Below are 57671 nucleotides of genomic sequence, written 5' to 3' on the forward strand. Positions count from 1 at the left end.
GCGATGGTCGCAGCCGCGATCGCGAACGACGGCACGCTCATGACGCCCTACCTTGTCGATTCGGTGCGCGCGCCCGACCTGCAGGTGATCGACGTCACCGAGCCCGAGGTCTTCTCCACCCCCATGACCCAGACGGATGCAAACACCCTGACGGACATGATGGTGACCGTGGTGAATGACGGCACCGGACGCGCCGCGCGCATCGATGGCGTCGACGTCGCCGGTAAGACGGGCACAGCCGAGACCGGCCAGGGCACCCCTCCCCACGCCTGGTTCGTGTCCTTCGCCCCCGCGGATGACCCGGTGGTGGCGGTCGCGGTGGTCGTCGAGAACGGCGGCTCTGTGGGCTCCGAGGCGACCGGCGGCCAGGTCGCCGCCCCGATCGCGAAGGCCGTCATGCGCGAGGCCATCCGCCTGGACCAGGAGGGCGACCTATGACCCTTCACGCCGGCACCACCCTGGGCGGCCGCTACGTGCTGCGTTCCCTGCTTGCCGTGGGCGGCATGGGCGAGGTGTGGCGCGGAGAGGACAGCGAACTGGACCGCCCCGTGGCGATCAAGGTGCTCAAGGAGCACGCCGCCGCCAACGAGACCTTTCTCAAGCGCTTCCACAACGAGGCGCGCAACGCCGCGGGCCTGTTGCACGACAACATCGCGCAGGTCTACGACTACGGCGACCACGACGACACCGCGTATTTGGTGATGGAGCTGGTCGAGGGCGAGTCGCTCGCGACCATCCTTGAGCGCGAGCGCACCCTCGCCGAGCCCCGCCTGGCCCACATCATGGTGGAGACCGCGCGCGGCCTGGCCGTCGCGCACGCCGCGGGCATCATGCACCGCGACATCAAGCCCGGAAACCTGCTGGTGCGCGAGGGCGACCGTGTGAAGATCACCGACTTCGGCGTCTCGCGCTCGATGGACCAGACCACCCTCACCCAGACCGGCATGGTGATGGGCACCGCCCAGTACCTCGCCCCCGAGATGGCGCTGGGCAAGCCGGCCACACCCGCCTCCGACCTCTACGCGCTGGGCATCATCGCCTACGAGGCCGTCAACGGAAAGCGCCCCTTCTCCGCCCCGGCCGCCGTCGACATCGCCATCGCGCACGTCAACGAGGCCGTGCCGCCTCTACCCGCGACGGTCTCGGCCCCCATGAACGCGCTCATCATGGACCTGCTCGACAAGAACCCCAAGCGGCGCCCGCATGACGCCCGGGCGCTCATCGACCGCATCCGCAGCCTGCCGCTGAGCGAGGACGCCCCCCACGCGAGTACCGCGGACAACGCCAACCCGGCCACGGCATCGGCCCCCGAAACGGGCCGCACACGCTCGGGCTCGACGCGGCGCGCCATGCCCCCCTCCATCGCGCCGCGCTCGTACCGGCCGCGCCCCGACACCCCGAGGCGCCGATGAGCGCCACATCACGGAACGCTAACGGTCGCGTGCGACCTGGAACAATGACCCACGACACGACGCACCTCGTGGAAGACTGAAGGACACCATGAACGACGAAGCGAAGATCCTCGGCGGACGCTACGAGATCGGCGACCTCATCGGTCGTGGCGGCATGGCCGAGGTACACATCGGCTACGACACCCGGCTGGGTCGCACCGTCGCCATCAAGATCCTGCGCGCCGACCTCGCGCGCGACCCCTCGTTCCAGACGCGCTTCCGTCGCGAGGCCCAGGCGGCCGCGGGACTCAACCACCCCGCGATCGTCGCCGTCTACGACACCGGCGAGGACCACACCACCGGCAACGACGGCAACCCGCAGGCCGTGCCGTACATCGTCATGGAGTACGTCGAAGGCCATACCGTGCGCGACATCCTCAAGGGTGACGTTGCCGCGCCCATCGACGAGGCCGTCGAGATTTCCTCCGGCGTGCTGACCGCGCTCGACTACGCGCACCACGCCGGGCTGGTCCACCGCGACATCAAGCCCGCGAACGTCATGCTGACCCCCACCGGTGCGGTCAAGGTCATGGACTTCGGCATCGCCAGGGCGCTGGCCGATGCCGGCAACACCATGACGCAGACGCAGGCCGTCGTCGGCACGGCTCAGTACCTCTCCCCCGAGCAGGCGCGCGGCGAGACCGTCGACGCCCGCTCCGACCTGTATTCCGTGGGCTGCCTGCTGTTCGAGCTGCTCACCGGCCGCCCGCCCTTTGTGGGCGACTCCCCCGTGTCTGTCGCCTACCAGCACGTGCGCGAGGAGGCTCCCGCGCCGTCTGCCTTCGCGGCCGACGTCCCCAAGGAGCTCGACCAGGTGGTGCTGCGCGCGCTCGCCAAGAACCGCGACCAGCGCTACGCGACCGCTCAGGAGTTCCTGGGCGACCTGCGCGCCGTCATGGGTGGCGGAGCGATCAGCGCGGCCACGGGAGCGATCCCGCTCGGCTCGGCAGGCTTCGGCGCCGGAGCGGCCGGCGTGGCCGCCGCGGGAGCTGCAGGTGCGGCCGCTGGAGCGGCCGCCGCCCAGGGTCTCACGCCCGAGGAGATCGCGGACCAGCCCACGCAGGCCATGCCCGCCACCGCGGCGGGTCCCGCCACGGGAGCCACCGAGGTCATGCAGCCGCAGGGCCAGGGCTGGGACTCCGTCATGGGCGCAGGCGCCGCTGGTGCCGCCGCGTCCTCCTACGGCTCCATCCCGCCGCCGCAGTCGGGTGGCGTGGCCACCGTGACCGGCGAGACCGACATCGCGGACGAGGACGAGGCGCGCCGCAAGAAGATCCTGTGGTGGTCGCTCGGCGGTGCCGCGGTGCTCGCGCTCATCCTGGTGATCTGGCTGCTGATGTCCGGCGGCGAGGACGAGCCCACCGAGGTCACCGTGACCGTGCCGAACATCGTCGGCATGGAGGAGGCCGAGGCCCGCGCCGAGCTCGAGGACCTGGGCTTTGTGGTCGAGACTCGCCAGGAGGCGAGTGCCGACATGGACGCGGGGCTCGTCACGCGTACCGACCCCGAGGTCGGCACCGACGTCACCTGGACGGCCGATGCTGCGGCTCAGGCATATGCGCTCGGCGCCTCGGGTACCGCGCTGGCGTCCGCGACGGAGGGCACGGACGACGCACGTGCGATCGTCATGTATGTCTCGTCTGGACCGGACGCCGTGGAGGTGCCGTCCGTGCGATCCATGACGCAGGCCGATGCGCGCCTCGCTATCCAAGGCGCCGACCTGGTGGTGGGCGACGTGGTCATCGAGGACGACCCCGACCTTGACGAGGACCGCGTCATCAAGACCGATCCCGAAGAGGGCGAAGAGGTTCCCGCCGGCACCGAAGTGACGCTATACGTGTCCTCGGGCGAGGTGGAGCTTCCCGACCTCACCGGCATGACCGAGGACGAGGCCCGCAATACGCTCCAGGAGCTGGGCTTGTTCGCCTCCGTGACCGAGGTCGAGGACGAGTCCGTCGACGAGGGTACGGTGCTCGATCAGGACCCCAGCCCGGGCAAGGTCGAGCGCTCCTCGACCGTCGAGATCGAGGTCGCCACCGCGCCGTCGACCGTGGCCGTTCCCGATGTGACGGGTCGCTCTCAGGCGGACGCCGAGCGCGAGCTGGGCACCGCGGGGCTGACCTTCACCTACGGCTCGCCGCAGTACTCGGACGACATCCCCAACGGGTCGGTCATCTCGCAGAACCCCAACCCGGGCACCCAGGTGGCACCCGACACGACGGTCACCCTGGTGCTGTCGCAGGGCCCCGAGCCGGAGCCCGAGCCCACGGAAACGGAGACCGAGAACCCTGGACAGGGCCAAGGACCTGACCCGGACCCGACCACCCCGCCGGCCGAGTGATGGGCGACGCGGCGCGGTGTGATCGGTGCCGCGTCGGCACGTCTCCATGTGGCGGGAATAACCCTCCCTTGACCGGGGTTTGACCCGGCACCATGACGACATCGCTCACCGCTGAGGCCCTTGGCTCGTCCGTCGACGAGTTCCTCCCGCGCGTGCACGCGGCACTGCACGCGCACGTGCGCACGGCGCGCGATGGCATGCCTGTCGCGGCCCCAGACTATGCTCGCCTGTGGGATCACCTGGGGGCGCAGTTTCAGGGCGGAAAGAACCTCCGTCCCGCGCTCACCCTCGCCGCGTACCTGGGCCTGGGTGGGGACGAGCCCGATGCGGTGGTGCCGGTGGCTGCCGCCATGGAGATGCTCCACACGGCCATGCTGGTGCACGACGACATCCTCGATCATGACGAGGTGCGCCGCGGCCGGCCCAACATCGCCGGCCTTCGTCGCGATGAGCTCCGCGGCATGGGGGCGCCGTCAGAGAAGATCGACGACCAGGTGATGGCGGCCGCCCTGTTGGGCGGTGACCTCGCGCTGTCGAGCGCCTACGACCTCATCATCACCTCGACCCTGCCGGCCCACCACCGCATCGCCTGCCTGGACCTCGTCACGCGCGCGATTCGCTCGACCATCGCCGGGGAGCTCCTCGACGTCTATGGCGACCTCGATCCTCTCGAGCAGTCCGATCCCCTGCTGGTGTCCGCCCTCAAGACGGCCTGGTACTCGTGCGTGGTGCCGCTCCTGGCCGGCGCGCGCCTGGCCGGCGCCGACCCGACGATGATGGCTCACCTCGAGCGCCTGGGCCTTGCCCTGGGGGTGTCCTTCCAGCTCATCGACGACGACCTGGGTGTGTTCGGCGATCCCCTGGTCACGGGCAAGTCGCGCCTCACGGACCTGCGCGCAGGAAAGCGCACCGAGATGATGCGGCTTGCATGGGAGAAGACCGACGCCGCCGGGCGCGCCACCCTTGCCCGTCACCTGGGTGACCCCCACCTATCGGAGGAGGGAGCGGCCGCCGTTCGCGAGGTGCTCGAGTCCTCCGGTGCCCGCCAAGCGGCCCTACGCCTGGCCCGTATGCGCGCCAAGGAGGCCTCCCGCATCGCGGCCGAGCGCATCCCCGCTCCCCTCAGCGGCCACCTGGTGACGTTCATCGCCTCCTTGCAGGAGAGGGCGTCGTGAGCGCTGCGCGCCGCGCGGTCCACCACGACAACGAGACCTCGCTGGCACTCTTCGACGAGGCGGCTGCGGCGGCGGCCGCGCAGGTGATCTCGCGATACTCGACCAGCTTTGGCCTGGGTGCCCGGCTCCTGCCCCGCGCGATGCGTGGACACATCGCCTCGATCTACGCCATGGTGCGCATCGCCGACGAGATCGTCGACACCTACCGCGGCGAGGACGCCGGCGAGGTGCTCGACGCGTTCGAGGCGCAGGTCCTCCGCGCCATGGACGGCGGCTTCTCCGCCGATGTCGTGGCACATGCCTTCGGGGCGACCGCCAGGGCTGTGGGGATCGGCCGCGACCTCACCGATCCGTTCTTTGCGTCGATGCGGATGGACCTCACCCGCACCGAGCATGATGCCGCGTCCTTCGCGACCTACATCTACGGCTCCGCCGAGGTGGTCGGCGAGATGTGCCTGGCCGTCTTCATGAACGTCTCCACGGGGCCCGCGCCCGTCGACGAGTCCTTGCGCGCCGGCGCGCGGCGCCTGGGCGCCGCTTACCAGAAGGTGAACTTCCTGCGCGATATGGCGTCCGATGCCGACGAACGCGGCCGTACCTACTTCCCCGGCATCTCCCTCGACACCCTCACCGACGCGGACGTCGTGGCGCTGGTCGCCGACTGCCGCGCCGACCTCGAGGCCGCTCGGGTCACCATGCCACGCCTGCCCCACGGCGCCCGCCGCGCCGTCGAGGTCACCGCGGACATCTACGACGAGCTCCTCACGCGCATCGAGGCCACGGACGCCCGCTCTCTCGCCACCACGCGCGTGCGGGTTCCCGGACCGCGCAAGGCCCAGATCGCCCTACGCCGACTGACGGGGCGCGCATGAGCGGCCACGTCGTCGTCATCGGCGGCGGCGTCGCCGGACTCGCGAGCGCGGCCTTGCTGGCCCGCGGCGGAGCCGAGGTCACGCTGCTGGAGCGTCACGACCAGGTGGGCGGGCGCGCCGGCAGGCTCGAGATCGACGGATTCACCTTCGACACCGGTCCCTCTTGGTACTTGATGCAGGAGGCCTTCGAGCACTACTTCGCGCTCCTCGGTCGCGACGTGAACGCCGAGCTCGACCTCATTGACCTCGACCCGCGCTATCGGGTCTATTTCGACAACGGCGCCGGGCCCGCGCGCCGCCTCGACGTCACCGCCGACCCGGAGGCCAACTGGGCGGCGTTCAACGCCATGAGCCCGGGCGATGGGGACGCCATTCGCGACTATGCCGCGACCGCGGGCGACCGCTACCGGCTCGCCCTCGACCGCTTCCTGTACACGACCTATGAGCGCCCCGACCGCGCCGTCGACGCGGCGACCCTGAGGCGCCTGCCGGAGCTCGCGGGGCTGCTTACCCGCTCCCTCGGCTCGGCCATCGGCTCCAAGGTCGCCGACGAGCGGTTGCGTCAGCTCCTGGGCTTCCATGCGGTGTTCCTGGGCTCCGCACCCGACCGTCTCCCGTCGCTGTTCTCGCTGATGAGTCACATGGACCTCGTCGAGGGCGTGCGCTACCCCCGCGGCGGTCTGTATGCCGTCATCCAGGCCCTCGCGGGCGCCGCAGATGCCGAGGGCGTGCGCATCCGTACGGGCGCCGACGTCACTCGCATCATGGTCGAGCGCGGCCGCGCCACGGGCGTGGTGTTGTCCTCGGGCGAGACTATCCTGGCCGATGCGGTGGTCTCCGGCGCGGACATGCACCACACCGAGACCAGGCTGCTGGAGCGCCCCTTCCAGACGCGGCCGGAGTCGTCATGGAAGCGCATGCGTCCCGGCGTCAGCGCCCTCCTGGTGCTCGCGGGTGTCGAGGGTGAGCTTCCGGAACTCGAGCACCACACGCTGCTCTTCACCCGCGACTGGGACGCGAATTTCCGCGCCATCATGGACGACCTCACGGTTCCCCACCCGGCGTCCATCTACGTCTCACGCACCTCCGCGACCGACTCCACCACCGCGCCCGAGGGCCACGAGAACCTCGTGATGCTGGTGCCCTTCCCCGCGGATCCGGCGCTCGGAGGCTCCGCCGCCTCGCGTGCGGCGCTAAACGCGCACATCGGCCGCTACCTGGACCAGGTGGGCACGTGGGCGTCGATCCCCGACCTGCGAAACCGCACCTCTGTGAAGAAGGTCCTCACTCCGCACCACTTCGCGACCGAGCTGCACGCCTGGCGCGGCGGCGCGCTGGGCCTCGAGCACTCGCTAGGCCAGTCCGCGATGTTCCGCCCCTCCAACGTGTCGGGCAAGGTCGGCAATTTGCTGTACGCGGGTGCCTCGACCGCGCCCGGCATCGGCGTGCCCATCTGCCTGATCTCCGCCGAGCTGGTCGCCAAGCGACTGCTCGGTGACACGGGCGTATCCCCGCTGCCGGCGCCGGTGCCACCCGGCTTCCTCGCGCGATCAAAGCGGGCCGATGCGCTGGGTCGCCTCTCCCGTTCGCTCGGCTCGGGTGTCTCTTCGCCGGAGACGACCCGGTGACGTCCTGGCTGTACCTTACGGCGCTGCTGATCAGCATCGGCGGGCTAGGGGTGCTGGACTGGCGCTACCGCGTCGCGCTGTTTGCCGATGCCAGGCGCACCGTGCTGACGATCACGATCGCCGTCGCGTTCTTCCTGGTGTGGGACCTGATCGGCACGGGACTGGGGATCTTCTTCATCGGCGACGGGCCCTACCAGTCCGGCATCGTGATCGCGCCCGAGGTGCCCCTCGAGGAGGTCTTCTTCCTCGTCTTGCTCACCTATCAGACGCTCCTGCTGTGGCGCGCCTTCTCCCGCCGCCGGGAGGCCGCATGACCTACGTGCTGCTCTCCGTCGCCGTGCTGGCCGTCCTCGCGGTCGGGTGCGTGCCCGTGCTGAGGCGACTACCGCATCGGCCGCTGGTAGTCACGGCTCTGGTACTGCTGACGCTCACGGTGATCTTCGACAACGTCATCGTGGGCCTCGACATCGTGGGATACGACGAGTCGCTGATTTGGGGAGTGCGGATGCCGATCGCCCCCATCGAGGACCTCGCGTACGCGGTGGGCGCGGTGCTGCTGGTGCCCACCCTGTGGGAGCTGCTGGGACGACGGGAGACTGAGTCGTGATCGGCGCCATCGTGCGGGCGTCGCGCCCCATCTCGTGGATCAATACGGCCTATCCGTTCGCGGCGGGCTATCTGCTGGCCACGCGAGAAATCGACGCGATCCTCATCGTCGGCACCCTGTTCTTCCTGGTCCCCTACAACCTGCTGATGTACGGGATCAACGACGTCTTCGACTACGAGTCCGACCTCGCCAACCCCCGCAAGGGCGGCGTCGAGGGAGACGTGGTCCGAGACCGTGGCGCAGCCGCCCGCGTACATCGCGCCATCCTGTGGGCGTGCGCGATCACCGTGCTGCCGTTCATGGCGTGGCTGCTGCTCGTGGGAGACGGGTGGGCGGCGGTCACGCTCCTGCTCGTGGTGCTCGGGGTCATCGCCTATTCGGCACCGGGGCTGCGCTTCAAGGAGCGTCCCTTCCTCGACTCGCTGACCTCGGCGCTGCACTTCGCCGGGCCGCTCATCTATGCGCTCGTCCTCGCCGACGTACCACTCACGGGTGCGACCGTCTGGCCCATCTGGGTGGCGTTCGTGCTGTGGGGCATGGCGAGCCACGCGTTTGGCGCGGTCCAGGACGTGCGCGCGGACCGCGAGGGCGGCATCGGTTCGGTGGCGACGGTCATCGGGGCCCGCGCGACGGTGCGGGTGGCCGTCGTCCTTTACGTGGCGGCGTCGGCGCTGCTGCTGTTCCTGCCCTGGCCGTCCGTCCTGGCGGCAGTGCTGCCACTTCCATATGTCGTCTCGACGGCGCGGTTCTGGAACGTCACGGACGCCACGTGCGAGGACGCCAACCGCGGCTGGCGCACCTTCCTGTGGCTCAACCAGCCCGTCGGCTTTGTCGTGACGATGCTGCTGATCCTCGCGTGGTGAACCCCTCGGCACGACGCGCGTGAGGCCGGGCACGCGCACGCGCCCGGCCTCACGGATCCTTACACGGTGACGGCTACCTCGCGCCGCGCCCTCACCGCTGCGGCGTAGGCCGCGGCGCTGGGCTTGGCGGTCCGCTCGCCTGTCTCGCGATCCACGGAATGCAGGCCCAACTGGAAGCGGTATCCGAAGATCCACTCGAAGTTGTCCATGAGCGTCCAGTGGAAGTAGCCCAGCACAGGCACACCATCCGCCCTGGCCTCATCGAGGCCCGCGAGGGACGGCTCAATGAAGGCCTCCCGGAGCGTGTCATCCTCGGTGGCGATGCCGTGCTCCGAGACGATGATGGGCAGGTCCGTGAGGGCGTGGACGTAGCGCACCGACTCCCCCAGGGATGCGGGCTCCACGGCCGTTCCCATCTGATTGGTGATTTCCGACTCTCCGTGCACCAGGCCCTGAGCGTCGTGTCCCAGCCGTTCGTAGTTTTGGACGCCGATGAAGTCGTCGCCCTGAACCGTGTCGGTCCACTTCGCGTAGCAGGCCTCACGCTTGCGGTCTCGCAGCACGGCGCCTTCGGCATCGAGCGCAACGTCGTCGATGACCGCGAGCGACAGGCCCACGGGGACGCCGGGGGCCACCGCACGCACGGCCTCGCGCGCCAAGCGGTGGCCACGGTCGAGCCCCGCCTCGATGGCCTCGAGCTCCTCGGGGACCACCACGTTCGCTGCCCGGAACCGCTCCACGCCGGCGGCCTGAGAGGCGGCAACCAAGGTCTGTCGCTGCATCTCGATGACCGGTTCGGGAAGCCCGCCCCAGATCAGGGTCGCCGGGAGGTTGGGCTCGTTCAGCGTGACCACCAAGGAGGTGCGGTCGCCGATGCGTGCCATCACGCGAGCGGCGTGCTCCGCGAAGCGCTCGGCGGCATCGGGTGCGAGCCACCCGCCACGTGCCCCGAACCACTGGGGGGCGGTGAAGTGACCCAGGGTCACCGCGGGCGCGATCCCGCGTTCCAGGCACCCGTCGACCATGCTGTCGTAATGGTCCAGGCCCTCGGTGAGGATCTCCCCCTGGACGGGCTCGATCCGGCTCCACTCGACGGAGAACCGGTAGGCGTTGAGGCCCATGGCGGCGACCAGGTCGAGGTCGTCCGCCCAGCGCTCCCAGCTGCGGCAGGCCGCGCCGCTGGGCTCGGCGAAGACCGTCGGTGAGACGTTCTCGAGGAACGAGGTGTCACTGGTCGTGTCACCACCGTCGATCTGGTGACCCGCGGTGGAGACGCCCCACAGGAACGACGCGGGAAGGGACAGAGACATGGAGGGCTCCTTGGAGGTCAGCGGACGTTGCGGATGGGGAGGATCGCGAGCGCGCCGAGCACAGCTGCGACGGCTCCGATTCCGAACAGAAGCGTGAAGTTCGCACCGCCTGCGACCACGCCGATGGCGAGGACGGTCGGCGCGATCGCGGGCACCAGGATGGTGGGCAGCGTGTTCGCGAGGTTCATGATGCCGAGGTCCTTGCCGGGGTTCTCGGCGTCGGGAAGCACCTCGGTGACGAGGGCGAAGTCGACCGCGAGGTACACGCCCTGGCCGATGCCCATGACCAGCACCGCCACGAGGAACTCGTTGTAGGTGGCCGCCGAGGCGACGAGCCACAGGCCCAGGGCGAACACGCCAGCCGAGGCGATCACGAAGGGCTTGCGACGGCCGATGCGGTCCGAAACCCTAGTGGCGATCGGGGCGATGAGCATGGAAGCACCGGTGAGGAGCAGCGTGGCGAGGAAGACCTTGCCGGCCACCTCGGCGGGGTCCACGTGGTGCACCATGATGAGGTAAAACGCCTGGTAAGCGTTCACTGCCGCGACGCCAAGGAAGATTAAGATGCGGCTCACCCATGCCCACGCGAAGCTGGGGGCCTTCAGCGGGTTAACCCAGAAGGTCGCGAGCAGGTCACGAATGACGAAGTCGGGACGGTGCTCCTTCGCGAGGGGAGCGTCCTTGACGCCGAAGGCGATCGCGAAGCTGCCGAGGATTCCGAGCAGGCCGGGCCCCAGGATCATCAGCGAGAGGTTCGGCTCGAAAAGCTGAGCGACGAACAGACCGACCAGGGCACCGACGGGTGTGCCGAGGCCCACGATGGCGGAGGCAATGCCGCGCTGGGCCGCGGGGATCTGGTCCGGCACCATCGCGCCGGCCGTCACGACCGTGCACACGAAGGACAGGCACAGCAGCGTGTAGGCCACCGTGAGCATGAGCGTGCTCGAGGCGATGAGCAGGGCGCCCGTACCGAGAATGCCCAGCACACCGCCGGCGATGAGGTAGGGACGGCGACGACCGAGCGGGCCCGTGGTCCTGTCGCTGATGCGACCGATGAGCGGGAAGCCGATCAGTGTGAAGACACCGCCAACCGCCACCGCAGTGGAGAGGATCGTGGTGGCGTTGGCGGCGTCGATCTCGGTGGCTTTCAGCGCACCGGTGACGATGCCCGATGCCATGAGTGCCGCGTTGACGCCGAAGATGGACAGCGCGAGCAGCAGGTGAAGGCGGCGGAAGTTACCCGTGGTGGAACCGTCCGCTGTAGAACCAGCGGGATTGACGGTCGAAGTGGTCGACATAGCGACTCCTTTGTCGAAGCAATGCGATGTGGAAAGGTGCGGACCCGAGATCCGACCTCTCCGAGTTTCCGAGCGCTAGCGGCGGCGTCCAACTAGTGTTTCAATCATTGGAACCGAGTGAAGGAATCCCGTTGGAGGAGCAACCACGCAGAGGAGGGCGCCCCGCCCAGGGCGAGCCCGTCCTTGAGCGCGCCGTGCGCGTCCTCGCCGCGTTCGACGACAACCATCGCCACCTCGGCCTCCAGGCCCTCGCCGAGCGCGCATCGCTTCCCAAGAGCACGGCAAGCCGGCTGGCCTCGACCATGGTGAGTCTCGGCCTGCTCGAACGCGGAGACGATGGTCTCTTCGGTATCGGGCTGCGCCTGTGGGAGCTGGGTTCCCTCGCCGAGAGTACGGTGTCGCTGCGCACCGCCCTCGCCCCGATCCTCGATGACCTCGTCTCCGTGACGCACCACCACGTCCAGGTGCTGGTACGCGACGGGGAAAACGGCGTGGTGCTCGACCGCCGCGACGGCCGCTCACCGTTGCCGGTGTTCTATCACGTCGGCGGCCACGTTCCGCTGGCTGCCACCGCGGCCGGGCGCGTCCTGCTTGCGGCGGCGCCGAACGACCTCGTGCAAGAGATGCTCGCGCGCGGAGACTACGGGTGGCCCACCTTTGAGTGTCCGCGCCCGAGCGCCACCGACATGACGCAGATCCTCACTGATGTGCGCGCCACCGATGTCGCCGTGGTGCGGCGCCCGACGTCGCCCGTCGTGTCCGTGGGCGTCCCCGTCCGCAATCACCGGAGTGCCACGGTCGCGGCCATCGGCCTCCTGATGCCGGCGAAGGATGTGCCCGACGCCTCGGCACTGATGCCCCTCCTGCAGGCGACCGGCCGCGCTGCGACGCGGGCGATCCGCATTCGCCTCGCCCGCGAGGTCCCCGACTGGTCGTACGACTGAGCGACGACCGCCGCGCTCCTACGAGCCTCGCCGATAGTCAGTCCGCTACTTATTCACGAGGGGCGAGAGTCCTGCGGACCGTCCTTCGGCATCGGGCAGGCCACACACCTCGAGCCAGTTCGCCAACAGGCGATGCCCACCCTCGGTGAGCACGGACTCGGGGTGGAACTGCACGCCGTGTAGCGGCAGGTCGCGGTGCTTGAGCCCCATGATGATGCCGTTGTCCGTGCGAGCGGTCACCTCGAGCTCGTCGGGAACCGTGTCGACCTCCACGGCGAGCGAGTGATAGCGCGTCGCGGTAAATGGCGACGGCAGACCCACCAGGACCGACCCGCCTTCGTGCGTCACGGCCGAGGTCTTGCCGTGCATGAGCTCGGGCGCGTGGCTGACCACGCCGCCGTAGACCTCCGCGAGTGCCTGGTGGCCCAGGCAGATGCCGAGCATAGGCGTGCCGGTCCGCGCGCAATCACGAATGACGTCGTTGGAGGCGCCGGCCTCGGCGGGCGTTCCTGGGCCGGGGGAGACCAGCACGCCGTCATATTCCTCGAGAGGTCCGGCATCGGCCACCGCGTCGTTGCGCACCACCACGGTTTCGGCACCCATCTGACGCAGGTACCCCACGATCGTGTAGACGAAGGAGTCGTAGTTGTCGATCACCAAAATGCGCGTCACGATCCCGCCTCCTCGAGCGTGGGGTCGGAGACCGGCACGATGGTGGAGACCCACGGGAAGACGAACTCGAACAACACGAGCACGGCCGCGACAATCACTACCAGCAGCAACAGCACCTTAAGGGCCACGGGCCCGGGGATGCGGCTCCACATCCATGTCGAGATCATGCGGGCACCTCCGTCAGTTCGCTCGGGACCCCGTGACCGGTGGGCGCCCAATACTTGAGTTCGCTGTACACAATCCAGCGCTCGGCGGCCGAGTACAACGGGTGGCACGTGGTCAGCGTCATGAACCGCCCGGTCGCGCCCGCGCCGGGTCGATTGGGAGTGGGAGCGATGACCTCGATCGCGGTGGGATCGACGATCTCCCAGCCGGTGACCTCGTAGACCGCCCAGATTCCCTCGGTCTGGACGATCAGCGCATCGCCCTCGTGAAGCTCATCGACCCGGTTAAACGGCTTGCCGTAGGTGGTGCGGTGGCCGGAGATCGCGAAGTTGCCCAACTCCCCGGGCAGCGCGCTGCCCTCGTAGTGGCCGATGCCCAAGGGGTCCAGCACGTCCGCGCGGGTCGATCCCTCTGAGATAGGCCTGACGTAGTCGTCGCCCCAGCGCGGCACCATCATGGTGGCGAACGTCTCGGTGAACTCGGGATACGCCATCTCGGGCGGATCCTCGTCGGTCACCTTGAGGTCATCGGGAATGGTGTCGACGCTCGACGTGGCCACGTCGCCCTCGATCACCTCGGGCTCAGCCCAGGCAAGCTCCTCGACGATTTCGCGCTGCGCCCTGTCGCCCTGAACGTCCGTGTAGAACAGCTCCCACACCACGTACAGACCCAGTAGCACTCCGGCGAGGACCAGCAACTCACCGATCACGCCGAGGACGGTGATGCGGGGACGCGGCCGCGCGTGAACCGGACCGTGGTCCGCGTGGTTGCCGCCGTCGGGGGCGGAGGGGGAGGCCTCGACTCCGGGGAAAGCGCTCATGATGCGACAAGACTACGTGACGGCGGCCACGCTCCAGAAGGCCCTTCTGTGCCGTTCACGCGTGCGTAGGTACCCTAGTCCTCAGCATTGCCCGGCATCCGGGCCCCTACGACTCACGGAGATCAAGCGTGGCCGTCTCGAAGAAGCGCGACAAGAACGTCTACAAGGCACCCAGGAACCTGGGCAAGGCCGATGGCGAGAACCCCAAGTGGCTCATCCCCACCGCCGTCACGCTGCTGGTGCTCGGTCCGGCGTGGATCGTCGTGTACTACATCACGCGCGCCAACTACCCGCTGCCCATCGGCGACTGGAACCTCGTCGTGGGCTTCGCGTTCATGGCCGCCGCCATGGCGCTCTTCACCCGCTGGAAGTAACACCTGCCAGGAGAACTACACCGGTGTAGTTCTCCCCAGATGGGGACAACGGTGGGGATAACTACACGGTTGTTATTCACATCTCCACAGGGTTATCCACAACTCCGCGTGCGGACTATCCCCAACTGTCCACCGATTCTCTCCACAACTGGTGCTGGTGTGACAGATGTGACGAATGTGAATACAGTTCTCGTCACACTGTCCACAGTGTCCACATCTGTGGGCCAAACCGACCCGTTGGGGACAAGTGGGGGCTCTGCCAGGGCAAGCGGCGGCCAGCGCGCGCTACGAGCGCGAGGCGCGCGCCGCGGCCTCGCGGCGGTCCACGCCGCGGAACATCACCAGCATGGTGATCGCCCCCACGATGGCGCCGCCCAGGTGGCCCTGCCATGACAGGCCCGAGAAGATGCCCAGGCCGGGGACAAACTCCGCCAGCAGCGGTCCGCCGATGAAGATCGCGGCGATCACCAAGACCTGCGTGTAGGGCAGGTTGAGGCGCCTGAGCACAATGCCGTAGGCGGCGAGCAATCCAAAGATCGCCCCCGAGGCACCCACCGCGGGGGTGCCCAGCAGCACGATGGCGAGGGAGCTGCCCAGCAGCGATGCCGCGTACAGGCCCAGGAAGCGCCACCGTCCCAGTGCCGGCTCGAGCGCCTGGCCCATTTGCCACAGCGCGAGCATGTTCATGCCAATATGCCACAGGCCCACGTGGGCGAAACCTGCGGTGACCCAGCGATACGGCTCGGTGCCGAGCTCGAAGATTCCGAACTGGTCGTTGGGGTACAAGCCCCACTGCGTGAGCCACTGCCCCTGGCCGATGACCAGGCCGTAAAGATAGGCGGCGACATTGAGGCCAATCAGCGCGTACGTCACGCGCGGCGGCCCGGCGGTCATCGTGAAGCCCAGCCGGGACCGGAGGGGGCGCGCCTGTGAGCGCGCCTCGTTCAGACAGTCAACACAGAGCACGCCCACGGGCGCCGGGCGCTGGCACTCGGGGCAGGCCGGCCGCTCGCATCGCTGGCATCGCACGTAGGCGACGCGGTCGGGATGACGAGGGCAGGTCGGCGCGCCGGCACCCGCGGGTGTGCTCAAGGAGTTACTCGGAGATCGAGACGGACGTAATCATCACGTCCTCGAGCGGACGGTCGCGGCCGTCCGTGGGGGTCGTCGCGATGGCGTCGACGACGGCCTTGGACTCGTCGTCCGCAACCTTGCCGAAGATCGTGTGGCCCTGGTTAAGGTGCGGGGTTGCACCCACGGTGATGAAGAACTGCGAGCCATTGGTGCCGGCGGGCTGGCCCGTAATGGGGTTGCGGCGCTTGCCGGCGTTCGCCATCGCGAGCATGTAGGGCTCGGAGAACTGGTTGTTGGGGTGGATCTCGTCGTCGAAGGTGTAGCCAGGGCCACCGGTGCCGGTGCCCAGCGGGCAGCCGCCCTGGATCATGAAGCCCTCGATGACGCGGTGGAACACCAGGCCGTTGTAGAAGGGCTCGGTGCTCTTCTCGCCGGTCTGGGGGTTGGTCCACTCCTTCTCGCCGGTGGCGAGGCCCACGAAGTTCTTGACGGTCGCGGGGGCGTCGTTCGGCATGAGCTCGATACGGACAACACCAGCGGTGGTCTCAATAGTTGCGATCATGCGGAACATTCTTCCACGGCTCTCGCGTTGGCACTGAGTAAATGCAAGGATGAAGGATCAGGACCGCCGGCACACGGACGAAAGGCATAACAGTGGGACGCAAGAAGCACACCGCCAAGGACGTCGAGAAGTACCGCGCCCAGGCCGAGAAGGCCGCCGCCAAGGCCAAGGTGGCCGCCGACCAGGCCACGGCTTCGGCCAAGGACGCCGCCAAGCGCGCTCAGGACTGGGCCGCCCCCCAGGTGAAGAAGGCTCAGGAGTGGGCCGGCCCGCAGGTGGGCAAGGCGGTCGCGTGGGGCGCCCCCAAGGCCGAGCGCGCCTACCACCAGGGTGCACGCAAGGCCTCGCCGTACGTGCGCCGCGCCGGCGATAAGGCCACCAAGTGGACCGACATCGCGCACGCCGCCATCGTGGGCGCCGCGATCCCGGCCGTCGTCAGCGCCGTCGAGCAGGCCGGCGCCGAGCCCAAGAAGAAGGGTGGCGGCCTAGGCAAGGTCGTCATCGCGGGCGCGCTGGTCGCCGCCGGCACCGCCGCGCTCGTGGTGTGGGCTCGTCGCGATCCGGGCCGCGACGAGTGGGCCGGTGACGACGAGTGGCAGTTCGACACCGACGGCGACGTCAAGCAGCAGCTGCGCGACAACGTCAACAAGGCCGTCGACCAGGTCACCGCCGCCGCCAAGAAGGGCGCCGACGCCGCGACCGCCGCTGGCAAGGAGGCCTACGACAAGGCGAGCCCCGCGATCGACAAGGTTGCCGGTCAGGCGCAGGAGGCTCTCGACAAGGTGAAGACCACCGCCACGACGGAGGCCGAGAAGGTCAAGTCGGAGATCGACGAGGCCCGCTCGCGCGCCACCCACGCCGCGGTCGACGCGATCGACGACGCGGAGGACGTGTGGGAGGACGAGGGCGCGACGGGGGAGAACCCCACCGCTTCCGAGAAGTAACCGCTTGAGACAGCGAGAGGGCCGCGACCATCTGGTCGCGGCCCTCTCGCTTTGAGGCGTGGATTAGTCCGATGCCGTGGCTGGCGGGGTCGTCTCGGTTCCCCCGTCCGCGGTGACGGGTTGGCCGATGCGGCGCGAGCCACTCCAGGCGGCTACCGCGACGCCGATCACGATGAGGATGTCTCCCACCGAGAAGGTGTTCGCGAGCGGGAGCGGCTCGGGCCACGCAAAGACGTCGCCGAGCCAGGGAAGGATGGCATCGTCCACCACGGCGGAGTTGGCGAAGTCCTCGCCCGCGTCGATGCCCGCGGCCTCGACGGCCGCGGCCCGGGCGGGCAGGGTGCCGCCGTTCAACGCGATGGTCAGGCCGTTCGAGAGCGCCCCCGCTCCGACGATGAGCGCGCCACGCACCTCCCGGTTCAGCCACAAGAACGCCAACGCGGCCACATACGTGAGGATGTGGAGCACCGGCGCCCAGTCGTGCAGCGCGTCGAACTCGATGATGACAATCTGCGCCGCGAGTGAGCCCCAGATCAGCAGCGGCCAGCGGAAGCGGTGCAGCAGGAGCCCGGCGGGCCAGCGTCCGGCGAACAAGGGAGAGGCGACGGCGATCACGCCCAGTGCGAGGATCAGCATGAAACTAGCGGCGGCCCTTCGCCGTCGTGACCGCGAGGTCGATCTCAGAGGCCGGCACCGGCACGCCGAGGTGGAAGCCCTGGCCGATGACCGAGCCCAGACGCGCGAGCGCATCGGCCGTGTGAGCGTCCTCGACGCCCTCGGCCACCACTCGCAGGCCCAGCGCCAGCGCGAGCTCGATGGTCGAGCGCACGATGATGAGGTCGTGATCGTCCGAGCCGATGTTCGACACGAACGTGCGGTCCACCTTGAGCTCGTCGATCTCGAGGCGGCGTAGGTATGACAGGGACGCGTTGCCCGTGCCATAGTCGTCGATCGCGATGGCGACTCCCAGGTCACGCAACGCCTTGATGACGAGGTCGGCGCGCACGGCATCGGCCATGATCCCCGTCTCGGTGACCTCGAGCACCAGCGCATCGGCGGCCACACCGTGACGCTTGAGCACCGCGTCGACCTGGCCGGGCAGGCCAAGGTCAGACAGGTGGCGTGCGGACAGGTTCACGGCCACGCGCACGTCCGGCACGTCCTCACGCCACCGGGCGACCTGGGCGATCGCGCTGTCGAGCACAAAACTCGTCACGGTGTAGATGAGGCCCGAGTTCTCGGCGACGGGGATGAACTCGTCCGGCGGCACATTGCCGCGCTTGGGGTGCTGCCAGCGCACCAGCGCCTCGAGCGCCACCGTCCGACCGCTGTGGAGGTCCACCTGGGGCTGGTAGACCACGTGGAGGTCGCCGGCCGCGAGAGCACCGCGAAGATCCGCGAGGAGCTGCAGGCGCTCCACGGTGTTCACGTCGAACTCGGGGGAGTAGATGCTGATCCTGTCGCGCTCCACCTTCGCGTGATACAGCGCGATATCGGCGTGCTTCATGAGCGACTCGGAGTCCGAGCCGTGGAACGGAGCGACCGCGATGCCGGCGCTCGCACGCACCAGGAGTTCGAGCGAGTCGACCTTGACCGGCTCCTCGAGGGCCTCGAGCAGGTTGGCCGCGACGTCGCGCGAGCGGGCGTGGTCGCCCTCGACAATGAGAGCGAACTCGTCGCCGCCCAGGCGGTGCACCGAGGCGTCCTCGGGTGCGGCCTCGACGAGCCTGGCACCGACCTCGCGCAGGATGATGTCGCCCACCGGGTGGCCCAGGGTGTCGTTGACGTCCTTGAAGTGGTCGAGGTCGATCAAAACCAGGCCTGGGCCATCGGCGTGACGGTTGCGGGCGTCCGTCAGCGCCTGGCTGAGGCGATAGCCGGCGAACGAGCGGTTGCCCAGGCCCGTGAGGACGTCGTGAGTGGCGTCGTGCGCGTGGCGCGCACCACTGGCGGCAAAGAGGTGCGCAGCAACCACGGGTCCCGCGAGCAGCGCGAGGACCCAGACGCCATCCGTCGCGACATCGGCGGCGATCGCGCCCACGCTGAGCAGCACCAGGTGCGTGATGACCAGGAACTGCGCATCGGCGCGCAGTACCCACAGGAACCGCTCGCCCGACGCGAGTGTCACCACGACGGCCACGAGGATCCAGTTCACCACCACCATGGTGATGCCCGCCACCAAGAGTGGCCCGAGCGAAGCGACGTGACCAACAGGCCGCGCGGCGAGCAGGGAATCGCCGGACAGGAAGGAATACACCACTCCGGCAGCGAGCACGCTGAGCGAGTACTGCGCGATGTTAAACATCGACTTCGTGACCTGGCGGCGCTGGAGGATGTCGTCGGTCAAGCTCGCGACAATCTGGACCACGACGGCAGCCGCGACGCCGGCGACAGGGATGAGCGCCAGAATGAACGGCGCGGAGGTCGATAGAGAGCGTGATTCAGCATCGCCGAGAACCAACTGAATCGGCTTGGCCTCACCGATGATCGCGGCGATTGCCAGGAAGACCACAGGTCCTACGAGCAGGCCTTCGGCGACCGCGGGCCAATCTGTGAGAACGACGGCGAGAACGACGGCGACAAATCCAACCGCCGTGACCGAAGCGACGTAAGCAGGGAGAAGTGAGGGCGGCGCCGGCGGCTGAGAGTTGCCAGCGCCACCCTCGTCTTCGGTGTGAATCAGGTCCACTTGAAGCCGGCGCCCACGATCACGGCGACGGCGACGATGGTGCTCGCGCTAGCGGTGGCGCGGACAACCGTGGAGTTGTTCAGAAGGTTCCACTTCTTCATATTGGTCTCCCCTGCTAGGCCGTCAACGATGTGAACGGCTCGCGCCGCCCGTGCGCTGCCGCAGAGACCGGACCATTCCGAGCCCCGAGACGGTGCCATCGTCCACGGAAGTGGCGATCGCCGGATGACGATCGCGATTATCTTCTCGCATTAGGGCGCACAAGGGAACCCATCAGTACCGCCTCACCAGGGAATTCGTGGCACGGGCGAGGGCGTCACGGCGCCCAAGGCTGTGAGGTATGCGGCTGGCCCTTCAGCCTCCCGCACATCGGACACCACCGTGGCCCCGTACGGGTCGGTCGCGGTCACGAACCAACCAACCGTGGCATCGGCCGGGTTCCATGCGGCCGTCACGGCCTGGCCTGCCGGCACGTCCTCGAACTGCGCGATCTCGCGCTGCGTGAGGGCGTCCACGCGCAGCGCAGCGGTCTCGAGACGCGCCGGCTCCGCCTCGATCCCCGCACGCGCATAAGGGATGGTGAACTCCTGATGCTCGTCGGAGATCGCCTTGTGGACCGCGTCGTAGTCACTGAGGTAGTCCGAGTAGGTCCTGACCGTGATGGTCTGGGCCTCGTTGTCGAAGTGCAGCAGCCGCAGGTAGCCGTCGCCGCCGTTGGGAAGGTCCTGATAGTCGAAGAGCATCGATGTGACCGTGCGGTCGTCGACCCCGTCGCCGTCGTCGTCGAAGGAGTCGAGGCGCGTGTAGGCGTCGTGATAGTGGCCGGACAGGACGAACTTCACGTTGGGATTGGTCGCCACCACCTCGTCGTGAATGCGCTGGGGCAGGGGCCCCAGGCCTCCGGTGGTGAGCATGTACTCGTGCAGGTTCACGAAGGCGGTGCGCTCCGGGTAGGCCGCGAGCACGCCGTTCATCCACGCGATCTGCTCGTCGTCTGCGCCCCACCCCATGTAGAGGAACAGGAAGTCGATGCCGTCGACGGACACTAGGTCGTAGTGCCCGCGGTTGTCGAGGTGGTCGCCGCCCCACCACGGGTTGTCCTCGTAGCGCTCGGCGCCGAACCACTGCGAGAACTGGGTGTAGTCGTTGGTGGTCTGGTTCACGTCGTGGTTGCCCGCAAGCACGCCATACGGGATGGCGGCGTCGTCCAGGGCCGCATAGGCAGGATCGGCCCGCAGCCACTGCTCCTGCTGGCCCGACCAGTCCACCACGTCGCCCGTGTGGATCATGTACTGCAGGTTGAGCTCGTCGCGCCGCTCGATCAGGTAGTCGTGAATCGAGGTTTGACGGTCGTAGATGGCCGCCTCGGCGTTGTAATACTGCGTGTCGGACTCCCACGCGAGCGTGAAGTCGTAGTCCGCGCGGTCGGTGTCCTCGGGATGGTGCTTCTCGACGTCACTGTCGCGCTGCGACAGCGCCTCACCTGCCCAGCCGATGCCGTGCTGGACCACCGCCGTCAGCTGTCCGTCCGTGTCGGCAAGGGTCGCGTCCACGACCGCCTCGAGGTGCACGGCTCCCTCGTCACCGGTGACCTGGGTGTCCACCGTCTGCCACTCGCCCGTGGCGGGGTCCAGGACGCGCAGCGACACTCGGGCATCGGCCTCCGCCTTGCCCGACCACGCCACGCGCACCTGATCCGCGTCGGCGGGCACCTCCGCCTCGAGGAGCACATACGGAAGGCCGCCGTCCACGGAACCGGCCGCGTCCGTGCGGTCGATCGCATCGGCATCGGCCACCGAGCCCGTCGAGACGGTGAGGCCGTCGCCCTCGAGGAGCTCGCGGCCCTCGGCGAAGCCAATGTCCAGCGCGTCGCCCGAGGCATCCTCGACCACGGCGCGCAGGACCGAGCCAGCGGCACCGGAGCGCGCAGCGGACGCCTCGGCGAGCACCGGCGTTTCCTCGGGGATGGTGAACGGCACCGTGATGGACGCGGTGTTGCCCACGCGATCCGTGGCCGTCACCGCGGCGACGTGATCGCCGGGCTCGTCTGTCAGGGAGGACAGCGCATGCGGCAGGCGGATGGCGCGGCCGTCGAGGGTGGCCGTGACCTCCTCGACTCCCGCGCCGTCATCCGCTGCCTCCACATCGAGGTCCACGGCGCCGCGCAGCTCCTGCCCTGGAGCGATGCTGGGCGTCAGCACGGGTGCGGAATTGTCGACGCGCAGGTCCAGCGTTGCCGTAGCGGTGCCATCGGTCGCCGTGAAGGTGTGGCTGCCATCGCTCACGCCGGTGGTGTCCCACGTGTACCCCAGCGCGGTGAAGGCGTCGTCGGGGACATCGAACGTCACTTCGAGGAAGTCCGTCGCACCGGGATTGTCGCCAATATCGATCCAGCGCGACGGGTCCGTCACCTCACGCGGGCGCAGCATGCGGCCGTCGGGCAGCGCGAGCCTCACGTCGCGGGCCACGAAGTCGTCGTTGACCTCGTCGGGGTCGATCGCGGGGGCAGCCTTGGTGCCCGAATAGATGCGCGCGACCACGGGCTCGCCGGGATTGACCTCGTCGAGCGGGAGCGCAACCTCGATGGTGCCGGTGTCCCCGAACAGGCCCTCGTCGAACACCGTGAGCACGTCACCGTCCACGATCACGCCGTTGCGGAAGTAGGCGTCGGTGAGGGTGGCCTCGAACGCCAGGATCGGCTCGTGTTCGAGCTCGGGCTCACCCTCGACCTCCACACCATCGAGCGTCAGCGTGTGGACCGCGGGGTACACGTCACCGCCCGCGACTAGGCGCTGCTCGCCTGATACCGACGAGCCGCTGCCGCGCCGCAACGGGAGCCGGTAGGGCGGCACCACCAGGTCCGCGCCCAGCGGCTGACCCAGGTGTCCGCCGCCGATGCGCAGCGGCTCCGCGGCGCGGGCGGCCGTCACCGTCTGCTCGGGGCCCTCGAGCACCTGGTCTCCGGCCGTGACGGTGAAGCGATAGGTGAACCACTCACGGCCCAGGGTGTCGGCGCCACCCAGGTGAAGGGTGAACTCGCCGATGGCATCGCGCGTCAGCGAGTACGTCGCCGGCTCGTCGAGGTCCGACCCCACCTCGACGGATACCGTGTGGAGCAGGCCGTCGTCGTTGGCCCACGCCTCGATCTCCAGGGGCGTGCCGGGGGAGAACTGGGTCCGAGTCTCGTCGCGCAGGCGCGGCTCGCGGCCCGCGGGAGCCGTGACGATGGGCGTCCACTCACCTTGCGCCGTGGTGTCACCGGGAGAGGCGGCGGCCACGCCCAGGCGCGGCTGAATGTCGTTGGCGTCGGTGACCACGCCGTACTGCACGCCGCCCTTGGCCTCCGCGTCGACGTCGTCGGGGCGGTTGTAATACGCCCGCGACAGCTGAATGCCGGCATCCGTGAGGACCTCGACGCCGCGCAGCACCGAGTTGGACAGCCCGCCCCCGTCCACCATGGCGAGGGTCTCTCCCTCCACCAGGGCCGTGCCGTAGGCCTCGTTGAAGTCGGCGACCGTGAGGCCCGCCGTCGCCTCCGAACGGATCCACAGCACCAGCGTCTCGCCGGGCGCAAGGGTCGCCCCGGTGGTCGTGGTGGGCCACTCGACGGTCGAGACCGGCATGAGGTTGGCCAGGGGATAGATGTAGCGGATGCGGAAGTCGTCCCACGCGAGCTCGCCGTCGGAGACGTTCAGGATCTCGACGTACTCAAACGCGTCGGTGCCGTCGTGGTTGGGGGAGTTCGCGACGATCTCGCTCACCTGCAGGACGGGCTCGTAGCGTTCGGGCTCGGGTGGCGGCCACACCACGCCGGGGAGGCGGGCGGCCGATGCCGGGGTCGCCACCGCGACGAGGGCGGCGGCGACGAGGGTGGTGGCCGTGGCGGCCAGGACGCGGGGAAGTGCGCTCACGTGCGGCAGTCAACCGACCGGACACCTCACCGGCAACGCCGATGCGCCCGCGTCGTCCAACCTTCATACGGGCGTCAGCGAATGGTCATCCCTGTCGCCGTTTCGTCACCGGGGAGCGCGATCGCTCCCCTGTCTGCCGGTAGGGTCGCGGGGACGAAAGGGACCCTATGCGTTTCACCTCGCGAGCGGCTGCCATCGCGGCGATCCTTGCCGCCGTCGGCGTACTGGCGGCATGCCAGGCTCCCGCCGATGAGGCCACCTCGAGCCCGGCGGTGACGATCACGAGCACCGCTACGCCCGACCCCGTGGTCGCCTCTCCCGCCGAGGCCGCCCCCTTCACGGAGCCCGGCACCGAACTCAGCGCCACCGACACGCTCGTCATCCCCGCCCTCGCCGCCGACGCCGAGGCAACGGCGACCGAGATCACCCTTGAAGTGGCGGTGCAGGAGGTCACGACCGCAACGGTCGACGACATCAGCGATGTGCTGAGCGACACCGACCAGCGCGGGCTGTGGAACTACCACCCCACCCTCGTCACCTACGTCGCGACCGTCTCGGGGCCCGCCGTGCCCACCGGCTTCACCATCACGGAGGCTCCCGCCATGACCGGAGTCACCACGACCGGCGGCGAGGCCACCGCCCCGCCGGCCACCGGCGCACCGGAGATCTGCCCCGCGCTCGACGTCGAGGACCTCACGACCGCGGGATCCGCGACGGGGTGCTGGGTGCTCATGGCCAAGAACGACTCGGAACTCGCGGCGCTGCAGTACCGCGGCAGCTTCCACGGCAGCGCCGCGAACTATCTGTCGAACCCTGTGACCTGGAACGTCGGCTAACGCGGCGTCCTGATCACGTTGACGGCGGCCGCGGGGGCATCGAGGGCCTCGTAGGAGTGCGGCATGTCCGCCGCGAAGGAAGCCAGCTCACCCACGCCCACCTCCATGGGGTCCCCCTCAGTGCCCACGCGCACGCGTCCCGAGGTCACCAGCACCTGCTCGCTCACCCCAGGACCGTGACCGTCGGAGCGGTGCGCCGCACCGGGGGTGAGGGTCAACGCGAAAACCTCGACCGTGGCATCGGCCTCCTGACGGACATCCAAGAGCCGCGCGACGATGCCGGGCGAGGCCACCTGCGCTCCAGGTCGGTCGTCGAGCAGGTGTGACAGCGGGGTGCCCAGGGCGCGCGCGAGGGCGTAGAGAGTGGAGAGGGTCGGGTTGCGCTGGCCGTGTTCGATCTCGGACAACGAGCCCTTGCCGATGCCTGCCGTGGCGGCGACGGAGCCCAGGCTCAGCCCGCGGTCGACCCGGGCCCGCCTCACCCGTGCGCCGACGAGCATCGCAAGATCCGGCCGGGGCGAGCCGTGTACATCCGAGTCCATGACTGGAAAACTACCAAAGTGTTCCATGAACAGAACAGTCACGCTAGTGTTCTATCTATGGAACGACACCTCGTGCATGCCGCCGCCACCGGTGCCGTCACGGCCTTGGTGGGATTCGGCAGTTCCGTCGCCGTGGTGCTCGCGGGCCTCGCGGCTGTGGGGGCGAGCTCCACCCAGGCGGCTTCGGGCCTCACGGCGCTGTGCGTGACGCAGGCGCTCGCCATGCTGTATCTGTCCTGGCGTCACCGCATGCCGCTCACCATCGCCTGGTCCACGCCCGGCGCGGCGCTGCTCGCCACGCAGGGCTACGTGGACGGCCGATGGCCGGCCGCGATCGGGGCCTTTCTCGTCACGGGCGTGCTGATCGTCGCCATCGGCATCATCACCCCGCTCGCGCGCGCGGTGGCCGCGATCCCCACCGCGCTGGCCCAGGCCATGCTCGCCGGCATCCTGTTGCCGCTGTGCCTGGCGCCGTTCGTCTCACTCGGCGACTCACCGTGGCTCATCGGCTCGCTGATCATCGTCTGGGTCATCCTCGAACGCTTCGCGCGCCGGTGGGCCACGCCGGTGATCTTCGTCGCCGCGCTCGTCGCCATGTCTGTCAGCGCGCAGGGAGTCGAGGTGGCACCCGTCGCCTTTGCCGTCACCTTTCCGCACCTCACGTGGCAGGCAGTCATCGGTCTGGCCATCCCCCTCACCATCGTCACCATGGCCTCGCAAAACGTCCCCGGCGTCGCGGTCCTCGCCGCCCACGGCTACGCCGTGCCGTGGCGCAGCGCCATGATCACGACGGGCATCGGCACCCTCGTGGGCGCGCCCGCGGGCGGGCACGCCATCAACCTTGCCGCCATCACGGCGGCGCTTCCCGCCTCCGAGCAGGCCCACCCCGACCCGCGCCGGCGGTGGATCGCCACGGCCGCCGCGGGCGTGAGTTACCTGGTGCTCGCCGCGAGCGTGGGCACCCTCATCGCGCTCATCGATGCCGGGCCCGAGGGGCTGATCGAGGCCGTCGCGGGCCTCGCCCTGCTGGGCACCTTCGCGAGTGCCGTCAGCGGCGCCATGACCCGCGTCGAGGATCGCATCCCTGCGGCCCTCACGCTGCTGATCGCCGCCTCGGGGATCGCCGTCGCGGGCATCGGCTCGGCGTTCTGGGCGCTGCTCGCGGGTCTCGCGGTACGGGCCTTGTGGCGGGCCAGCGGCGAGCGGGCCGTGGAACCCAGCCATGGCATCGGCCGCCCATAAAAAAGCCCCTCCGTGAGGAGGGGCAGGTGGTGGAGCCTAGGGGACTCGAACCCCTAACCCCCTGCTTGCAAAGCAGGTGCGCTACCAATTGCGCCAAGGCCCCCGGTGATCGCCGGAGCGTTCAAAGATCGTGGTGAACATCATCCCAGATGTCGCGGCCTGCGTCACGGGCGAGTGCCGCGTAAGCGACTGCCGCACCCATCGCGGCGGCGACCGTCAGGATCAGGATGTTCCGCATTCGTCCACCTCGGTGGGCCCAGGAGGACTTGAACCTCCGACCTCTTCGTTATCAGCGAAGCGCTCTAACCGCCTGAGCTATGGGCCCTTTCGCGGCGACTGCCGCGGCGACCAACAATACCCCACGCCATGGCGCAAAACCAAAACGGTGGCGAGGGGAGGGCCGATGCGGTGGTTTAGTCGTCCGTCAGCGTCACGTAGACGCCGCCCACCACCGAGGAGACGGCGTTGTAGAGGAACGCCGCGATCGCGCTGAGGGCGGTCAGCAGGACCACATTCACGACCGCCAGCAGGATCGCCGCGCTCATCCACTTGTTGAGCTCGAAGAACTGCATGAGGTTGATGTTCTGCGGCTCGGTAAAGAGCTGAACGATCCAGTCGTTGGCGAGGATGAACAGGCCCTGGCCGTCGAGGACGTGCCACACCACGTAGGTCGCGACCACGGTCATGATGCCGATCGCGATCGACAGCAGGAAGCCGATCTTCAGCACGGACCAGGGGTCAATGCGCGACACCAGCACGCGCGCGCGGCGCGGCGCACCCTTGCCGGGGTGGGCGGGCATGTCGTTGCCCTCGGTGATGGAGCGCTTGGCCTTGTCGCCGTACTCCTTGAGCTTGCCCATGCCGCCACCGAGCACCGCGGCGAAGGTGCTCTCCGAGCCGGCCTGGCCGTGGTCGGCGTCGCCGGCGGGCTTCGCGGGGGCTTCGGTCTTTGCCGGGGCCTCGGCGGGCGCCGCTGCACGAGTGGTGAGCGGCTGCGTGGCGGACACAGGGCTCGCGACGCTGGACTGGCTCGCGGTCGCGACCGTGCCGCTCACGGGGGCGAAGGCGCGCTGCGGCTGCTGCGACGACGTGGGAGCAGCCGACGGCGCCGACGCGGGACGCTGCGCAGCGACCGGCTGCTGACCCGTGGTGGGTCGCAGCGAGGAGCGCGTGGGCTGCTGCCCCGTCGTGGGAGTCGAGACGCTTCCCACCGGAACCTCGTCCGTCGTCGGCTCGAAGGCCGGCGGGGTGAAGGTCTGCCCGGAGTGGGGGGCGCGGTCGTCCGCGGTCATGAATTCTCCTCGTCGTGCCACGCAAGGTGCGCGGTATCAGTCTCCCAGCGTACTTCAGGGCGTCCTCAGGCTAAAGCGACGCGGCTTGTTGCCTGGTATCGCGCGTCCCGCACGCACTCAGGACAACGCCACCCGCAGGACAGAGACAGAGGCCGGGCCCCGAAGGACCCGGCCTCTGTGTATCCCGGAGGGGAAGGTCAACGAACGGCCACCATCACGCCGTCCGCGGCCACGCCTTACGCGTCGACGGGCTGCCAGCCGGTGCCGGGCTCGCCGCCCTCGACGGGCGCCTCGCCCGCGAGGTTGGCGCGGAGCTTGGCACCTAGGTCGGCATCCACGTTGGTCCAGTACTGGATGGCACGCTCGCGGATGTCGTCCGAGACGACGGCGCCCACGTGACCGGTGATCTGCTCGAGGATGTGCGCCTTCTGCTGGTCGTTGAACACGTCGCGGTAGAGCGTGCCGGCCTGGCCGAAGTCGTCGTCCTCGGCGTGCAGGGTCGCGGCCGCGCGCACCATGGCGCCGTCCGACTCCCAGTTGCCCGCGTCACCCGCACGCTCGGCGTCGGCGTGCGCGCCGCCCTTGCTGTTGGGGGCGTACACCGGCGTCGAGGCCGAGGAGAAGGAGTAGCGCATGGCTCCGTCCTTCGCGTACGAGTGGCCGTTCGCGTCCGCGGCGTGCGGGGCGTTCACGGGCAGGTCGGCGTGGTTGGTGCCCACGCGGTAGCGGTGAGCGTCCGCGTAGGAGAAGATGCGGGCCATCAGCATCTTGTCGGGGCTCGCGCCGATGCCGGGCACGAAGTTCGACGGGGCGAACGTGGCCTGCTCGATCTGCGCGAAGTAGTTCTCGGGGTTCTTGTTGAGCTCCATGACACCCACGGGGATCAGCGGGTAGTCGCCGTGCGGCCACACCTTGGTGAGGTCAAACGGGTTGAAGCGGTACGTCTTGGCGTCCTCGTACGGCATGATCTGCACGAACAGGTCCCACTTGGGGAAGTCGCCCGCCTCGATGTGCTCGTAGAGGTCGCGGATGTGGTGGTCACCGTCCGAGCCGGCAAGCTGGCCGGCCTCGTCGATGGTGAGGCCGTGCACGCCCTGCTGGCTCTTGAAGTGGTACTTCACCCAGAAGCGCTCACCCTCAGCGTTGATCCACTGGTAGGTGTGCGAGCCGTAGCCCTGCATCTCGCGCCACGAGCGGGGCAGGCCGCGCTCGCCCATGAGCCAGGTGACCTGGTGGGCAGACTCGGGCTGGAGCGTCCAGAAGTCCCACTGCATGTCGTTGTCGCGCAGGTGCGAGCCCGGAAGGCGCTTCTGCGACCGGATGAAGTCGGGGAACTTGATGCCGTCACGGATGAAGAAGACGGGGGTGTTGTTGCCGACCAGGTCGTAGTTGCCCTCGGTCGTGTAGAACTTCAGCGCGAAGCCGCGGGGGTCGCGCCAGGTGTCGGGCGAGCCGGACTCGCCAGCCACCGAGGAAAAACGCGCGAGCATCTCGGTCTGCACGCCGTCCTGGAAGAGCGCCGCACGCGTGTACTTCGCGATGTCGGGGTTGGTGGTGGTGAAGGTACCGAAGGCGCCGCCACCCTTGGCGTGCACCACGCGCTCCGGCACGCGCTCACGGTTGAACTGGGCGAGCTTCTCGACCAGGTAGTGGTCGGTCAGCGTCGTCACGCCGTCGTTGCCGACGGTCTGCGAGTGCTGGTCCGACGCGACGGGGGCACCGGCGTTGGTGGTGGTGAACTTCTCGCTCACAGCATTCTCCTTCGTGGGTGGGTTCAAGAGGCCGATGCTCCGGCCGGCTCGGCCTGAGCGGCCTTGCAGGCGGAGCACACGCCCCAAAAGGTGACTTCGGCCTCAGTCAGGTCAAAGCCGCTGGTCGTGCTCGGCGTCAGGCAGGGCGCGTGCCCGGTGACGCAGTCGACGTCGGCGACGGCACCGCACCGTTGGCACACGATGTGGTGGTGGTTGTCGCCCACGCGAAGCTCGTACAGCCCGGGGTGACCCGCGGGCTCGATGCGCCGGGCGATGCCGGCGTGGGTGAGGTCGGTCAGCACGTTATGAATCGCCTGACGCGACGTCTGGGGGAGGGTGCGGGACACGGCGCCCATCACGGCGTCGACGCCCGAGTGAGGAAGATCAGCGAGGGCCGCGATGACGGCGACCCTGCTGTCCGTGACGCGCAGGCCGGCCTCGCGCAGGAGCGCGATGGGGTCGGCGGCGTGCGACGTGTGCATGGCCACCACTATGGCACTTTCTTTTGACGGCGTCAAAAGAAATGGCGAAAGGGTGAACGACATGTGCGGACAACGAACGGGCCCGGCCCGCCCGCCGTGACCTTGGACCCACGCGGCAACCCTCGTCGATCCCTACCGTGGAGTCAGGACAAATACCCCGGGAGGTATCTGATGAAACTAGTCGTCGTCGGCGGAGTCGCCGCCGGAGCATCCACCGCCGCACGCGCACGTCGCCTGGACGAGAACGCCGAGATCGTGGTCCTCGAGCGCGGGCACCACGTGTCCTTCGCCAACTGCGGACTGCCGTACCACGTGGGCGAGGTCATCTCCGAGCGCTCGCGCCTCATCCTTCAGACCCCCGAGAGCCTCCAGGAGTCGCTGGGGCTCGACGTGCGCCTGGGCAAGGAGGTCGTGGGGATCGACCGCGAGGCGCGCACCGTCGCGATCCGCGACGTCGACACCGGCGAGGAGACCACCGAGTCCTACGACAACCTCGCACTGTGCATGGGCGCCGAGCCCGTCCGTCCGCCGCTGCCCGGCATCGACCACCCCGCCGTCCAGGTGCTGCGCCGCATCGGCGACATGGACCGTATCAAGGCGCGGCTCGACCAGGCGCTCGCCGCGCAGAAGGCCGGGCGCCGCGGCACGGTCACCGCCGTCGTGGTCGGCGCGGGCTACATCGGACTCGAGATGGCCGAGAACCTCCACCACCGCGGTGTGAAGGTCGACGTGGTCGAGCTCGCCGACCAAATCCTGCCGCCTGTCGACAAGGAGATCGCCGCGCCGGTGCAGCAGCACCTCACCGCGCGAGGCATCGGCCTGCACCTGTCCACCGCGGCCGCGGCCTTCCGCCCCCTCGCCGACGGCGACGGCGCCGACCGCGTGAGCGTCGAACTGGACGACGGCACGGTCGTGGCCGCCGATCTGGTCATCTTGAGCGCCGGCGTGCGCCCCTCGACCGCGCTGGCGACCGCCGCCGGGCTGGAGCTCGGGCCCCGAGGCGGCATCGCCGTGGACACCCACATGCGGACCTCCGACCCGCACATCTGGGCCGCGGGCGACGCGGTCGAGACCGCCCACCCCGTCCTGCCCGGCACCTACCTCAACCCCCTGGCCGGGCCGGCCAACCGTCAGGCCCGCGTGGCCGCAGAGAACATCTGTGGCCGCGACACCGAGTACCGCTCGACCCAGGGCACCAGCATCGTCAAGGTCTTCGACATGGTCGCCGGCGGCACCGGCGCCACAGCACGTCAGCTCGACGCCGCCGAGGTCCCGTACCGGGTGGTCCACCTGCACCCCTCGGGCCACGCCGGCTACTACCCCGGCACCGCGACCATGCACCTCAAGGTGCTGTTCTCTCCCGCCGACGGCGCCGTACTCGGCGCCCAGGCCTGCGGCTTCGACGGCGTCGACAAGCGCCTGGACCTGTTCGCCATGGCCATTCGCGCCGGCCTCACCGTTTACGACCTCGAGGAGCAGGAGCTCGCCTACGCTCCGCCCTTCGGCTCCGCGAAGGACCCCATCAACATGGCCGGCTTTGTCGCGTCCAACGTGCTGCGCGGCGACCTCACCCTCTGGTACTCCGAGGAGTACCCCCAGCAGACCACGGGCACACGCATCGTCGACGTGCGCACGCCCGAGGAGTACGACCTGTGGCACATCCCCGGCGCCGAGTCGGTTCCGCTGGCCACCTTCCGCTCCGCGATCGCCGGCTGGGATCGCGCGCAGCCCGTGCGCCTCTACTGCGCCGTGGGCTTCCGCTCGTACCTGGCCCACCGCATCCTCGTCCAGTCCGGCTTCGAGGACGTCCGCACCCTGTCCGGCGGCTCCACCACGTTCAAGCACGTGCACGGCGCCGAGGCCGAGCCCCAGCCCCTCCCCCCGATGGAGAACTACGCCGAGAAGGTGACCGTCGCATCGGCCGTTGCCGCAGCAACCGGCAAGCAGGCCGACCTGGACTGCACAGGCTTGGCCTGCCCCGGCCCCATCATGCGGCTCGCGACCGCGATGAAGGCGGCCGATGCCGGCGACGAGATCCGCGTCACTGTCTCCGATCCCGGTTTCGCCCTGGACGGGCCCGCGTGGGCGTCGAAGAACGGCCACACCGTGGTCTCCATGGACCCGAAGGGCGCGGGCTACGTCGCCGTGTTCCGCAAGGGCGGGGTGGCGCCGGTGGTCGGCTCCTCCGTGCCGGCCGCCCCGAAGACGTCCATCGTGGTGTTCTCGGGCGACCTCGACAAGGTGCTCGCAGCATTCATCATCGCCAACGGAGCCCTGGCCATGGGCCAAGAGGTGTCGATGTTCTTCACCTTCTGGGGCCTCAACTCGCTACGCCGCGAAGACCCGCCGGCCCGCGACCGCTCCGCGATGGAGAAGATGTTCGGCGTCATGATGCCCGGCGGCGCGGACGACCTGAAGCTGTCGCAGATGCACATGGGCGGCGCGGGCACTGCCATGATCAAGAAGGTCATGAAGGACCACGACGTGCAGTCGCTGCCCGAGCTCATCGCGGCGGCGCAGGCCGGTGGCGCCAGGTTGATTGGCTGCACGATGACGATGGACCTCCTGGGCATCGCACAGTCCGACCTGCTCGACGGGGTCGAGCTCGGAGGCGTCGCGACGTTCCTCGGCGAGGCTCAGGAGTCCGGCACGAGCCTGTTCATCTGACACCACTCATCGGCGCGGGCGTTGGGTCCTGGCCCTGCGGCTAGGCCCACTGCCCGCGCGCGAGCAGGACCTCCTTGAGCAGGTCTGCGCGGTCGGACACGATGCCGTCGACTCCCATGTCGAGCAGGCGGTTCATGTGATCGCGCCGGTTCACCGTCCAGATGTACACCTGCTTGCCGGCGGCGTGAGCCTTCGCGATGTGGCCGGGAAAGATGATCGGCACATTCTTCTGGCGCCACGGGATCTGCAGCGCGTCCACGTCGCCCAGGGTCTTGTTCGTGTCGGCGCCCACAAAACTGCCCAGCCACCACGCGACCGCCTCACGCTGCGCGGCCGGTGTCGCGACCGGGCGACTCAGTAGCTTCAGCGTCGCTCGGCGTCGCTCCGCCGAGAAGGAACCCAGGCACACGCGGTCGTGGGACTTGGTGCGCTCGATCGCCTTCGCCACGGGCACGATGCCGGACTCGCCCTTGACGTCGATGTTCACCTTGACGTCGGGCCAGGTCGCGAGCACGTCCTCGAGCGTTGGCACCGGCTCGAGCCCGCCGATCTTCGCCGCCTTGACTGACGACCAGCGGCGCTCGTCGACCCTGCCCGTCGCGTCCGTGGTGCGGTCGAGAGTCTCGTCGTGCAGCGCGACGGCGACGCCATCCGCCGTGCCGTGCGCATCGGTCTCGAGGTAGCGATAGCCCAGGTCGACGGCCGCCTGGAAGGCCTTCATCGAGTTCTCGAGGCCCTCGAGCGAGAAGCCACGGTGCGCGAGGGCGGCCGGGTATCCGCCGTTGTCAAAGTACGGGTGGCTCATTCCACGACTCTATCCACGAAGGCCCTCACCGCGTCGAGGTAGCGGGCGCGCGGCTCGTCCGCGCTGAGTGCCAGGTCGTGGATGGCTCCGTCGACGACCAGGCGCTCGACGTCCGGGCCCAGCCCGTCCGCCGCCCTGTCGATCGCGCCCACGTCCACGACCGTGTCCTGACTGCCGTGGCGGGGGTTGTCGAGGCGGTCGGGTCCGGTGGAATCGGCCGATGCCACGAGCACTGGGACTCCGATGTGCAGACCCCTGGCCACGCGGGTGCGCGCGGCGAGGGTGGCGGCGAGCCACCCCGCGGTGGCCCCCACACCTTGGGGTCGCTTCCAGTCGGTGTCGAAGACCCAGCCACGCTGCTGCAGACCGGTGGTGTAGGGCGACGGGGCGGGCACCACCACGCGGCGCGGCTGGTAGCGCGCGAGCGTGGGGACGATCCTCATCGCGGCGCTCTGCCATGCCGTGAGCGGCAGACCGAACAGGGGGCCGTCGAGGATCAGTCCCGCGAGTGTGGGATCGGGACGGTCGTTGGCCCAGATGGTCGCGGCCAGCGCGCCGGTCGAGTGGGCGTGCACGATGAGGGGGAGGTCTCGACCCACACGCTGGCTCGCGTCGGCGACCGCCGCGGCGGCGGCATCCGCGATGTCCTCGCCCAATTCGTCGATGTGGCCGATGTGGTGGGCTTGGTTGCCCGGCCGCAGCGAGCGTCCGGCGCGGCGCATGTCGACGGCGTAGACGACGCAGCCCACCTCTGCCAACGCATCGGCCAGGTGGGTCGCGAAGAAGTAGTCGTTGTAGCCGTGCACGATGAGGGCGACGGCGCGTGCGGGCCGCGGCGTCGCCACGCGACGAATCAGCGTGCGGGTGAGGGGTCCGTCCTCCTGACCGGGGCCGGGCGCCGGCGCGCCCAGGTCGGCGGCCTCGTAGCCGTCCAGGATGTCCGTTTTCCACTCCAACGTGCTCATGCGTCCGAGCCTATCCGCGCCGCGCGCCGCGTGGCCGTCACCCGCGATTCACCTGGCACGGGCACACTGACCCCATGAGCGACCACGACGACGTGCTGCCCCCGATGGCCGATGCCCCCGGCCTCCCGAACGCGGACCGCGTGCCGCGGCGCCAGGTGTGGGCGTGGGCCCTGTGGGACTGGGCGACGCAGCCGTTCAACTCGGTCATCATCACGTTCGTCTTCACCGCGCTGTACCTCACCTCGGACAGCTTCATCGATCCCAACGTGGTCGCGCTTGGCGAGGACGCCGCCGAATACAAGGCCGCCTCGGCGGCCCTCGACGCCAACCTCGGATGGGGCATCACCGCGGCCGGCATCCTCGTCGCGCTGCTGGCACCCGTGCTGGGACAACGCGCCGACGCGACCGGGCGACGCAAGTCGTGGCTGGGGTGGATGACCCTGCTCCTCGTGGCATGCATCGGCGGTCTGTACTTTGTCGAGGCGACGCCTGACGCCTTCTGGCTGGGCGTCGGCCTCATCGCGGTCGGGTCGATCGTTGCGGAGATCGCAAACGTCAACTACTACGCGATGATGACGCAGGTCTCGACGCCGTCGACGATGGGCCGCGTCTCGGGCCTCGGCTGGGGCCTGGGCTACATGGGCGGCATTCTGACCTTGGTGATCGTGGTGCTGCTCGACACCTTCTCGTGGTTCGGTATGGACACCTCGAACGGGATGGCGTTCCGACTCATCGCGGTCGGGTGCGCGGTGTGGGTACTCATCTTCGCCTGGCCGCTGTTCGTGTACGTGCCCGAGACGAAGGTGCACCGCCGTCCCACCGTGAACTTCCTGCGCGGCTACGGCGTGCTGATCGCCGACCTCAAGCGGCTGTGGCGCGAGGCGCGCTCGACCCTGTGGTTCCTCCTCGCCGCCGCCGTCTACCGCGACGGCCTGGCCGGCGTCTTCACGTTCGGCGCGATCATCGCCGCGAAGTCCTTCGGGTTCAGCGACCAACAGGTCCTCATCTTCGGCGTCGCAGCCAACCTCGTCGCAGGCGTCTCCACCATGATCTTTGGCCGCTACGACGATCGCTGGGGTCCGCGCCGGGTCATCGTGCTGTCACTCGCCGTCATCGTGGGTGCCGGGCTCGTCGTCGTCGCCCTGCACTCGGTAGGCGCCATCGTGTTCTGGATCTGCGGCCTGCTGCTGTCGGGCATGGTGGGCCCTGCGCAGGCGGCATCGAGATCGCTCCTGTCGCGCGTGTCGCCCGAGGGCCGCGAGGCCGAGATGTTCGGCCTGTATGCAACCACCGGCCGCGCCGCGTCGTTCCTGGCGCCGGCCATGTGGTCGCTGTCGATCACCATCTTCGGCGCGACCATCTGGGGCACGCTGGGCGTGATCGCGGTCGTCGCGCTGGGGCTCGCACTGCTGCTGCTCATGAAGACCCCCCAGCCCGGCCGCGCATAGCGCGCACCCCGCCCCACGCAACCCCTGCGCTTCATGGAACGCCACCGTCGTTCTCAGCATTTCTGTGTCTCCTATGGGACGGCCACCGTTCGCCCGAGCGCTGACCGTCCCATAGGACGCACGGATCTCGGCAGAGCGACGGTCACTGTCCCATAGGGCCACGATGCGACGCACGGCGCTCGCCGGACATGAGTGTGGCCCCAGTGCATCAGCACCGGGGCCACACTCGGCAGTCGTTTAGGAGTCGGCCGACTCCGCAGACGGCGCAGGGGCCTCAGCAACGGCGTCCGCGGGAGGCTCGGCAGACGAGGCGTCGGCTTCGGCCTCGACCTCTTCCTCGACCTTGCGCTCGACGTTGCGGGCGATGCCGATGACCTTGTCACCCTTGCCGGGCTTGGCGAAGATGACGCCCATCGTGTTGCGGCCCTTCGCAGGAACCTCGACCACGTTGGAGCGGACCACCTTGCCGGACTCCATGATGACCAGCACCTCGTCGGTCTCGTCGACCAAGAGGGCGCCCACCAGGTCGCCGCGTTCGTCGGTGAGCTTGCCCACCTTCACACCCAGGCCGCCGCGGTGCTTGGCATCCCACGCAGACGCCGCGGTGCGCTTGGCGTAGCCCAGCTCGGTCACCACGAACGAGTACGGGCCATCCGAGACCTCGACCTCGTCGCCCTCGGCGTCCGTGACAGTGCCGTCATCGGCCGTGCCCTCGGGAACATCGGCCCCGATCACGTCGAGCGCGAGCAGCTCGTCGTCGTCGCGGAAGCTCATGCCCTTGACGCCCGACGTCGCTCGGCCGGTCGCGCGGATCTCCTCGTCGGTCGCGTGGAAACGCACCGACTGACCCTTGCGCGAGACCAGCATGAGGTCGTCCTCGGGACCGGCCAGGCGTGCGGACACGAGCTCGTCGGGACGTAGCTCGCCGTCCTCGCCCTCCACGTCGCGCAAGTTGATCGCGATGAGGCCACCGGAACGGTTCGAGTCGTACGCCGTGAGGTCCGTCTTCTTGACCAGGCCGCGCTTGGTGGCGAGCACCAGGTAGGGCTTGTCCTCGTAGGACGCGATGTCGAGCACCTGGGCGATCTCCTCGCCCGGCTGGAAGGCCAGCAGGTTCGCGACGTGCTGACCCTTCGAGTCGCGGCCCCCCTCGGGCAGCTCATAGCCCTTGGCGCGATACACGCGGCCAAAGTTGGTGAAGAACAGCAGCCAGCGGTGCGTGGTCGTCACGAAGAAGTGCTCGACCATGTCGTCGCTGCGCAGGGTCGCGCCGCGGACACCCTTGCCGCCACGCTTCTGCGCCCGGTACTGGTCCGAGCGGGTGCGCTTGGCGTAGCCGCCGCGGGTGATCGTGACGACGACCTCCTCCTCGGCGATGAGGTCCTCGATGTCCACCGAGCCGTCGAAGGGGGAGATCTCGGTGCGGCGCTCGTCGCCGTACTTGCGCACGATCTCCGCAAGTTCCTCGGACACGATGGTGCGCTGACGCTCCTCGGACGCGAGGATTGCCTTGAGGTCTTCGATCTCCGCCATCAGCTTGGCGTAGTCCTCTTCGATCTTCTGGCGCTCGAGAGCCGCGAGGCGGCGCAGTTGCAGGTTGAGGATCGCGTTGGCCTGGACCTCGTCGACGTCCAGCAGCTCCATGAGGCCGCTGCGGGCCTCGTCGGCCGACGGCGAGCGACGGATCAGCGCGATGACCTCGTCGAGCTGGTCGAGGGCCTTCACGTAGCCGCGCAGGATGTGAGCCTCACGCTCGGCCTCACGCAAGCGGTACGCGGTGCGCCGCTGAATGACCTCGATCTGGTGGGTGATCCAGTGACGCACGAACGAGTCGAGGGGGAGCGTGCGGGGCACGCCGTCCACGAGCGCGACCATGTTGGCGCCAAAGGTCTCCTGCAGCTGCGTGTGCTTGTACAGGTTGTTGAGAACTACCTTGGCGACGGCGTCGCGCTTGAGCACAATGACCAGGCGCTGGCCGGTGCGGCCCGAGGTCTCGTCGCGAATATCCGCGATGCCGGCGAGCTTGCCGTCTTTGACAAGTTCCGCGATCTTCAGCGCAAGGTTGTCGGGGTTGACCTGGTACGGCAGCGCCGTGACGACCAGGCATTGGCGTCCCTGGAGCTCCTCGACGTTGACCACGGCGCGCATAGTGATGGAGCCGCGTCCCGTCCGGTACGCCTCGTCGATGCCACGCTTGCCAAGAATGAGCGCGCCGGTGGGGAAGTCGGGGCCCTGGATGCGCTGAATCAGCGCCTCGAGCAGCTCCTCACGAGAGGCCTGCGGGTGATCGAGCGACCACTGGACTCCCTCGGCCACCTCGCGCAGGTTGTGCGGCGGGATATTGGTGGCCATGCCGACCGCGATACCGGCGGAGCCGTTGACGAGGAGGTTCGGGAAGCGCGCGGGGAGCACCCTGGGCTCCTGCGTCTTACCGTCGTAATTGTCCTGGAAGTCGACCGTTTCCTTGTCGATATCGCGGACCATCTCCATGGCGATGGGCGCCATGCGAGCCTCGGTGTAGCGGTGCGCGGCGGCGGGGTCATTACCCGGCGAGCCGAAGTTTCCCTGTCCCGCTGCCAGCGGGTAGCGCAGCGACCAGTCCTGCACCATGCGCACGAGGGTGTCGTAAACCGCGGAGTCACCGTGCGGGTGATAGTTACCCATCACCTCGCCGATGATGCGGGTGCACTTCGAGAACGAGCGGTCGGGACGGTAGCCGCCGTCGTACATCGCGTAGACCACGCGACGGTGGACAGGCTTGAGGCCGTCCCTCACGTCGGGCAGGGCACGCCCGACGATGACCGACATGGCGTAGTCGAGGTACGACTGCTGCATCTCGACATTGAGATCGACCTTGTCGATCCGGCCGTGGTTGTGGACCTCAGATGTCAAGGAACCTCACGTCCTTCGCGTTGCGCTGGATGAAGTTACGGCGCGACTCGACGTCGTCGCCCATCAGGATCGAGAAGGTCTCGTCGGCCAGCGCCGCGTCCTCCATGGTCACCTGAAGAAGGGTGCGGGTCTCGGGATCCATGGTGGTCTCCCACAGCTCCGAGTAGTCCATCTCACCGAGACCCTTGTAGCGCTGGATGCCGCTCTCCTTGGGAATCTTCTTGCCGTGCGCAAGGCCATCCTTCAGGACGGCGTCGCGCTCACGGTCGGTGAAGACGTAGTCGTGGTCGGCGTTGGACCACTTGATCTTGTACAGCGGCGGCTGGGCCAGGTACACGTAGCCGGCCTCGATGAGCGGACGCATGTACCGGAACAGGACCGTCAGCAGCAGGGTGCGGATGTGCTGGCCGTCCACATCGGCATCGGCCATCAGCACGATCTTGTGATAGCGGGCCTTGTCCAGGTCGAACTCGTCGCCGATGCCCGATCCGAACGCGGTGAACAGCGCCTGGATCTCGGCGTTGCCGAGCGCACGGTCAAGGCGGGCACGCTCGACGTTCAGCACCTTTCCGCGCAGCGGCAGGATCGCCTGGGTCGCGGGGTTGCGCCCGCGCACGGCGGAGCCACCGGCGGAGTCACCCTCCACGAGGAAGATCTCCGAGATGCTCGGGTCCTTGGATGAGCAGTCACGCAGCTTGCCGGGCATGCCACCAGACTCGAGTAGGCCCTTGCGGCGGGTCGCCTCGCGCGCCTTGCGGGCGGCCAGTCGCGCCTGCGAGGCCTGCAGCGCCTTGCGGATGATCTCCTTGGCCTCGTTCGGGTGAGCGTCGAACCAGTCACCCATCCGCTCGCCGACCATCTTCTGCACGAAGGTCTTGGCCTCGGTGTTGCCCAGCTTGGTCTTGGTCTGGCCCTCGAACTGCGGCTCGCCGAGCTTGACCGAGATGACGCAGGTGAGGCCCTCGCGGACGTCGTCACCGGTGAGGTTGTCGTCCTTGTCCTTGAGCAGACCCTTCTCGCGCGCATAGCGGTTGACCAGCGTGGTCAGCGCGGCGCGGAAGCCCTCCTCGTGCGTTCCACCCTCGGTGGTGGCGATGGTGTTCGCGTAGGTGAACACCGACTCCGAGTACGCGGTGGTCCACTGCATGGCCATCTCGAGCGAGATCGACTTCTCGGTGTCCTCGGCCTCGATGTCGATGACGTCGGCATGCACCAGCTCGGACTTCTTGAGTTCGTTCAGGTGAGTGACGTAGTCGATGAGTCCGCCGTCGTACTTGTACACGACGGTGCGCGAGGTGGGGGCGTCGTCGTCGCCCTCGGCCTCGACGTCGTCCGATGCGGTGACGTGCTCGGGGCGCTCGTCCGTCAGCTGGATGGACAGTCCCTTGTTGAGGAACGCCATCTGCTGGAAGCGGGCGCGCAGCGTCTCGAAGTCGTACTCGGTGGTCTCGAAGATCTCCGGGTCGGCCCAGAACGTCTGCTGCGTTCCGGTCGCGTCGGTGTCCTCGCCCTTGATCAGGGTGCCCTGCGGCTTGCCGCCGTCGGCGAACGCCTGGCGCCACACCGAACCCTGGCGACGCACCTCGGTTTCGACCTTGTAGCTCAGCGCGTTCACGACGGAGATACCCACGCCGTGCAGACCACCCGAAACCGCGTAGCCGCCGCCACCGAACTTTCCACCCGCGTGCAGGATCGTCATGACGACCTCGACCGTGGGCTTTCCCTCCGTGGGGTGCATGTCGACGGGGATGCCACGGCCGTTGTCCGTGACCCGGACTCCTCCATCTGCCAGGAGCGTCACGGTGATAGTGTCGCAATAGCCCGCGAGGGCCTCGTCGACGGAGTTGTCGACCACCTCGTAGACAAGGTGGTGCAAACCGCGCTCACCGGTGGAGCCGATGTACATACCCGGTCGCTTACGGACGGCCTCGAGGCCCTCCAGAACGGTGATGTTCTCGGCGCCGTAGGCAGGCTGAGCGGGCGACGCGTCGTTCTCGGCCACAGATTTTCGCCTTTCACGGGACTGACGCGGGCTGAGACAGCACGCGATGTACTCCGTGTCATTCTAGCCCGCTCTAGGGCCAATCAACGCGCGTACGTGGCCGTTTGTGGACAATGCGACGGCTACTCCAAGAAAGCCCTACCCGTAGGTGTCGCGCGGCCCCCGCCCGGGCACACGTCGCTGGCCGCGCGTCCACGATCGCGCCGTGGGACCCAGCACCTTGAGTTCGCGCACGATGTCGCGCCCAAACTCCTCGTTGATGCGATGGCGAATCTGACCTGACATAATGCCCAACTGCGTCGCCCACGCCGTCGAAGAGGCCTTCACCGTGAGGACCCCCTCGTCGAAGGTCATCGGCTCGCAGTGGTCCGCGATCTGGTCGCCCACGATCTCGCGCCAGCGCGCCATCACGCCGGAGACCTCGATCTGTTCGGTCCAGCCCATGCGCCTGAGCAGCGCCTCGACCGCCTCGGACATCGGCTGCGGGTCGCGGCCGGGGGAGAAGGGCTGTGAGTCGCGCCGCTTCTGTTCCTTGGCTCGCTTTGCCGCGGTCGGGGACGTCCGGTACGCACCGCGTTGTCGCGCCGAGGCTCGCGCGCGTTCCATCGCCTCGCGGGCCAGCTCGGCTCCGCTTGCACGGGGGGCCGATGCGCCGGCTGGCTCCCCAGCCGCCTCGCCTCGCGGTTCTGGCGGCTCGGGTACGGCCGATGCGTCTCTCTCGTCAGCCACCGACCGTCACCTCACCCTTCGTGACGGTGAGCACCTCACCACGAAGACCGTCGGGCACGTCCTCGGCGACGGCCGCGGTGATGAGGACCTGGGAGGCCTCGGACAAACGCTCGGCGAGCGCGGCGCGGCGGCCCGAGTCGAGCTCGGCGAACACGTCGTCGAGGATCAGCACGGGCTCGCCGTCATCCCCGGCATCCGGGCCGTCGTCGGCGGTGAGCAAGTCATACGAACCCAGCCGCAGAGCGAGCGCGCATGACCAGCTCTCGCCGTGACTCGCGTAACCCTTGGCCGGAAGATCTCCCAGCGCGATGTCCAGATCGTCGCGGTGGGGACCCGCGAGCGTGACCCCGCGCTCGATCTCCTTCGGGCGGAGTTCACCCAAGCGCTCGAGAAGACGAGCGGCGATGGTGGCCGCCGTGGCATCGGCCGCCAAAGCCTCAGGACTATCGAGCGAGGTCGCATACGACACCCGGCAATCTCCGCCATCGGGTGCCACGGCCGCGTAGGCTGACTTGACATAAGGCGAGAGCGCCGCGATTGCGGCACGACGCGCGGCCACGATCCGTCCACCCACCTCGGCGAGTTTCTCGTCCCAGATGTCGAGCATGGTGAGGTCGCCGCGGGCGTTCTTCGCGGTCTTAAGCATGCTCGAGCGTTGGCGCAGCACGCGGTCATAGTCCGAGAGGTCTCCCGCGAGGCGCGGCTGCAAGGCCACGATCAGCTCGTCCATGAACTGACGGCGACCGGCGGGATCCCCCTTGACGAGCGCCAGATCCTCGGGAGCGAACACCACCGTGCGCAGCGTGCCCAGCAGGTCGCGCGGCTTCGCGGCCGCGCGGCCGATGCGCGCGGTGTTGGCCTTGCCCGGGTTCAGGGAGATCTCGAGCGCGAGCGAGCGCCCGGCCTTTTCCACCCGAGCCCTCACGACGGCACGCTCGGCGCCCGCTCGGATGAGCGGGGCATCGGCCGCGACCCTGTGTGACGATAGGGTCGAGAGGTAGCGCACCGCCTCGACCACGTTCGTCTTGCCCTGGCCGTTGCGGCCCACCAGCGTCGTGACCCGCGGGCCGAACTCGATCTCCGCCGACTCGTACGAGCGGAAATCGGTGAGGCTCAGATGCGTGACACGCATCGCGGGTCAGGACTGGATGCGGATGGGCACCAGGAGGTAGCGGAACTCGGAGGCGAGGTCGCCACCGGGCTCGGCAAGTCCGACGAACTCGACGGGCTTGGTCTCCTGCGTGAAGCCCAACTGCACGTACTCAGTGCCGAGCGCGCCCAGACCATCCAGCAGGTACTGGGGGTTGAACGCGACGGTGATGGCGTCGCCGTCAAGCGAGCACTCAAGCGCCTCCGACGCCTGAGCGTCGTCGGTCTGGCCAGCGTCGAGCGTGACCTCACCCTCGGCGAAGGCGAGGCGGACGGCCGAGTTGCGCTCGGCGACGAGGGACACGCGGCGCGTCGCCTCGATCAGCTCGGTGGTCTTGACCACGGCCTTGATGGGGGTGTCGTCGGGGAACAAGCGGCGCACCTGCGGGTAGTCGCCGTCCATCAGCAGCGAAGTGGTGACCAGGCCGCCGGCCTCGAAGCCGATGAGGTCCACGCCCTGGCCGGAGCTGAGCGCGACGGTGACGTCGCCGGCGCCGAGCGCCTTGGCAGTGTCGGTCAAGGTCTTGGCGCGCACGAGCGCGACCGATGAGATGTCCGACTTCGACGGCTTCCAGCTGAGCTCTCGCAGAGCGAGACGGTAGCGGTCGGTCGCGAGCAGCGAGATGTGCGATCCCTCGATCTCCATGCGCACGCCGGTGAGGATCGGCAGGGTCTCGTCGCGCGAGGCGGCGGAGGACACCTGGCTCACGGCCTGCTGCAACTGAGAGCCGTCGATGGTGCCCGAGTGCTCGGGGAGCTCGGGCAGCGCGGGGTACTGGTCGACCGGCATGGTCGCGAGCGTGAAGCGCGACGCGCCACAGGTGACCGAGACCTTCGAGCCCTCGAGCGTGAAGTCGACAGGCTTGTGCGGCAGGGCGTTCGCGATCTCACGCAGCAGCCGGCCCGAGACCAGCACCTCGCCGGACTGCTCGACGTCGGCGGCGAACTCGCCACGTGCGGAGACCTCGTAGTCGAAGCTCGCCAAGCGGACGGTGCCCGCGGCATCGGCGTCGATGCGCACACCCGCAAGCACGGGAACGGGCGGACGGGCCGGCACGGCGCGCGAGGTCCAGGCGACGGCGTCGGCCAACACGTCACGGTCGACGGTGAACTTCATGGGATCTCCTTCAGTCTGGCGCACAGACTACGCCACAGCGGTGACGTGACAAGTGACATCTCGCGCGCCGGCGTGCATCGTGGTGCTCGGCCAATGAAGGCCGGGTTGTGCAAAGTGGAAGAACAAAAAGTGAGTCGTAGTCATAGGGTCCGTGGAATCTGGGGAGAACCACAAAAATCCCTGGCATCTGGCGTGATCCGGTTGTGAACGATCCGTGGACGGATCGATGAACGAGTTCTTGTCATCCGTGGACGGCCGTCCCAGAATCACAGAAGTTGTTATTCCCTCCACATCGCCTGCACATGGACGTGAACGGGCTGTCCACGGGATTCCACAGATTTATCCACATGTGTGAAATTCGGGTCGCAGGGCCCTTGACGTGGCAATGAAAGGCCCGATAACGGGCCGAGACGGGCATGGCGCGGCCTCGACGGGTGGGATCGAGGGTCGCGGAACCCATGGCCGAGGCGAGCCGTATACGAGGGCGCGCCACAGCATCGGCCGCCGGGACGGCCATGAAAAGGACAGGACTAGCCGCGAGCCTGCTGCTTGATGCGGGCGTGGATCTCGTTGACCTGGTTGTACATCTGGCGACGCTGCGCGATCTGGTCCTCGACCTTCTTGACCGCGTACATGACCGTGGTGTGGTCCTTGCCGCCAAAGCTCTCGCCGATCTTGGGCAGGGACAGGTCGGTGAGCTGCCGGCACAGGTACATGGCGATCTGACGCGCCGTCACATACACGCGCGAGCGCGAGGTGCCCGTGAGTTCGTCCATGGAGATGCCGAAGTAATCCGCCGTAGTCCCGATGATCGAGGACGCGGTGATCTCCGAGTCGTCGTCGGAGATGAGGTCCTTCAGCACCACCTGGGCGAGCGACAGGTCGACGGGCTGCTTGTTGAGCGCCGCAAACGCCGTGACGCGGATGAGGGCGCCCTCGAGCTCGCGAATATTGCTCGTGATGTTGGAACCGATGTACTCCAGCACGTCGCCCGGCGCCGCGACGTCGTCCACCGCGGCCTTCTTGCGAAGGATCGCGATGCGGGTTTCGAGGTCCGGCGGCTGCACGTCCGTCATGAGGCCCCATTCGAAGCGGGTGCGCATCCGCTCCTCGATGCCCGACAGGTTGCGCGGGCTCACATCCGACGTGATGACCACGTGCTTGCCGGCGTTGTGCAGCGCATTGAACGTGTGGAAGAACTCCTCGAGCGTCTGTTCCTTGCCCTGCAGGAACTGGATGTCGTCGATGAGGAGGACGTCGACCTCGCGGTACGTGCGCTTGAACGTCAGCGAGCGGTCGTCGCGGATCGAGTTGATGAAGTCGTTGGTGAACTCCTCCGAGTTCACGTAGCGCACGCGGGTCTGCGGCTTGAGGTGGCGCGTGTAGTGACCGATCGCGTGCAGCAGGTGCGTCTTACCCAGCCCCGAGTCGCCATAGATGAACAGCGGGTTGTACGTCTTGCCCGGGCTTTCGGCCACGGCGAGCGCCGCGGCGTGGGCGAAGCGGTTGGACGATCCGATGACGAACGTGTCGAACGTGTAGCGGGGGTTGAGGTGCGGGTCCTCGAACGAGGGAGCCGCGGGTTGCTCACGGACGGCCGATGCCGCGGCTGGGTGGGCGACCGGCTCGTCGTCTTCGACGGGCGGGGGCGGCGGCTCGACCGACGAGTCGACTGTCACCGCGATGCGGACCTCGCGGCCCAGCAGATCGGACAGCGCACGAGTGATGGGCTCGCGCAGCGTCCCCTCGACATAGTTCTTGGTGAAGTCCTGGGCGACGGCGAGGAAGACGTTGTCCTCGACGACGGCGAGAGGCTTGATGAGCCTCAGAAACGACCGGTTCTGCGCGGACAGCGCATCGTCATCGGCCAGGTGCTGCCAGGTGCGGGTCCACAGGGAGTCGATGGACTCCGCTTTGCCGGCGTCCTGATCCGCGGCCATCGGCCCTCCTTGCAGCGTTGTCCACAGTGTTGTTCACAGGGGTTGAGAGGCTGTCACGCAACCGTTACCCCCGGCACGGCGTGTCGCTCCCCGGCGTGCGGGAGCGTGTGGTGGAGCCTATCTTGTTCACGGCTCGCCACCAATGTGGGAACCGTGATTTGACCTGCCTCACGCGGGCGCGTAACGTTAGTGCGCTGATTTGACCATCACCACAACAACCGTCATGGAGTGACCCGTGAGCAAGCGGACCTACCAGCCGAACAACCGCAAGCGCGCCAAGACGCACGGCTTCCGCCTGCGCATGCGCACCCGCGCCGGACGCTCGATTCTCGCGTCGCGTCGCCGTAAGGGCCGCGGCAAGCTGTCGGCGTAAGAGGTGTTGCCGGCCCGCTCGCGCATGTCGGCGTCGGCGGACTTTCAGTCCGTCATGCGTCGGGGTGTCAAGAGCGGCCGCGCCACCGTCATCGTCTACCTCAAGCAAACCGGCTATGCGGACAGCATCGCCGGTTTCGCCGTATCCAGAGCGGTCGGAGGTGCTGTGATGCGCAACCGTGTCAAGCGGCGCCTGCGCGCGATCATGGCGGAGGCGTTGCCCGCACTGCCCGATGGCTCTGCCGTCGTGGTCCGGGCCCTGCCACGCTCGGCAGACGTTGATTATGTCAAGTTGCGTCGCGACGTGAACGAAGCATTGACGACCGCCCAACGCAAGGCGGCGCTCGCATGAGCGCCCGTGCGGTGGCGCGGTCCGTCATGCGTGTGCCCGCGCTCGCGCTCGCCGGACTCATCCGGCTTTACCAGCTGGTGATCTCCCCGCTGACGGGACCCACCTGCAAGTACTATCCGAGTTGTTCCCACTACGGGTTGACTGCGGTGCGGCGTCACGGCGCCGTGCGGGGTGGGGCCCTCGCCGTGTGGCGGGTGTTGCGCTGCAATCCCTGGAGCAACGGAGGAGTGGACGACGTACCCGCCAAGGGTGAGCCGCTCTTCAGACGCACGACCATGACCAGGCCGGAGGCTTCCGCCTCCGCGACCGCAAACTAAGGACTGCACAGTTGGGCTTCCTCGATACGATCCTCTGGCCGCTCGAATGGGCCGTGGCCAACATCATGGTGCTGTGGCACTGGCTGTTCACGACCGTCGGTATGGACTCTGCAGGCGGCTGGGCCTGGTCGCTGTCGATCGTGGGCCTCGTGGTCACGATCCGCGTGATGCTGATCCCGCTGTTCGTGAAGCAGATCAAGGCGTCCCGTGCGATGCAGATGATCGCACCCGAACTGCGCGCGATTCAGAACAAATACAAGAACAAGAAGGACCAGGCATCTCGCGAGGCCATGAGCCGCGAGACGATGGAGTTGTACTCCAAGCACAAGACGAACCCGTTCTCGTCGTGCTTGCCGATGCTGATCCAGGCGCCCATCTTCTTTGCGCTGTTCCGCGTGCTCAACTACCGCATCGAAGGTGTGGATGAGGCTCGTCCCATCGGCATGCTGACGACGGAGCTCGCCGCTCAGGCGCACGACGCGACCATCTTCGGTGCCCAGCTGTCCGACACCTTCATCGGTTCCACCGACGTCTCAACGAAGATCGTGTCCGCTGTCCTCATCGTGATGATGGTCGCGACGACGTTCACCACGCAGCGTCAGTTGACCCAGAAGAACATGCCGGCCTCGGCCCTCGAGGGCCCCATGGCGCAGCAGCAGAAGATCCTCATGTACGCGCTGCCCTTCATCTTCGTTATCACCGGCCCCAACTTCCCCGTGGGTGTGCTGATCTACTGGACCACCACCAACCTGTGGACGATGGGCCAGCAGTTCTACGTGATCCGGAACAACCCGACTCCCGGCTCCCAGGCTGAGCGGCAGCTCAAGGCTCGCAAGGAGGCGAAGGCCCGCAAGAAGGGCATCGTGATCGAGGGCACGTCCGAGGACACCACGACCAAGACGATCGACGCGCCGCCGGTGAACCGCCAGCGTCAGCAGCCCAAGAAGGGCGGCTCGCGCGCGCAGCGCAAGAAGCAGATGCCGGGTCAGAGCCAGGGCTCCCCGACAGACGACGATTCCGCCGACACCGACGGTGCCGGTTCCGACAAGAAGGACTCCGATGACTGACGACAGCAAGACGAGCCGCCTCGAGTCCGAGGGGGACATCGCCGCCGATTTCCTCGAGGAACTGCTCGACATCCTCGACATGGATGGCGACATCGACATCTCCGTCGAGGCCGGGCGTGCGAAGGTGGCCATCGTCGCCGACGGCCCCAGCCAGGACCTCAAGCGCCTGGTGGGCCCCGAGGGTGAGGTGCTCGACGCGCTCCAGGACCTCGCTCGGCTCGCCGTGCAGTCCGAGACGGGTGACCTCTCGCGACTCATGCTCGACATCGCCGACTTCCGTGCGGGACGCCGTGAGCGTCTGGCGGAGCAGGCCCGCGAGGCGATTGCGCGCGTGCGTGAGAGTGGCCAGCGCGAGAGCCTGCCCGCGATGAATGCCTTCGAGCGCAAGGTGGTGCACGACGTGGTCCTCGAGGCCGGCCTGGCCTCGGAGTCCGAGGGCGAAGACCCCCAGCGCTACGTCGTGGTGCTGCCGGCGTCCTGACGCCTGTTTCACGTGAAACATGGGGACGGCGACGGCATGAATGAAGCAGATGGCACGGAGGTGCCCGCCGAACTGCGTACCCTTGCGAACGATCCGCTGAACGGTGACGCTCGCGTAGCGGAGTATCTGGGAGATTCCTTTCCTCGCGTTCAGGCCTTTGCGGAACTGCTTGCCGACCAGGGAGTCCTCCGCGGCCTCATCGGGCCGCGCGAACTCACGCGCGTCTGGGAACGCCATATTCTGAATTCCGCCGCGGTGGTCCCGTTCCTGGGGGAGGGCACCATCGTTGACGTAGGTTCTGGTGCGGGCCTGCCCGGATTGGTCATTGCGGCCATGCTGCCTGAGCGTCAGGTGGTGCTGGTGGAGCCGATGGAGCGGCGTACGTCCTGGCTCTTCGAGGCCGCCGAGCGATGCGGGATCGACAACGCGATCGTGGTGCGTGGCCGTGCCGAAGAGGTCCGTGAGAGCGTCGAGGCTGATGTGGTGACCGCGCGTGCGGTCGCTTCGATCGACAAGTTGGTGAAATGGTGTGCACCGCTACTGAGCGACACCGGGTCGATGGCGCTACTGAAGGGACGCACTGCGCCGGACGAGCTTGAACGCGCCAAGTACGTCCTGCGCAAGGCAAAGCTCACGGGGCAGGTGCACGAGGCCGCCACAATCGACGGCGTGGACCCCACCACGGTGGTGACCCTCAGCCGGACGGCCTAACTGACGCTGTTTCACGTGAAACAGCGACGCGACGCTTTCGCCGCGGTCAAGGTGTATGGCCATGGTCCGGCGGTCGCTTCACGTGAAACACCGCAGCGCCGCTGGGCCGGGAGACCGAGCGTGTTGCGAAGTGCGGTGAAGGTTTCACGTGAAACACAGTTGGCCTCGGCAGGGTCACCGCGGGCTTGCTGGGTCGCCGCGAGGCACGAACGCCTACGGCACGCGCGTCCATTTTCCCCACCTTTGTCCACACGTGATTTGTGCGGGAAATTGCGGTTCCTCACACCGTTATCCACAGCCGATCGGTGTCCATCGCGGGCAGCTCGGACCGACCTCGCGAAGCTCGGTGGCGCGCGCCAACCTCGTCACACTCTGCGATGTGTCTCAGTCAAATAGGGGTAGAGTCGTGACCCTATCGACACCCCGCGCGGGTGTTGTTTCACGTGAAACCCCACGAGCTCAGAAGGAGAGTGTGTGAGCCACGAGGTGAACGCGGCAACGCAGCCGGAGGCGGCGGCGACGGCCGACGCGACCGAGGTTTCACGTGAAACAGGGGACGCGTTTAGCGCCTTCGACGAAGGCGATGACAGTCCGCTCGCTCGCGAGATGATTGCCACCGAACGTCAACGCCAGGCCCTGCACGACGCCGACTTCCCCCGCCCGTCCCAGACGCGCGTGTTCGTGGTCTCCAACCAGAAGGGCGGGGTGGGGAAGACCACCACGTCTGTTAACGTCGCCGCTGCACTGGCCCAGAAGGGCGCCAACGTCCTCGTGATTGACACCGACCCGCAGGGCAATGCCTCGACGGCACTCGGTGTCGACCACTACGCGGGCACGCCCAGCATCTACGACGTCCTGCTTGACGATGTCCCGATCCACAAGGTTGCCCAGCGGTGTCCCGATATCGACACCCTGTGGTGCGTGCCCGCCACGATCGACCTCGCCGGAGCCGATATTGAGCTCGTCTCGGTCGTCAGCCGGGAGTACCGCCTCCAGCGCGCGGTCGCCGAACTGCTTGAGGGACACGGCAAGAATCTCGACTACATCTTTATCGACTGCCCGCCCAGTCTCGGTCTTCTCACGTTGAACGCGATGGTGGTGGCTCAAGAGGTGCTGATCCCTATTCAGTGCGAGTACTACGCGCTCGAGGGTCTCACCCAACTGATCAACACCGTGGAGATGGTGCGCAAGCACCTCAACAAGGGGCTCCATCTGTCGACCATCGTGTTGACCATGTTCGACGGGCGCACCAATCTTGCCCGAGAGGTGGCACACGAGGTGCGTACCCACTTCCCACGACAGACCCTCGAGCAGACGGTGCCACGTTCGGTACGCGTCTCCGAGGCGCCCAGCTTCGCACGCACGGTGATCACCCATGACCCGCACTCGAGCGGCGCAGTGGCGTACATGAGCGTGGCCAAGGAGATTGCCGAGCGAGGCCGGCAGCGCGACAACGAAAGGGGACAGGCATGAGCGGCACCAGGAGGGGCCTCGGACGAGGCCTCGGAGCCTTAATCCCCGAGCAGCCCGCGCCGGGCGCTGCGCCCGCCAAGGAGCGTCCGCACGACGTATTCTTCGCCTCGAGCGCCGCCGCTCCGGAGGCACCGACCCCCGAGCCGACCGACGACGGCTTGCTTCCCGTGCCAGGAGCCACCTTCGCGCATATCGACCCGCGCGAGGTGACCCCGAACCCGCGCCAGCCACGCGCGGTCTTCGATGAGGACGCGCTGGCCGAGCTGGTGGGATCGATCAAGGAGATCGGCGTCCTGCAGCCCATCGTGGTGCGCAGGAAGCCCGACGGCGGCTATGAGCTCATCATGGGTGAACGCCGTCTACGGGCCTCCAAGGAAGCCGGGATCGACGCGATCCCCGCCATCGTCCGCGACACGGATGACGTGGACATGCTGCGCGACGCGCTGGTCGAGAACCTGCACCGTTCACAGCTCAACCCCCTGGAGGAGGCCGCGGCGTACCAGCAGCTCCTCGAGGACTTCGGCATCACCCACGAGCAGCTGGCAAGTAAGATCTCCCGCTCGCGCCCTCAGATCTCGAACACCCTGCGTCTGCTCAAGTTGCCCCCCGTGGTCCAGCGCCGCGTTGCGGCCGGCGTCCTGTCCGCGGGCCACGCGCGGGCGCTGCTCTCGCTCGAGGACCCGGCCGCGATGGAGGCACTTGCCCAGCGCATCGTCGCCGAGGGTCTCTCGGTGCGTGCGACCGAGGAGGCCGTGACGCTGGGAGTCGACAAGCCTCGTGCCAAGCGCGGCACCGTCCGCTCGGGCGGCCGCACCGAGGCACTCGACGATCTCGCATCGCGCCTGGGCGACCGCTTCGACACGCGCGTGAAGGTGGCCTTGGGGAAGTCCAAGGGCCGCATCACCATCGAGTTCGCCACTGTCGACGACCTCAACCGCATCATTCACGAGCTGTCGCCCGAGGATCCTGGTGTTCTCGCGGCCGCGGGCACGGACGCCAGCGGCGCCGAAGGGGAGACGAACCCAGCGTAATCCCTGGTAAATCGCCTAGCGGCGGTCGAAGGCCGCCTGTGCGATGCTCCGATACACCTCGGTAAGCGAGCGGCCGGAGGCCTCGACGGACTGCGGCAGCAGCGAGGTCTCCGTGAGGCCCGGTGTGACGTTGACGTCGATCACCTGTGCCACACCGGCCTCGTCAAGGATGATGTCCACGCGCGAGAGGTCCCTGAGCCCTAGGTTCCGGTGCACGGCGAGGGCCGTCTCGGCGACGGTCGCCGCATCCTCGGGGGAGAGCCGCGCCGGCACGAAGTACTCGACGCGTCCGGGGTTGTAGCGGGCGTCGTAGTCGTAGGCGCCCTCGGCTTGAATCTCGACGGCAGGCAACGCCTCGGCGGCGTCGCCGGTGCCGAGAATCGAGACGGCCACCTCGATGCCGGTCACGGCCGTCTCGATGAGCGCCGTGTCTCCATAGGCGAAGCAGTGCACCAGCGCGCGGCTGAGCTGATCGCGCTCGCTCACCAGCGAGACTCCCAGCGCGGAGCCCCCTCGCGCGGGCTTGACGACGACGGGCAGGCCCATGCGATCGACAATCGCGTCGATAACGTGCTCGGCGCCCACCTCGCGGAACAGCGACTGGGGCAGCGTCACGTACTCGGGAGTCGCGATCCCGTCGCGCACAAAGATGGCCTTGGCGACCGACTTCACCCACGCCACGCGGGCCTCGCGCGCTCGGGTGCCCACGTACGGGACGCCCAACAACTCGAGCAGCCCCTGGAGCGAGCCGTCCTCGCCGGAGGCACCGTGGAGCATAGGCCAGACGACCACATCCTCACGATCCCGCAAAGAGGGAATCAAGGAAGAGTCGACGTCGTGCAAAGAAACCTTGACGCCCGCGTCACGTAGCTCCTCCTGGACGCGCCGCCCTGACCTCATTGAGACGTCGCGCTCGTGCGACAGTCCACCGGCCAGCACCATCACGTCCATGTCAACACTCCTTCGTAGCGGTCAAAACTTAGGCGAGGTCGGGCGAGGGGAAGTCGACGGAGTCGCCCACGGGCTCCGCGCCGGTGCCGAAGATCCGCACCGTCTCCATCTCCGCATCGATGACGGTCGCGAGGCGCCGCACTCCCTCGCGGATGCGATCGGGGGTGGGGTAGCAATAGGACAGGCGCATGTAGCCTCGGCCCTGGCCGTCGGCGTAGAAGGCGGTGCCGGCGACGTAGGCCACGCGGGCAGTCACGGCGCGCGGCAGCATCGACTTGGCGTCGAGGCCTTCGGGGAGTTTCACCCAGACGTAGAACCCACCGTCGGGGACGTTCCACGAGGCCTCGGGGATGTGCTCCTCGAGCGCGGAGATCATCGCGTCGCGACGCTCGCGGTACTGCTCGCGGAACTTCTTGATCTGGCCCTGCCAGTCGAAGTGCTCGAGGTAGGCCCTGATGGCGAGCTGCGACGCATTTGAGGGCGACAGGATCGCGGCCTCGGAGGCGAGGACCAGCTTCTCGCGCACGGCGTGCGGCGCGACCGCCCAGCCCACGCGGTAGCCCGGCGCGAACGTCTTCGAGAAAGACCCCAGGTAGATGACGCCCTCCTCGCTCATGGAGCGCATGGCGGGAAGCGGCTCTGAGTCGAAGCCCAGCAACCCGTAGGGGTTGTCCTCGAGGATGAGCACACCGTGGCGCTGGCAGATCTCGACCACCTGCGGGCGACGCTCCATGGTGAGGGTCACGCCACCCGGGTTGTGGAAGTTGGGCACCGTGTAGAGGAACTTCACGCGCTTGCCTGCCGCGGCCAACTCACCGAGGGTGCGATCCAGGGCCACGGGGATCAGGCCGTCCGCGTCCATGGGCACGTGCACCACGTCCGCCTCGTGCGCCCGGAAGACCCCCAGGGCTCCCACGTACGACGGAGCCTCGGCGACCACCACGTCACCGGGGTCGAGGAACACGGTCGACACCAGATCAAGGGCTTGCTGAGACCCGGTGGTGACCACCACATCGTCCGGATGCGCCGAGATGCCCTCGAGGGCCATCACCTGGGTGATTTGCTCGCGCAGGCCCTCGTCTCCCTGGCCCGAGCCGTACTGGAGCGCGACCTCGCCCTGCTCGACGATGAGCCGCTGCGCCATCGCGCCCAGCTCCTCGAGAGGGAGGCCGCCGATGTAGGGCATGCCGCCGGCGAGCGAGACCACCTCGGGCCGGCTCGCGACGGAGAAGAGAGCTCGGATTTCGGACGCGCGCATGCGGTGTGCGCGGGCGGCGTAGGAATCGAACCAAGGGTCGAGTCGCGTGCCGTGGCTGTCCGAGGTGCTCATGGGGGTCATCTTTCCATGCCGGACGGAGACCAGAATGCGAAAAGCCGGGGCCGACTGGCCCCGGCTTCGCGCGTGTGGTGCAGGTGCGTCCTAGGCGAGCGCCTCGTCGAACAGCTCGGTGAGGGCCGGCTTGGGACGCGCGCCCACCACGGACTTCACGACCTCGCCGTCCTTGAAGAACGCCATCGTGGGGATGGAGGTGACGCCGTAGGCCATCGCGAGCGACGGATTCGCGTCGGTGTCGACCTTCACGACCTTGAGCTTGCCCGCGTACTCCGCGGCGAGCTCGTCGAGGATGGGAGCGACCGCGCGGCACGGGCCGCACCAGGTGGCCCAGAAGTCCACGACGACCGGGACGGATGACTCGATGACCTCGGCCTTGAAGGAGTCCTCGGTCGCGTTGACGGGCTCGGCGGGCAGCGCGGCGGCGGGAGACTCCTCGGGCGCGGAGACCTCGGCGACGTCGGTGGCCTCGGCATCGGCAAGCGAGTCCAGGTAGTGCTGGGCATCGAGCGCGGCCGAGCAGCCCGATCCGGCGGCCGTGATGGCCTGGCGGTAGCGGTTATCGACCAGGTCGCCGCACGCGAACACGCCGTCGACGTTGGTCGCGGTGGTGCGACCGATCACCTGCACGTAACCCTCGGCGTCCGTGTCGATCACGCCGGTGACGAGCTCGGAGCGCGGGATGTGGCCGATGGCGACGAACATGCCCGTCGCGGGGATCGTGGACTCGACGCCGGTGACGTTGTCGCGCACCTGGACGCCGGAGAGCTTGGCGTCGCCCTCGAGGCCGATGACGTCCGCGTTCCACACGAACTCGATCTTCGGGTCGTTCTTCGCGCGGTCGGCCATGATCTTCGAGGCACGCAGCTCGTCACGGCGGTGCACGATAGTCACCTTCGAGGCGAAGCGGGTAAGGAACGTGGCCTCCTCCATCGCGGAGTCGCCGCCGCCGATGACCACGACCTCCTGGTCGCGGAAGAAGAACCCATCGCACGTCGCACACCAGGACACACCCTGGCCCGACAGGCGCTTTTCGTCGTCCAGCCCCAGCTCGCGGTATGCCGAGCCCGTGGCGAGGATGACGGCCTTGCCGGTGAAGGTCTGGCCCAGGCCCGTCGTGACGGACTTGAGGGGCCCCTCGAGGCTCATCTCGGTGACATCGTCAAAAAGAATCTCGGCACCAAAGCGCTCGGCCTGGCCCTGCAGGGTCTCCATGAGCTCGGGGCCCTGAATGCCCTCCACGAAGCCGGGGAAGTTCTCGACCTCGGTCGTGTTCATGAGCGCGCCACCGGCGGTCACGGAACCGGCGACCACGAGCGGGTTCAGGCCCGCACGGGCGGCATAGATGGCGGCGGTGTAACCGGCGGGGCCGGATCCAACAATGATGACGTTGCGAGTGTCGCTCACGGGGGGTTCCTTCAGGAGGGTTTCAGATGCGGGTGAGTACCCGGGTGCGTAACAGATCGTAGGGGCCGCTTGTTCCGCGCTTCAACACGCGTCGCGGCCCGCACGCATTAGCCCTCGTTGTCGCCCGATGGCGACGGCGAGGGAGAGAAGGTGAACTCGGGGTAGGCAGGGGACGGGGAAGACGGCACGAAGCCCTCGGGGCGGGTGATCGTCGTCAGGGTGCTGAAGGCCACGATGGCGATGACAATGATCGCGACCACGGCGAGCCCCAGGATGAGAGGGCCGGCATTGAACGGCGCGGGACGGTTGGCTCGCTCGCGCGCACGCTCGAGCGCGTCGGTGAGTGGCTGGGACTGCGGCCACCAGCGGTGCAGCCGCTCCAGCAGGATCTGCCACAGCCCGCCACTACGCCTCGCATGCTGATCCGCGACGATCTCGTCCAGCATCTCGAGCGGCGCATCCTTGACGTGCGGGGTGACCGTCTCGGTCGCGCCCGTCATAGGGGCGGCCGATGCCGTGGCTGGCTCCGCGGGCACCTCCAGCTCGGACTCGGCCGGGCTGGGCGCCGAGGGGCTGACAACAGAGGTTGGGGTTGGCGGCGTCGCCGGGGAGACCGGCGTCGCAGGGGTCGCTAGCACTGCGGGGGTCGCCGGCACCTCGGGGGACGGCGCGCTGGGGACGGAGGCTGGCGTAGGCCGCGGCTGAGACGACGCGGCTCGCAGCGCCCGGGCGTCGGGCGGCCCCATGGTGCGCGAAATCTCGGCCAGGGTGGCGGGCGGATCTCCCGCGATGACGGCCATGACGAGGGACGTGCCCGCGGAACCGAGGCCCTCGGGGACGCGATCCGCTGTCAGCAGCGCGGCATCTGCCCCCGTGACGGCCTGGGCATAGATGCGAGCCAGCGCCGCGGCATCGTCCTTCTCGCGCTCGCCGGCTTTGAGGCCCGCCTCCGCGGCAACCGCACCGTCGATGCCCAGCCCCGTGACAAGAACGCGGCCGCCGGGAGTGACTGTCAGCGCCTCTGCCCGCAGGTAGCCGTGGTGGACGCGCTCGGCGGCGGCGACCTCGAGTGCGCGTGCGGCCTCTCCGACCAGGGTCGCGGCGGCCGCGGGAGCGACCGGGCCCTTGGAAAGCAGGGACGCGCTCGTGGAGCCGCGGGGGCGCTCCGTCACGATGTAGGTGGCGGTGCCATCGTCGTCGCGGTGGACGCCGGAGGACAGCACCCGAGGCAGCCGTGCGTCGCGCACCTTGGCGGTGGACGCTGCGACGCGGCGCGCCCGCTCGGCCGCCGCAGACGTCACGACGTCGAGGTTGACTCGCTGCGCCAGGCGCGTGTCCTCAGCGACCCACCGCTCGATCCCCGGCAGATCGTGGAGCACGGGGTGCAGCAGCGTGAAGCGGCGACCAATCGTCGTCCCTGCGAGCACCGTGCCGAACCCCCTTGGTAGTGCGAGTGAAGAAACCTCATCCTATGTCGCGCCGCGGACATCGGGGACCGGAGTGTGGTCAGCGACGGAAGCGGGCGGGGAGACGTCTGGCGAAGGGCGCCAGCAGAGCGTCGAGTTCCTCCGCCTTGAGGAGCTTCATCACGACGATGTACACGGCGAGCATCACCACGCCCGCGCCCACCGTCCAGCCGGCGGCCACGAAGAACCCCGGCCAGCCGGACAGGTCCGCGACGTCTGGCGCGAGCTTCAGCAGCAACCACCCGGTCACTCCGGCCACCAGCGCGCCCACCAGGGCCTTGACGTGCAGGGTGAGGACCCGCCGGCCGTCGAGCCCGCCCAGGCGCCGGCGCAGTCCGCCCGCGCGCAGAATCATGCCGGTGTAGTTGGAGGCCGCGAGACCCAGGCCCACACCCACGGTCCACCAGCGGGGCTCGGCGAGCGCCTGCACCAAGTACGCGGTGCCGACCCAGGCGATGGTCATGGGGATCTGCATGAAGAAGATCGCGCGGGCATCCTCGAGGGCGAAGTACAGGCGCTTGAACAGCACCGTCGCGCCGAGCGGCACCAGGCCAAGGGTCATCGCGATCATGATCGCGGAGATGGACTGGACCTCGGCGAGCGTCGCCGTCGGCAGCGCGATACGCACCAGGTATTGCGAGACGACGATCATCGCCACCGTCGCGAAGACGGTGAACGCTCCCGCCGAGCGCAGTCCCTGGGACAGGTCCGCGCGCAGCCCCTCCATGTTGCGCACCGCGGCGTGACGCGCCATCGCGGTGTACATGGCCGTCACCAATGAGATGGTGACGAGCGAGTGGGGCACGATGTACAGCGACAGCGCCTGGAAGTACGCCATGTTTCCGGCGATGGACGTGTCGATGCGGCCATCGGGAAGCACCTGCGCCGCGGCCGCGACCTGCGTGACGAGCGCGACGCCGATCTGCTCGAGCACCACGGCGGCGAGCGACCACGCGGCGATGGTGCCGATGCCCGACAGTTCGCCCTTGGGTCCGCGCCACTGCCATCGCCAGTGATAGCCGCCGCGCACCAGCGGGACAAGCAGGATCAGCGCCTGGGCCGCAATGCCGAGGGTCGCGAAGCCACCGATGAGGGCAATCCGATCGGGCGTCCACAGGTCGGCGACCGCGGTGAGATCCTCGCCGCCCGGG

The 57671-nt window shown here is 68.4% G+C and carries 51 protein-coding genes and 2 tRNA genes (2 of these 53 cut by a window edge); 24 read left to right on the forward strand and 29 right to left on the reverse strand.

From position 1 onward, the window contains the following. The 9 genes from B7K20_RS02095 to B7K20_RS02135 form a co-directional block, all read left to right on the forward strand. Positions 1–438 carry the end of a penicillin-binding protein 2 gene (locus B7K20_RS02095; protein ID WP_084099867.1) on the forward strand. It extends 1032 nt beyond the left edge of the window, so only the last 438 of its 1470 coding nucleotides appear in the window; its start codon lies off the left edge, out of view; its stop codon occupies positions 436–438. Further along, the gene (locus B7K20_RS02100) at positions 435–1412 is read left to right on the forward strand and encodes a serine/threonine-protein kinase (protein ID WP_084099868.1); all 978 of its coding nucleotides are present in this window, start codon (positions 435–437) and stop codon (positions 1410–1412) included. The genes B7K20_RS02095 and B7K20_RS02100 overlap by 4 nt, the downstream gene beginning before the upstream one ends. 88 nt (positions 1413–1500) lie before the next feature. After that, entirely contained in the window at positions 1501–3792 is a 2292-nt protein-coding gene (gene pknB / locus B7K20_RS02105) for a Stk1 family PASTA domain-containing Ser/Thr kinase (protein WP_084099869.1), read from the forward strand. Between the two features lie 92 nt (positions 3793–3884). Further along, positions 3885–4967: a polyprenyl synthetase family protein gene (locus B7K20_RS02110; RefSeq protein WP_084099870.1), complete on the forward strand. Its 1083-nt coding sequence runs from the start codon at positions 3885–3887 to the stop codon at positions 4965–4967. Continuing rightward, complete coding sequence (locus B7K20_RS02115) at positions 4964–5839, forward strand: squalene/phytoene synthase family protein (protein ID WP_234985671.1); 876 nt, start codon at positions 4964–4966, stop codon at positions 5837–5839. Before B7K20_RS02110 ends, B7K20_RS02115 begins: the two co-directional genes overlap by 4 nt. Then, complete coding sequence (gene crtI, locus B7K20_RS02120; protein WP_084099871.1) at positions 5836–7467, forward strand: phytoene desaturase family protein; 1632 nt, start codon at positions 5836–5838, stop codon at positions 7465–7467. Before B7K20_RS02115 ends, crtI begins: the two co-directional genes overlap by 4 nt. Beyond that, positions 7464–7781, forward strand: coding sequence for a lycopene cyclase domain-containing protein (locus B7K20_RS02125; protein WP_084099872.1), 318 nt, complete (start codon positions 7464–7466; stop codon positions 7779–7781). Before crtI ends, B7K20_RS02125 begins: the two co-directional genes overlap by 4 nt. Continuing rightward, the gene (locus B7K20_RS02130; protein ID WP_084099873.1) at positions 7778–8074 is read left to right on the forward strand and encodes a lycopene cyclase domain-containing protein; all 297 of its coding nucleotides are present in this window, start codon (positions 7778–7780) and stop codon (positions 8072–8074) included. The genes B7K20_RS02125 and B7K20_RS02130 overlap by 4 nt, the downstream gene beginning before the upstream one ends. Then, the gene (locus B7K20_RS02135; RefSeq protein WP_144018501.1) at positions 8074–8937 is read left to right on the forward strand and encodes a prenyltransferase; all 864 of its coding nucleotides are present in this window, start codon (positions 8074–8076) and stop codon (positions 8935–8937) included. Before B7K20_RS02130 ends, B7K20_RS02135 begins: the two co-directional genes overlap by 1 nt. A 59-nt stretch (positions 8938–8996) precedes the next feature. On the opposite strand, the gene B7K20_RS02140 is transcribed toward B7K20_RS02135, so the two are convergent. Together B7K20_RS02140 and B7K20_RS02145 are read right to left on the reverse strand one after the other, a co-directional pair. Then, on the reverse strand, positions 8997–10247 hold the full coding sequence (locus B7K20_RS02140; RefSeq protein ID WP_084099875.1) for a glycoside hydrolase family 1 protein: 1251 nt from the start codon (positions 10245–10247) through the stop codon (positions 8997–8999). 17 nt (positions 10248–10264) lie between these two features. Further along, complete coding sequence (locus tag B7K20_RS02145) at positions 10265–11545, reverse strand: MFS transporter (protein ID WP_084099876.1); 1281 nt, start codon at positions 11543–11545, stop codon at positions 10265–10267. Between the two features lie 131 nt (positions 11546–11676). Here B7K20_RS02145 and B7K20_RS02150 point away from each other — a divergent pair, with 131 nt between their 5' ends. Further along, complete coding sequence (locus B7K20_RS02150; RefSeq protein WP_159449296.1) at positions 11677–12489, forward strand: IclR family transcriptional regulator; 813 nt, start codon at positions 11677–11679, stop codon at positions 12487–12489. Positions 12490–12534: 45 nt separating this feature from the next. Here B7K20_RS02150 and B7K20_RS02155 read toward each other — a convergent pair whose 3' ends face one another. From B7K20_RS02155 to B7K20_RS02160, 3 genes are read right to left on the reverse strand one after another with little or no spacing between them, the layout of a single operon-like run. Then, a complete protein-coding gene (locus B7K20_RS02155; RefSeq protein WP_084099878.1) occupies positions 12535–13161 on the reverse strand; it encodes an aminodeoxychorismate/anthranilate synthase component II in 627 nt (208 codons plus the stop codon). Further along, positions 13158–13328, reverse strand: a complete 171-nt coding sequence (locus B7K20_RS13025) for a hypothetical protein (protein ID WP_159449297.1) — start codon at positions 13326–13328, stop codon at positions 13158–13160. Before B7K20_RS13025 ends, B7K20_RS02155 begins: the two co-directional genes overlap by 4 nt. Beyond that, on the reverse strand, positions 13325–14146 hold the full coding sequence (locus B7K20_RS02160) for a class E sortase (RefSeq protein WP_084099879.1): 822 nt from the start codon (positions 14144–14146) through the stop codon (positions 13325–13327). Before B7K20_RS02160 ends, B7K20_RS13025 begins: the two co-directional genes overlap by 4 nt. 128 nt (positions 14147–14274) lie before the next feature. Between B7K20_RS02160 and B7K20_RS02165 the strand changes: the two genes are divergently transcribed. Then, positions 14275–14520 carry a cell division protein CrgA gene (locus B7K20_RS02165; protein WP_144018485.1) on the forward strand — a complete coding sequence of 82 codons (246 nt, stop codon included), beginning with the start codon at positions 14275–14277 and terminating at the stop codon, positions 14518–14520. A 285-nt stretch (positions 14521–14805) separates the two neighbouring features. Here the strand turns inward: B7K20_RS02165 and B7K20_RS02170 are convergent, their stop codons facing one another. Further along, the gene (locus B7K20_RS02170) at positions 14806–15414 is read right to left on the reverse strand and encodes a rhomboid family intramembrane serine protease (RefSeq protein WP_084099881.1); all 609 of its coding nucleotides are present in this window, start codon (positions 15412–15414) and stop codon (positions 14806–14808) included. Positions 15415–15616: 202 nt separating this feature from the next. Beyond that, entirely contained in the window at positions 15617–16156 is a 540-nt protein-coding gene (locus B7K20_RS02175; protein WP_084100055.1) for a peptidylprolyl isomerase, read from the reverse strand. A 92-nt stretch (positions 16157–16248) separates the two neighbouring features. Here B7K20_RS02175 and B7K20_RS13030 point away from each other — a divergent pair, with 92 nt between their 5' ends. Continuing rightward, entirely contained in the window at positions 16249–17100 is an 852-nt protein-coding gene (locus B7K20_RS13030; RefSeq protein ID WP_159449298.1) for a hypothetical protein, read from the forward strand. A 63-nt stretch (positions 17101–17163) separates the two neighbouring features. Here B7K20_RS13030 and B7K20_RS02190 read toward each other — a convergent pair whose 3' ends face one another. From B7K20_RS02190 to B7K20_RS02200, 3 genes are all read right to left on the reverse strand, one after another. Then, positions 17164–17736, reverse strand: a complete 573-nt coding sequence (locus tag B7K20_RS02190; RefSeq protein WP_084099884.1) for a DUF5317 domain-containing protein — start codon at positions 17734–17736, stop codon at positions 17164–17166. 4 nt (positions 17737–17740) lie between these two features. Beyond that, on the reverse strand, positions 17741–19612 hold the full coding sequence (locus tag B7K20_RS02195) for a bifunctional diguanylate cyclase/phosphodiesterase (protein ID WP_084099885.1): 1872 nt from the start codon (positions 19610–19612) through the stop codon (positions 17741–17743). A 461-nt stretch (positions 19613–20073) separates the two neighbouring features. After that, the gene (locus B7K20_RS02200) at positions 20074–23700 is read right to left on the reverse strand and encodes a metallophosphoesterase (protein WP_084099886.1); all 3627 of its coding nucleotides are present in this window, start codon (positions 23698–23700) and stop codon (positions 20074–20076) included. 167 nt (positions 23701–23867) lie between these two features. Between B7K20_RS02200 and B7K20_RS02205 the strand changes: the two genes are divergently transcribed. Continuing rightward, entirely contained in the window at positions 23868–24536 is a 669-nt protein-coding gene (locus B7K20_RS02205) for a hypothetical protein (RefSeq protein ID WP_084099887.1), read from the forward strand. Here the strand turns inward: B7K20_RS02205 and B7K20_RS02210 are convergent. Beyond that, positions 24533–25120, reverse strand: coding sequence for a helix-turn-helix domain-containing protein (locus B7K20_RS02210; RefSeq protein WP_200809008.1), 588 nt, complete (start codon positions 25118–25120; stop codon positions 24533–24535). The genes B7K20_RS02205 and B7K20_RS02210 overlap by 4 nt on opposite strands. A gap of 15 nt (positions 25121–25135) precedes the next feature. Between B7K20_RS02210 and B7K20_RS02215 the strand changes: the two genes are divergently transcribed. Beyond that, on the forward strand, positions 25136–26320 hold the full coding sequence (locus B7K20_RS02215) for a benzoate/H(+) symporter BenE family transporter (RefSeq protein ID WP_084099889.1): 1185 nt from the start codon (positions 25136–25138) through the stop codon (positions 26318–26320). A gap of 27 nt (positions 26321–26347) precedes the next feature. Here the strand turns inward: B7K20_RS02215 and B7K20_RS02220 are convergent. The 5 genes from B7K20_RS02220 to B7K20_RS02240 all read right to left on the reverse strand — a co-directional run bounded on the left by B7K20_RS02220 (position 26348) and on the right by B7K20_RS02240 (position 29845). Beyond that, positions 26348–26423 (reverse strand) — tRNA-Ala (locus B7K20_RS02220). 148 nt (positions 26424–26571) lie between these two features. Further along, positions 26572–26645: transfer RNA gene (locus B7K20_RS02225), tRNA-Ile, on the reverse strand. 88 nt (positions 26646–26733) lie between these two features. Then, positions 26734–27612: a DUF3566 domain-containing protein gene (locus tag B7K20_RS13205; protein WP_234985672.1), complete on the reverse strand. Its 879-nt coding sequence runs from the start codon at positions 27610–27612 to the stop codon at positions 26734–26736. Between the two features lie 236 nt (positions 27613–27848). Beyond that, positions 27849–29363, reverse strand: coding sequence for a catalase (locus B7K20_RS02235; protein WP_084099890.1), 1515 nt, complete (start codon positions 29361–29363; stop codon positions 27849–27851). Positions 29364–29386: 23 nt separating this feature from the next. Beyond that, positions 29387–29845, reverse strand: a complete 459-nt coding sequence (locus B7K20_RS02240; protein WP_084100058.1) for a Fur family transcriptional regulator — start codon at positions 29843–29845, stop codon at positions 29387–29389. Between the two features lie 171 nt (positions 29846–30016). Between B7K20_RS02240 and B7K20_RS02245 the strand changes: the two genes are divergently transcribed. After that, complete coding sequence (locus B7K20_RS02245; protein WP_084099892.1) at positions 30017–32512, forward strand: FAD-dependent oxidoreductase; 2496 nt, start codon at positions 30017–30019, stop codon at positions 32510–32512. Positions 32513–32552: 40 nt separating this feature from the next. Here the strand turns inward: B7K20_RS02245 and B7K20_RS02250 are convergent, their stop codons facing one another. Continuing rightward, positions 32553–33317 (reverse strand): glycerophosphodiester phosphodiesterase, encoded by a 765-nt coding sequence (locus tag B7K20_RS02250; protein ID WP_084099894.1) that lies wholly within the window; start codon positions 33315–33317, stop codon positions 32553–32555. Beyond that, the gene (locus tag B7K20_RS02255; RefSeq protein ID WP_084099896.1) at positions 33314–34282 is read right to left on the reverse strand and encodes an alpha/beta hydrolase; all 969 of its coding nucleotides are present in this window, start codon (positions 34280–34282) and stop codon (positions 33314–33316) included. The genes B7K20_RS02250 and B7K20_RS02255 overlap by 4 nt, the downstream gene beginning before the upstream one ends. A gap of 74 nt (positions 34283–34356) precedes the next feature. Here B7K20_RS02255 and B7K20_RS02260 point away from each other — a divergent pair, with 74 nt between their 5' ends. Then, positions 34357–35730, forward strand: a complete 1374-nt coding sequence (locus tag B7K20_RS02260; protein ID WP_084099898.1) for an MFS transporter — start codon at positions 34357–34359, stop codon at positions 35728–35730. A gap of 237 nt (positions 35731–35967) precedes the next feature. Here the strand turns inward: B7K20_RS02260 and gyrA are convergent, their stop codons facing one another. The 6 genes from gyrA to dnaA form a co-directional block, all read right to left on the reverse strand. After that, the gene (gyrA, locus tag B7K20_RS02265) at positions 35968–38565 is read right to left on the reverse strand and encodes a DNA gyrase subunit A (protein ID WP_084100060.1); all 2598 of its coding nucleotides are present in this window, start codon (positions 38563–38565) and stop codon (positions 35968–35970) included. A gap of 46 nt (positions 38566–38611) precedes the next feature. Further along, entirely contained in the window at positions 38612–40624 is a 2013-nt protein-coding gene (gyrB, locus tag B7K20_RS02270; protein ID WP_084099900.1) for a DNA topoisomerase (ATP-hydrolyzing) subunit B, read from the reverse strand. Between the two features lie 138 nt (positions 40625–40762). Beyond that, positions 40763–41353 (reverse strand): DUF721 domain-containing protein, encoded by a 591-nt coding sequence (locus B7K20_RS02275; protein WP_144018488.1) that lies wholly within the window; start codon positions 41351–41353, stop codon positions 40763–40765. Continuing rightward, entirely contained in the window at positions 41346–42485 is a 1140-nt protein-coding gene (gene recF, locus B7K20_RS02280; protein WP_084099904.1) for a DNA replication/repair protein RecF, read from the reverse strand. Before recF ends, B7K20_RS02275 begins: the two co-directional genes overlap by 8 nt. Positions 42486–42491: 6 nt before the next feature. Beyond that, positions 42492–43619, reverse strand: coding sequence for a DNA polymerase III subunit beta (gene dnaN / locus B7K20_RS02285; RefSeq protein ID WP_084099906.1), 1128 nt, complete (start codon positions 43617–43619; stop codon positions 42492–42494). A 530-nt stretch (positions 43620–44149) separates the two neighbouring features. Continuing rightward, positions 44150–45559 carry a chromosomal replication initiator protein DnaA gene (gene dnaA / locus B7K20_RS02290; protein WP_084099908.1) on the reverse strand — a complete coding sequence of 470 codons (1410 nt, stop codon included), beginning with the start codon at positions 45557–45559 and terminating at the stop codon, positions 44150–44152. A gap of 235 nt (positions 45560–45794) precedes the next feature. On the opposite strand from dnaA, the gene rpmH reads away from it, so the two are divergent. The 8 genes from rpmH (at position 45795) to B7K20_RS02330 (ending at position 51363) form a co-directional block, all read left to right on the forward strand. Next, positions 45795–45932 carry a 50S ribosomal protein L34 gene (gene rpmH / locus B7K20_RS02295; protein WP_084079500.1) on the forward strand — a complete coding sequence of 46 codons (138 nt, stop codon included), beginning with the start codon at positions 45795–45797 and terminating at the stop codon, positions 45930–45932. Positions 45933–45935: 3 nt separating this feature from the next. Continuing rightward, positions 45936–46283, forward strand: a complete 348-nt coding sequence (gene rnpA, locus B7K20_RS02300) for a ribonuclease P protein component (RefSeq protein ID WP_084099910.1) — start codon at positions 45936–45938, stop codon at positions 46281–46283. Continuing rightward, on the forward strand, positions 46280–46600 hold the full coding sequence (yidD, locus tag B7K20_RS02305) for a membrane protein insertion efficiency factor YidD (RefSeq protein WP_084099911.1): 321 nt from the start codon (positions 46280–46282) through the stop codon (positions 46598–46600). The genes rnpA and yidD overlap by 4 nt, the downstream gene beginning before the upstream one ends. A gap of 11 nt (positions 46601–46611) precedes the next feature. After that, positions 46612–47667 (forward strand): membrane protein insertase YidC, encoded by a 1056-nt coding sequence (yidC, locus tag B7K20_RS02310; protein WP_084099912.1) that lies wholly within the window; start codon positions 46612–46614, stop codon positions 47665–47667. After that, entirely contained in the window at positions 47660–48148 is a 489-nt protein-coding gene (locus tag B7K20_RS02315; RefSeq protein WP_084099913.1) for a R3H domain-containing nucleic acid-binding protein, read from the forward strand. Before yidC ends, B7K20_RS02315 begins: the two co-directional genes overlap by 8 nt. A gap of 36 nt (positions 48149–48184) precedes the next feature. After that, on the forward strand, positions 48185–48859 hold the full coding sequence (rsmG, locus tag B7K20_RS02320) for a 16S rRNA (guanine(527)-N(7))-methyltransferase RsmG (RefSeq protein WP_084099914.1): 675 nt from the start codon (positions 48185–48187) through the stop codon (positions 48857–48859). Positions 48860–49333: 474 nt separating this feature from the next. Beyond that, positions 49334–50332, forward strand: a complete 999-nt coding sequence (locus B7K20_RS02325) for a ParA family protein (RefSeq protein ID WP_304441298.1) — start codon at positions 49334–49336, stop codon at positions 50330–50332. After that, a complete protein-coding gene (locus B7K20_RS02330; protein WP_084099916.1) occupies positions 50329–51363 on the forward strand; it encodes a ParB/RepB/Spo0J family partition protein in 1035 nt (344 codons plus the stop codon). Before B7K20_RS02325 ends, B7K20_RS02330 begins: the two co-directional genes overlap by 4 nt. Positions 51364–51378: 15 nt before the next feature. On the opposite strand, the gene B7K20_RS02335 is transcribed toward B7K20_RS02330, so the two are convergent. The 5 genes from B7K20_RS02335 to murJ all read right to left on the reverse strand — a co-directional run. Next, complete coding sequence (locus B7K20_RS02335; RefSeq protein ID WP_084099918.1) at positions 51379–52314, reverse strand: D-alanine--D-alanine ligase; 936 nt, start codon at positions 52312–52314, stop codon at positions 51379–51381. Between the two features lie 28 nt (positions 52315–52342). Further along, positions 52343–53653 (reverse strand): PLP-dependent aminotransferase family protein, encoded by a 1311-nt coding sequence (locus B7K20_RS02340; protein WP_084099919.1) that lies wholly within the window; start codon positions 53651–53653, stop codon positions 52343–52345. A gap of 81 nt (positions 53654–53734) precedes the next feature. Then, positions 53735–55069 carry a thioredoxin-disulfide reductase gene (trxB, locus tag B7K20_RS02345; protein WP_371327857.1) on the reverse strand — a complete coding sequence of 445 codons (1335 nt, stop codon included), beginning with the start codon at positions 55067–55069 and terminating at the stop codon, positions 53735–53737. Between the two features lie 92 nt (positions 55070–55161). Next, entirely contained in the window at positions 55162–56481 is a 1320-nt protein-coding gene (locus B7K20_RS02350; protein WP_084099921.1) for a hypothetical protein, read from the reverse strand. Between the two features lie 79 nt (positions 56482–56560). Then, positions 56561–57671, reverse strand: partial view of a murein biosynthesis integral membrane protein MurJ gene (murJ, locus tag B7K20_RS02355; RefSeq protein ID WP_159449299.1) — the 3' portion only. 629 nt of this gene lie beyond the right edge of the window; the window shows 1111 of its 1740 coding nt (coding positions 630–1740); its start codon lies off the right edge, out of view; it ends in the stop codon at positions 56561–56563.

The organism is Demequina sp. NBRC 110051, assembly GCF_002090055.1.
In the GTDB taxonomy this organism is placed as follows: Bacteria; Actinomycetota; Actinomycetes; order Actinomycetales; family Demequinaceae; genus Demequina.

What these genes read in the sequence shown, in the direction of transcription:
- rsmG (WP_084099914.1), top strand. Translation starts at nt 48,185, where the DNA reads ATGAATGAAGCAGATGGCACGGAGGTGCCCGCCGAACTGCGTACCCTT.
- gyrA (WP_084100060.1), bottom strand. Translation starts at nt 38,565, where the DNA reads ATGCAGCAGTCGTACCTCGACTACGCCATGTCGGTCATCGTCGGGCGT.
- B7K20_RS02190 (WP_084099884.1), bottom strand. Translation starts at nt 17,736, where the DNA reads ATGCTGATCCTCGCACTGGGCGTGATCGCCGTCGCCTCTCCCTTGTTC.
- B7K20_RS02130 (WP_084099873.1), top strand. Translation starts at nt 7,778, where the DNA reads ATGACCTACGTGCTGCTCTCCGTCGCCGTGCTGGCCGTCCTCGCGGTC.
- B7K20_RS02215 (WP_084099889.1), top strand. Translation starts at nt 25,136, where the DNA reads ATGGAACGACACCTCGTGCATGCCGCCGCCACCGGTGCCGTCACGGCC.
- B7K20_RS02205 (WP_084099887.1), top strand. Translation starts at nt 23,868, where the DNA reads ATGCGTTTCACCTCGCGAGCGGCTGCCATCGCGGCGATCCTTGCCGCC.
- dnaA (WP_084099908.1), bottom strand. Translation starts at nt 45,559, where the DNA reads ATGGCCGCGGATCAGGACGCCGGCAAAGCGGAGTCCATCGACTCCCTG.
- B7K20_RS02175 (WP_084100055.1), bottom strand. Translation starts at nt 16,156, where the DNA reads ATGATCGCAACTATTGAGACCACCGCTGGTGTTGTCCGTATCGAGCTC.
- B7K20_RS02240 (WP_084100058.1), bottom strand. Translation starts at nt 29,845, where the DNA reads ATGCACACGTCGCACGCCGCCGACCCCATCGCGCTCCTGCGCGAGGCC.
- B7K20_RS02250 (WP_084099894.1), bottom strand. Translation starts at nt 33,317, where the DNA reads ATGAGCCACCCGTACTTTGACAACGGCGGATACCCGGCCGCCCTCGCG.
- B7K20_RS02140 (WP_084099875.1), bottom strand. Translation starts at nt 10,247, where the DNA reads ATGTCTCTGTCCCTTCCCGCGTCGTTCCTGTGGGGCGTCTCCACCGCG.
- dnaN (WP_084099906.1), bottom strand. Translation starts at nt 43,619, where the DNA reads ATGAAGTTCACCGTCGACCGTGACGTGTTGGCCGACGCCGTCGCCTGG.
- B7K20_RS02260 (WP_084099898.1), top strand. Translation starts at nt 34,357, where the DNA reads ATGAGCGACCACGACGACGTGCTGCCCCCGATGGCCGATGCCCCCGGC.
- B7K20_RS02100 (WP_084099868.1), top strand. Translation starts at nt 435, where the DNA reads ATGACCCTTCACGCCGGCACCACCCTGGGCGGCCGCTACGTGCTGCGT.
- B7K20_RS02160 (WP_084099879.1), bottom strand. Translation starts at nt 14,146, where the DNA reads ATGAGCGCTTTCCCCGGAGTCGAGGCCTCCCCCTCCGCCCCCGACGGC.
- B7K20_RS02255 (WP_084099896.1), bottom strand. Translation starts at nt 34,282, where the DNA reads ATGAGCACGTTGGAGTGGAAAACGGACATCCTGGACGGCTACGAGGCC.
- B7K20_RS02315 (WP_084099913.1), top strand. Translation starts at nt 47,660, where the DNA reads ATGACTGACGACAGCAAGACGAGCCGCCTCGAGTCCGAGGGGGACATC.
- B7K20_RS13025 (WP_159449297.1), bottom strand. Translation starts at nt 13,328, where the DNA reads ATGATCTCGACATGGATGTGGAGCCGCATCCCCGGGCCCGTGGCCCTT.
- B7K20_RS02145 (WP_084099876.1), bottom strand. Translation starts at nt 11,545, where the DNA reads ATGTCGACCACTTCGACCGTCAATCCCGCTGGTTCTACAGCGGACGGT.
- crtI (WP_084099871.1), top strand. Translation starts at nt 5,836, where the DNA reads ATGAGCGGCCACGTCGTCGTCATCGGCGGCGGCGTCGCCGGACTCGCG.
- yidD (WP_084099911.1), top strand. Translation starts at nt 46,280, where the DNA reads ATGAGCGCCCGTGCGGTGGCGCGGTCCGTCATGCGTGTGCCCGCGCTC.
- pknB (WP_084099869.1), top strand. Translation starts at nt 1,501, where the DNA reads ATGAACGACGAAGCGAAGATCCTCGGCGGACGCTACGAGATCGGCGAC.
- B7K20_RS02110 (WP_084099870.1), top strand. Translation starts at nt 3,885, where the DNA reads ATGACGACATCGCTCACCGCTGAGGCCCTTGGCTCGTCCGTCGACGAG.
- B7K20_RS02340 (WP_084099919.1), bottom strand. Translation starts at nt 53,653, where the DNA reads ATGACCCCCATGAGCACCTCGGACAGCCACGGCACGCGACTCGACCCT.
- B7K20_RS02170 (WP_084099881.1), bottom strand. Translation starts at nt 15,414, where the DNA reads ATGACCGCCGGGCCGCCGCGCGTGACGTACGCGCTGATTGGCCTCAAT.
- B7K20_RS02245 (WP_084099892.1), top strand. Translation starts at nt 30,017, where the DNA reads ATGAAACTAGTCGTCGTCGGCGGAGTCGCCGCCGGAGCATCCACCGCC.
- recF (WP_084099904.1), bottom strand. Translation starts at nt 42,485, where the DNA reads ATGCGTGTCACGCATCTGAGCCTCACCGATTTCCGCTCGTACGAGTCG.
- B7K20_RS13205 (WP_234985672.1), bottom strand. Translation starts at nt 27,612, where the DNA reads ATGACCGCGGACGACCGCGCCCCCCACTCCGGGCAGACCTTCACCCCG.
- B7K20_RS02335 (WP_084099918.1), bottom strand. Translation starts at nt 52,314, where the DNA reads ATGGACGTGATGGTGCTGGCCGGTGGACTGTCGCACGAGCGCGACGTC.
- B7K20_RS02330 (WP_084099916.1), top strand. Translation starts at nt 50,329, where the DNA reads ATGAGCGGCACCAGGAGGGGCCTCGGACGAGGCCTCGGAGCCTTAATC.